The sequence below is a fragment of the Kitasatospora dryopteridis genome (assembly GCF_050749075.1).
Classification (GTDB): domain Bacteria; phylum Actinomycetota; class Actinomycetes; order Streptomycetales; family Streptomycetaceae; genus Kitasatospora.
Genome location: NZ_CP192749.1, coordinates 3,775,284 through 3,832,954, shown reverse-complemented (window position 1 = coordinate 3,832,954; position 57,671 = coordinate 3,775,284). Strand labels below are relative to the sequence as shown.

Here is a 57,671-nt window from a genome sequence, read left to right as displayed (position 1 = left end):
CGGAAAGCCTACCGTCATGCGCGCGGGGGGCGCAGCAAGCGCGGCGCTACCGGTCCGGGTCCGAGTGCGGCGGTTTGATGGGTCGTACCCCTTTTGTCAGCTCTGTCCGGGAGCCCGCCGAGATGACCGACCCCCACAACCCCGACGCCGCGGACCTGCCTGCCGCCGTCCGGGTGATCGCCGACGGGTACGCCTTCACCGGCCCCGTGCTCGAGCTCGGCGCCGCGACGGAGGGCGCCACCGCCTTTCCCGCGGCCCGGGTGCGCATCCCGCTGGGCGTGCTCAACCGGCACGGGCTGGTCGCCGGCGCGACCGGCACCGGCAAGACCAAGACCCTCCAGCTGATCGCCGAACAGCTCTCCGCCCAGGGCGTGCCGGTGTTCCTGGCCGACATCAAGGGCGACGTCTCCGGCATCGCCGCCCCGGGCACGCCCGACGACCGGGTCACCGCCCGCGCCGCCGAGGTCGGGCAGCAGTGGACGCCGCAGGGCTGCCCGACCGAGTTCTACGCACTGGGCGGGCAGGGCACCGGCATCCCGCTCCGGGCCACCGTCACCAGCTTCGGCCCGCTGCTGCTGGCCAAGGTGCTGGAGCTCAACGAGACCCAGGAGGCCTCGCTCGGCCTGATCTTCCACTACGCCGACAAGGCCGGCCTGGAGCTCTACGACCTCAAGGACCTCTCCGCCGTCATCGGCTTCCTCACCTCGCCCGAGGGCAAGGAGGAGCTCAAGGGCATCGGCGGGCTCTCGGCGGCCACCGCCGGCGTCATCCTGCGCTCGCTGACCGTGCTGGACAACGAGGGCGCCGGCACCTTCTTCGGCGAGCCGGAGTTCGACACCGCCGACCTGCTGCGCACCGCGGCGGACGGGCGCGGCACCGTGTCGGTGCTGGAACTCCCGGCCGTCCAGGACCGGCCGCGGCTCTTCTCGACCTTCCTGATGTGGCTGCTCGCCGACCTCTACCAGGAGCTGCCGGAGGTCGGCGACCTCGACCGGCCGAAACTGGTGTTCTTCTTCGACGAGGCGCACCTGCTGTTCAACGGCGCCTCCAAGGCCTTCCTGGAGGCGATCACCCGGACCGTCCGGCTGATCCGCTCGAAGGGCGTCGGGATCTTCTTCGTCACCCAGACGCCCGAGGACGTGCCCGGGAACGTGCTGGCGCAGCTCGGCAACCGGGTGCAGCACGCCCTGCGGGCCTTCACCCCGGACGACGCCAAGGCGCTCAGGGCCACCGTCTCCACCTTCCCGCGGTCCTCCTACGACCTGGCCGAGGTGCTGACCGGGCTGGGCACCGGCGAGGCCGTGGTGACGGTCCTCTCCGAGCGCGGGGCGCCCACGCCGGTGGCGGCCACCCGGCTGCGGGCGCCGCAGTCCCTGATGGGGCCGCTGGAGCCCACGGCGCTGCAGGCCGCGGTGGACGGCTCGCCGCTGGCACCGCGCTACCGGGACGCGATCGACCGGGAGTCGGCGTTCGAGAAGCTGGCCGCCAGGCCCCCGGCCCGGGAGGAGCCGGTGGCGGAGCCCCGCGAGGCGCCGCAGCGCCGATCGTCGGCCGGGCAGGACGAGGAGGGCGGGCTGCTGGGCTCGCTGCTGCGCAACCCGGCCCTGAAGTCCTTCGCACGGTCGGCGGGCACCCAGCTCGGTCGCGAGATCACCCGCAGCCTGTTCGGCACCTCCCGCCGCCGCAGGTAGGGACGGTCGTCGAAGGCGGGCAGCCGCTCAGGGCATCAGGGCGGCGCCGATGCGGTCCAGTGAGGAGAGCCGCATCAGGCCGTAGTGGTAGAACTCCACCTCCGGGACGCCCAGCTCGCGCAGGACGGCGATCTTGGCGGCCAGGTTCGCCGGGCCGTCGCAGTCCTCGGCCATGGGGCGGAGGATGACCGCCATGGCCTCCGGCCGCACGCCGTGCAGGGCGAAGGCGGCGACCTTCTCGCGGACGGCCTCCGGGGTGCGCGCGTAGCCGAGGGTCTCGATCTGGTGGGCGGCCCCGGCGAGCGAGGGGAGGTCGATGCCGGAGAGCCAGCCGCGGCCCGGCCCGGCGCCGTCCATGAAGGTCAGCCGCATGCCGCCGGCGGCGGCCGTCGCGGCGAGCTCGGCGGCGAGCGAGGTGACGGTGCGGGTGGCGGAGTCCAGGTAGGCGGCGAGTGCGCCGCCGGCGAACTCGTCCAGGGCGGCCGGTTCGGCGGCCCGCTTCTCGTCGGCGAGCCGGGCGCGCAGATCCTTCCGGACGGCCTGGCGGACCTCCTCGGCGGGGACGCCCGCGGCGTTGGCGGCGGCCGTGCAGTGCGGGCAGAAGCAGATGCCGAGCAGGGCCTCGGCGACGTGTCCGAGCTCCTCGAAGTAGCGCTCGTGGTGGTGGCCGTGCCGCAGGCCGTGGAAGTGCAGGGACTCGGCGCGGATCGCGTCGACGCCGTAGCGGCCGAGGTCCTCGACCAGGGTGCGGGCGTAGTGGCGGACCTCGGGGTTGGCGGGGCAGAGGTCGGTGAGGTGGCGGTCGCCGAAGGCGTTGGCGGGGGCGCAGTCCGGGTGGAGGAAGCCGAGCCGGTCGTTGTGGCAGAAGACCGTCCAGGCGTGCAGTTTGAGGCCGCGGCGCCCGGCCTCGGCGGCGGCCTCGGCGAAGGGGTCGCGGTCGCCGATCGCGGTGGACGGCGTCGGGACGAGCCGGTGGCCGGCCCAGCGGGCCGGGTCGGGGCGGAAGTAGGCCGCGCCGGGCTCCAGGTGGCGCACCACGCGGCGCGGGTTGTGCGGGAAGACGTCGCGGGCCTCGTGGTAGACCGAGGCGAGGGTCAGGCCGCCGACGCCGGCCCGGTCGGTAAGGTGGCCGAAAAAGCTGTCTGCGCCCTCGTCCAGCAGGTCGGTGGCGAAGGCGAGGACGGACGACTCCACGGGGCGGCTCCGGGGCAGGCGGTGCGGGTGCGGCGGCATGCGCTTCCCACGCTAGCCCGGCACCCGGCATTGGTCTATACCTGACGGATCGTAACGGGACCTGACGAGCGAGGCGGGCATGGCGCCGGTGTACCGGGACTTCGACCACGACGAGCTGGCGCGCGAGTACTCGCCGAGCAGCTGCGTCGAGGACATCGCGGTGGAGCTGGCCGCGTACACCGGGCGGAGCGCGGCCGCCTACCGGGCCCTGGAGGTCCGCCGCGACCTGCGCTACGGGCCGGCCGGGCCGGAGCTGATCGACTTCTTCCCCGCGCAGGGCCGGGCCCCGGAGGCCGGCGTGCCGCTGCACGTCTTCGTGCACGGCGGGTACTGGCAGGAGCTGGACAAGACCGACTCCGCCTTCGCCGCGCCCGACTTCACCGCCCGCGGCACCGCCTACGCCGCGGTCGGCTACGGGCTGGCCCCCGACTGGCCGCTGGACGTGATCGTCGACCAGGTCCGGCGGGCCGTGCACTGGCTGCTCGACCACGCCGAGGAGCTCGGCGTCGACCCGGGCCGCGTCCAGCTGAGCGGCAGCTCGGCCGGCGCCCACCTCGCCGCGATGGCCCTGCTCGGCCCGGCCGCGCCGAGCGGCCGCCGGGTCAACGATGCGGTGCTGCTCAGCGGCATCTACGACCTGGAGCCGATCTCCCTCACCTACGTCAACGACGCGCTCGGCCTGGACGCCGCGGCGGCCCGCCGCAACAGCCCGCTGCACCTGCTCGCGGACGGCCCGGCGCTGCCGCCGCTGCTGCTCGTCCGCGGCGAGCACGAGACGGGCGAGTTCGGCCGCCAGCAGGAGGAGTTCGCGGCCGCCGCCCGCCGGGCCGGGGCCCGGGTGGAGACGGCGGTCGCCGCCGGCCGCAACCACTTCGACCTGCCGCTCGACCTCGGCCGCACCGACACCCCGCTGGGAGGGGCCGCGGCGGCGCAGTCGGCTCCCTAGACTGCCGGTGTACCGACGCCCCTGCAGCGCGACGAAGGAGAAGGTGCCCGGCTCATGACGCTCCGTCCGCCCCTGCCGTACGACTTCCTGCCGAAGGTGCCCGCCTTCGAGCTGACCAGCCGTGACCTCGCCGAGGGCGCGGTGATGCCCGACGCCCACGTGTACGCCCACGGCAACGAGTCGCCGCACCTCGCCTGGTCCGGCTTCCCGCCCGAGACCCGCGGCTTCGCGGTGACCTGCTACGACCCGGACGCGCCGACCGGCTCCGGCTGGTGGCACTGGCTGGCCCTCGACCTGCCGGCCGGCACCACCGAGCTGCCCCGCGGCGCGGGCGCCTCCGACGCGGCCCTGCCCGGCGGGGCCTTCCACGCCCGCAACGACTTCCCGGGCCACAAGTACGACGGCGCGGCCCCGCCGCCCGGCCCGGCGCACCGCTACGTCTTCGCGGTGCACGCTCTGGACGTGCCCACGCTCGGGCTCACCTCCGACACCCCGGCCGCGGTGGTCGGCTTCAACATCACCTTCCACACCGTGGCGCGGGCGCTGCTGACCGTGGAGTACGCGAGCAGCTGACCCGCGGCAGCGGGGGCCGGGCGGGTCAGGCCGTGAGCACCTTCGCCAGGAAGTCGTCCAACCGGCCGACCGTCCGGGCGATCTGCTCCTCCAACGGCAGTGACTCGTCCGGCCGGCTCACCAGCGCGGACTTCTTGAGCCCGCGCACGTACAGCGAGCAGGCCAGGTCGGCGCAGACGTAGGTGCCGACCGTGTTGCCCTCCCGGCCGGCCGCGCCGGCCCTGCGGGCGGCCAGCAGCGCGACGCCCGAGCCCGCGTGCGTGGTGATGCACAGCGAGCAGGAGTTGGACCTGGTCAGGCTGCGGCGCGGGCCCTGCGGGACCCGCAGGGTGATGCCGACCGGGCCGCCGGGCCGGTCGGCGACCAGGTAGCAGCGGTCCGGTGCGCCGCCGTCCCGCCAGCCGAGGAAGTCCAGGTCCGACCAGGGCCGTTCGGCCAGGTCACGCGGGACGGGCAGTCGGCGGGACTCGCCCTTCGAACAGTTGACGAAGGACTCGCGGATCTCGGACTCGGTCAGCGCACGCATGGGCCGCACGCTAACAACCCGTTCGCCCCGTGTCGCCCGAATTCGCGGCCGGCGCCGGACGGGCGCACGGCCGGTCAGCCCTTCGCGGCCTTCGCGGCGGCCTTCGCCTCCTGCTTGAAGGCGCGGACCTGCGCCAGCGACTCCGGCCCGGTGATGTCGGCGACCGAGCGGAAGGACCCCTCCTCGCCGTACGGGCCGGCCGCCTCGCGCCAGCCCTCCGGGGCGACCCCGTACTGCTTGCCCAACAGGGCGAGGAAGATCTGCGCCTTCTGCTTGCCGAAACCGGGCAGCGCGTTCAGCCGCTTCAGCAGCTCCCGGCCGTCGGGGGCGTCCCGCCAGACGGCCGCGGCGTCGCCGTCGTAGTGCTCCACCAGGTACTGGCAGAGCTGCTGTACCCGGTTGGCCATCGAGCCCGGGTAGCGGTGCACGGCCGGCTTCTGCGACAGCAGCGCGGCGAACTCCTCCGGGTCGGCGGCGGCGATGCGGTGAGCGTCCAGGTCGTCGGCGCCGAGCCGGGTGGCGATGGTGTACGGGCCGGTGAACGCCCACTCCATCGGGACCTGCTGGTCCAGCAGCATGCCGGTGAGCGCGGCCAGCGGGCTGCGGCCGAGCAGCGCGTCGGCCTCCGGCTGCTGCGCGAGGTGGACGGTGACGCTCATCGGGGCGGCCCCAGGGTGCGGCGGTCGGTCAGGTCCCCTTCATCGTCGCAGCCCGCCGGCGGCACCGGTCCCCAACCCGCCCCCGGTGGTGCGCCGGCGACCCGCCGCGGAGCGGCAGGATACGCTGCGCCGACCCGGGTGCGGCAATTCCCGGTGACCTGCCGGTAGAGCTGTCAGCAGCTGCCGGAATTCATTCCCCGAAGCTCAAATAAAGCTCTGAGAATCGCGCAGAATCAGTTTCCGGGGTTACCAGAATCCGAAGTCCGGGCTACGTTCCTGCGGGTGTGCGGCCGACCCCCGCCGCACCGGAGAGGCAGTAGAACACCATGAGCCCGGACACCACGACGCGCTCGCGCACGCCTTCCCAGGCCGCCCCGCCCACCCCGCCGGGAGCGGCCGGGGACGGCCACCTGAAGGCCGGACTGAAGAACCGCCACCTGTCGATGATCGCCATCGGCGGCGTCATCGGCGCCGGCCTCTTCGTCGGCTCCGGCGCCGGCATCGCCGCCACCGGCCCGGGCATCCTGCTCTCGTACGCACTGGCCGGCGCGCTGGTCGTCATGGTGATGCGGATGCTCGGAGAGATGGCCGCCGCGGACCCGCAGAGCGGCTCCTTCTCGGCCTACGCGGACCGCGCGCTCGGCCGCTGGGCCGGCTTCACCATCGGCTGGCTGTACTGGTTCTTCTGGGTCGTCGTGCTCGCCGTGGAGGCCACCGCAGGCGCGAAGATCCTGCACGGCTGGGTGCCGGACGTGCCGCAGTGGGGCTTCGCCCTGCTGGTCATGGTCGTCCTGACCGCCACCAACCTGTTCTCGGTCGCCTCCTACGGCGAGTTCGAGTTCTGGTTCGCCGGCATCAAGGTGGTCGCGATCGCGGCCTTCCTGGTGGTCGGCGGCCTCGCGGTGTTCGGCGTGCTGCCGCACACCGAGGCGGTCGGCACCGCCAATCTGCTCGACCACGGCGGCTTCCTGCCGAACGGCGTCGGCGCCGTCTTCAGCGGCATGCTGACCGTCGTCTTCGCCTTCATGGGCAGCGAGATCGTCACCCTGGCCGCCGGCGAGTCGCCCGACCCGGCGCGGGCCGTCACCAAGGCCACCAACAGCGTGATCTGGCGCATCGGCGTCTTCTACCTGGGCTCGATCGCCATCGTCGTCACCCTGCTGCCCTGGGACTCCGCGGACGTCCTCGACAGCCCGTACGTCGCGGTGCTCAAGCACGTCGGCATCCCCGGTGCGGCCCCGCTGATGGACCTGATCGTGCTCACCGCGGTGCTCTCCTGCCTGAACTCCGGCATGTACACCGCCTCCCGGATGGCCTTCTCGCTCGGGCAGCGCGGCGACGCGCCGAAGGCCTTCGCCAAGGTGACCGGCCGCGGCGTCCCGCTCACCGCCATTCTCGCCTCGGTGGTCTTCGGATTCGTCGCGGTGTTCTTCAACTACGAGTTCCCGGACACCGTCTTCAAGTTCCTGCTGAATTCCTCCGGTGCCGTCGCGCTCTTCGTCTGGCTGGTCATCTGCATCTCGCAGCTGCGTATGCGGAAGATCATCGAGCGGGAATCCCCGGAGAAGCTCACCGTCCGGATGTGGCTGTACCCGTACCTCACCTGGGCCACCATCGGAATGATCGGCTTCGTGGTGGCGTACATGTTCACCACCCACGACGGCCGGATGCAGATGGTGCTCTCGCTGGTCGCCGCCGCGGTGGCACTCGTCGCCGCCCAGGTGGTGCACCGGCGGCGCAAGGCGGTCGCCGAGACGTCCTCCTGACGGTCCATCGGACGCCTCCGCGATTGCGCCGGGCGGGCGACAGGCGGCCTGTCGCCGCCGGAGCCGCCGCCGTGCGGACCGCACGATGAACCGACGAGCAGATGGTCGGCCCCGGCCGGTACTCCCCGTACCGGCCGGGGCCGACCTGCTCGTCCGTGCGGTCCCGCCGCGCCGCCGGCCGCGGTACCGGGCCGCGCTCACCGCGCATCCCAGGCTGACGGCGGGTCGCAGGAGGCTCCGTGCACCGATCCAGATTCACCACGTCCGCGCTCGCCCTCGGCACCGGTGCCGCGCTGCTGGCGGGCGCCGCGGCGGCACCGGCCGGCGCGGCGCCACCGGGCCGGGTGACCGTCGCCGACCCGGCCCAGTACGTCAACGCGTACGTCGGCACCAAGCAGGGCGCGCCGGACTTCGGCAACGGCGGAGGCGCCGGCAACACCTTCCCCGGCGCCTCGGCGCCGCTCGGCATGGTGCAGTGGAGCCCCGACACCGCCACCTACCAGCACGGCGGCTACTTCTACGACGACCACCGGATCGCCGGCTTCAGCCTCACCCACATCTCCGGCGCCGGCTGCGGCGACTACGGCACCACCCCCTTCATGCCGGTGCTCGACGGCCGCCCGGTCTCCCACTCCGACTTCTCGCACGCCGACGAGACCACCGCCCCCGGCTCCTACGCCGTCACCTTCAAGAACGGGCTGCGCACCGAGCTCGCCGCCACCCAGCGCTCCGGCATCGCGCGCTTCAGCTACCCCGCGGGCCACACCGCCTCGCTCACCGTCGACGCCGGCAAGGCCTTCAACGACGCCAACGGCTCGATCAGCATCGGCACCGACACGCTCTCCGGCTGGACGGAGAGCGGCGGCTTCTGCGGCACCGGCAACCGCTACCGGGTCTACTTCCACGCCCAGTTCGACCGGCCGTTCAGCAGCGCCGGGATCGTCCGCGCGGCGGCCGACGGCAGCGGTACCGTCGACACCGGCCGGCGCAGCGCCACCGGCACGAGCGAGGGCATCGCCCCGCAGCCCGCCCGCACCGCCGAGGCCCGGGAGCGCCGCACCGGCAGCGGCGGCGACCAGCACCCCGACCGGCAGCGCGCCGCCTCCGGCGCCCAGGCCATGGTCTCCTTCGACACCGGCGCGGACCGCACCGTCACCGCCCGGGTCGGCATCTCCTTCGTCAGCGCCGACGGCGCCCGCGCCAACATGCTCGCCGAACAGCGCGGCGCCGCCTTCGACGAACTCCGCACGGCGGCCCGCACCACCTGGAACGACCTGCTCGGCCGGATCGCCGTCGACGGCGGCACCACCGCCCAGCGGCGCATCTTCTACACCGCGCTCTACCACGCGCTGCTCCACCCCAGCGCGATCAGCGACACCGACGGCCGCTACCCCGGCTTCGACGGGAAGATCCGCACCGCCCGGCCCGGCCACACCCAGTACGCCGACTTCTCCGGCTGGGACGTCTACCGCTCCCAGGTGCAGCTGCTCGCCCTGCTCGACCCGGCCCGCGCCGCCGACATCGCCCAGTCGGTCGCCGACCAGGGCGCGAGCGCCGGCTACTTCGACCGCTGGACGCTGGCCAACGGCGGTACCGGCGTCATGGTCGGCGACCCGTTGCCGATCATCGCCGCGAGCATCCAGGCCTTCGGAGGCACCGACTTCGACGCGGCCGGCCTGTTGCGGACGGCCACGGCCGGCAGCCGCGACACCCGGCAGCGCCCCGGCCACGGCCCGTACGACACCATCGGCTTCATCCCGGCCGACGCCGGAGGGATCTGGGGCTCCGCGGCGACCACCCTGGAGTACACCAGCGCCGACTTCGCCCTCGCCCAGCTCGCCGACCGGATCGGCGACACCGCCGCCCGGGACACCCTGCTGCACCGCTCCGCGAACTGGCGCAACCTGATCAACAGCGGCAGCGGCTGGCTCCAGCCACGGGACACCGACCACTCCTGGCCGGACTTCCGGCCGGCCCAGCAGGACCACTTCGTGGAGGGCAGCGCCGCCCAGTACACCTGGATGGTGCCGTACAACCACCGCGGGCTGTTCGACGCGATGGGCGGCGACGCGGCCGTGGCCGGCCGGCTGGACGACTTCTTCGCCGAACTCAACGGCGGCCCCGACTCCGAGCACGCCTACCTCGGCAACGAGCCCTCGTCCAACGTCCCGTGGGCGTACGCCTACGCCGGCCGCCCGTACCGCACCCAGGACGTGGTGCGGCGGGCGCTGAACGGGCTGTTCGCCGACGCCCCGGACGGCGAGCCCGGCAACGACGACCTCGGGCAGATGTCCGCCTGGGTGGTGTGGGCCGCGCTCGGGATGTACCCGCAGGCTCCCGGCCGCGCCGAACTCGTGCTGGCCAGCCCGCTGTTCCCGTCCGTCACCGTCCGCCGCGGCAACGGTGCGGTGATCGACCTGGACGCGCCGGGCGCCTCCGGGTCCGCCCGCTACGTGCACGCCCTCACCGTGGACGGCACCGCCAGTACCCGGCCCTGGCTGAGCGAGGACTTCGTCCGCCGCGGAGGCACGCTCGCCTACACGCTCTCCGAGACCCCCGACCCGGCCTGGGGGAGCGCCCGCGAGGACGCCCCGCCGTCCTTCGACGTCGGCCCGGCCCGCCCGGCCACCGGCGCGATCGCCGGCCTCGGCGGCAAGTGTGCGGACGTGGAGGGGAGTTCGACGGCCAGCGGGACGGCCGTCCAGCTCTGGGAGTGCAACGGCAGCACCGCCCAGCAGTGGACCACCGCCTCCGACGGCACCGTGCGCGCCCTCGGCAAGTGCCTCGACGTCGACGGCAGTTCGGTCTTCAACGGCGCCGCCGTCCAGCTCTGGGACTGCAACGGCACCGGCGCGCAGCAGTGGTGGGCGCGCGCAGACGGCTCACTTCTCAACCCGCCCTCCGGCCGCTGCCTGGACGTTCCCGGAAGCAGCACCGCGAGCGGCACCCGACTGCAACTGTGGGACTGCAACGGCACCGGCGCCCAGCGCTGGACCGTGCCCGCCTGACACGGAGGACCGCATGACCGACCAGCCCGCAGCCGCCGCAGGCGGCGCCGACCACTCCCGGGAGCGCGCCGATCTGCTGGAGGTTCTCGGCACCCACCGCGGCTTCCTCCGGTACACCGTCCGCGACCTCGACGACGAGCAGGCCAAGCAGCGCACCACCGTCAGCGAGCTCTGCCTCGGCGGTCTGATCAAGCACGTCGCCGGGGTCGAGGAACGCTGGATGCGCTTCGCGGTCGGCGGCGCGGACGCCATGCGCAGCGAACCCGTCGACTGGGAGGGCCAGTTCAAGATGGCCGAGGGCGAGACCCTGGCCGGCCTGCTCGGCGCCTACGAACGGGTCGCCGCCCGCACCGACGAGCTGGTGGCCACCCTCGACCTGGACGCCGCCCACGCACTGCCCGAGGCGCCCTGGTTCAAGCCCGGCGCGACCTGGTCCGTCCGGCGGGTGCTGCTGCACGTCCTCGCCGAGACGTCCCAGCACGCGGGGCACGCCGACATCATCCGGGAGTCCCTGGACGGGGCCAGGACCATGGGCTGACCCGGCCCGGCACCCGTCACCCACCGACCGAGAGGAAGAACCATGGCCGTGCAACCCGAGGGCACCCCCTGTTGGGTGGATGCGATGTTCCACGACGTGGAGGGCGCAAAGGAGTTCTACAGCGCCGTCCTCGGCTGGACCTTCGGCGAGGCCTCCGCCGAGTTCGGCAACTACACGCAGGCCTACAAGGACGGCAAGGCGGTCGCCGCGGTCGTCCCGCCGATGCCCGGCGAGGAGATGCCCTCCGTGTGGTGCCTCTACTTCGCCTCGCCCGACGCCGCCGCCACCGCGGAGAAGGTCCGCGCCGCGGGCGGCGAGATCATGATGGAGCCCATGCAGGTCGGTGACTTCGGCACCATGGCGCTCGCCCGCGAACCCAGCGGAGCGGTCTTCGGCATCTGGCAGGCGGACAAGCACGAGGGCTTCGAGATGGTCGGCGAGCCCGGCTCGTACACCTGGGCCGAGCTGTGCACCCGCGACCCCGCCCGCGCGGACGCCTTCCTGTCGGCGGTGTTCCCGTACCGCGCCCAGCAGATGGAGGCCGGCGGCGAGATCGACTACCGGGTCTACAACGTGGGCGAGAACCCGGTGCTCGGGCGGATGGAGATGGGTTCGGACTTCCCGGCCGAGGTGCCGCCCTTCGTCAGCGTCTACTTCGGCGTCAGCGACTGCGACGCCGCCGTGACGAAGGCCACCGAGCTCGGGGCCCGCCTGGTGTTCGGCCCGATGGACAGCCCGTTCGGCCGCTTCGCCGCCTTCACCGACCCGCAGAACGCCCCCTTCGCGGTGATCGACATGGGCCGCACCGAGGGTGAGATGCCGAAGATGACCGACGCCTGATCCGGCTGCGAGCACCGGCCCCGCCCGGATTCCCGGGCGGGGCCGGTGCGCGTGCGCCCGCCGGTCGTGCCCGTCATACGGGTCACGCCGGGGAGGCGAAGACCTGCGTCCACCAAGGGCCGCCCGCACCGAAGTCCACGCCGAGGCCGATCACCTTGAAGTCGCAGTTCAGGATGTTCGCGCGGTGGCCTGAGCTGTGCATCCAGGCGTCCATCACCGCCGCCGGGTCGGGCTGGCCGTACGCGATGTTCTCGCCCCACGCCCCCGGCCGGTAGCCCGCCGCCTTCAGCCGGCTGTCCGCGTGCCGCCCCTCCGGGTCGGCGTGCTCGAAGTAGTGCCGCGCCACCATGTCCGCGGAGTGCGCCGTGGCGGCCGCCGTCACCTTGGCGTCGAGCACCACCGGCCCGCAGCCCGCCTTCGCCCGCTCCGCGTTGGTCAGGTCCGTGACCTCCCGGGCGAACTGCGCGGCCTTGCCGGTGGGCGCGGCCGCCCCGCCCCGCCCGGCCGCCGCCCCGCCCGGCTTGGCGGCCGGCGCCGAGGCCGCCGAGGACTTCGGCGCGGCACTGGCCGAGGCCGAGGGCGACGCGCTCGCCGACGGCGAGACCGACGGGGACGGCGAGGCCGAGGCGGTGCCCCCGGACGGCGCGGCAGCCGCAGCCGACAGCACGACCGGCCCCGGGACGTGCTCCGCCGCGACGGCCGACCCGCCCTCCGACCCGCCCGAGGCCGCCAGTCCGTACACCGCCGAGCAGCCGAGCACCAGCGCCGCGGCCCCCGCGACCACCAGGGTGCGCCGCCGCCCGCCCGCCGCAGCCCGTCGCCGGGAGCGCCGGCGGTGCGCCCCGCCGCCGTGACCTGCGCCGGGGGCGGCCGGGCCGCCGTACCGGCCGTCCTCCACAGGGAGGTGGGGGAGGGGGAACCGGGTCGTGGAGTCGTCGTTCATACTGGTCTGCTTCCTGAGCGGGTCTGCGCCGGCACTCTTCGCGCCGCTGCGGTCGGTGCCGGCGCTGTGCGCGCCGACGCTCTGGGAGATCGGCGCCCCCGGGTGCCATAACGGAAAAGGTCAGGCCGGGAACATCACTCGGAAATCCTGTTATCCGCCCCGGCCGTGCAGGTCTCCGTCCAGTGGGGGCCGTGGAAACAGGACGAGCGAGGACAGTGCATGGGCAGCGAAGGCGCAATGGACACCGCGGTGGTCGAAGCGGCCCGGGCCGGCGACGACACGGCCCGTGACCGGCTGGTCGCCGACTGCCTGCCGCTCGTCTACAACATCGTCGGCCGCGCCATGAACGGACACTCCGACACCGACGACGTCGTCCAGGAGACCATGATCCGCATGGTCGGCGGCCTCGGCGGTCTGCGCGACACCTCCTCCTTCCGCTCCTGGCTGGTGGCGGTCGCGATGAACGAGGTCCGCCGCTGCCGCACGGCCCGGCAGAGCGGCCCCGTCCCCGACCTCGACGGCATGGTGCACGTCGCCGACCCGGCCGGCGACTTCGTCGACCTCACCGTGCTGCGCCTCGGGCTGTCCGGCCAGCGCCGCGAGGTCACCGAGGCGACCCGCTGGCTGGACGACCGCGACCGCGACCTGCTCTCGCTCTGGTGGCAGGAGGCGGCAGGACGGATCACCCGCACCGAACTCGCGAACGCCCTGGAACTGTCGCCCCAGCACACGGCCGTCCGGGTGCAGCGGATGAAGGAGCAGCTGGAGGTCGGCCGGACGGTCGTCCGCGCGCTCGCCGCCGAACCCCGCTGTCCCGGCATCGAGGAGCTCACGGCAGCCTGGGACGGCCGTCCGAGCGCGCTGTGGCGCAAGCGAATAGCCCGCCACCTCCGTTCCTGCCGCGTCTGTGAGCGCGTCGGCCGCGACCTCGTCCCCGCCGAGGGGCTGCTCGCCGGCCTCGTCCTGGTGGTGCCGATGCACGGCTTCTCGCTCGGTCCGGAGCTGTTCGCCGGCCGGCTCGCCGCCCTCGCCGACCCGGGCACCGTCGGCTCCGCCGCCGTCCCGCCGACCCCGCCGTCCACCGGCCTGGGACAGCACGCACTCGACCTCGCCGGCTCGCACGGCGCCCGCGGCCTCGGCCGGGTCGCCCGGCACGCCGTCACGGCGGCCGGGGTGCTCGCCGCCACCGCAGCGGTGCTGGGCGTCGTCCGGGCGCTCCCCGACGACGCGCCGCCGCCGCCCGCGCCGCCGATCGCCGCGCCCACCCCCGACGCCGTCGTCCTCAGCGCGCCGGTGCCGAGCCCGTCCGCCTCCCCGGCCTCCCCCAGCCCCTCCGCCCCGCCGTCGCCGTCGGCGAGCCCCAGCCCGAGCCCGACGGCGCGCAGCCTCGAACGGCAGCTCGTCGACCTGATCAACGCCGAACGGGCCAAGGGCGGCTGCAAGCCGCTGCGCATCGACGCGAAGCTGCACACCGCGGCCCAGCGGCACTCCGAGGACATGGCCGCCCGCCGCTACTTCGACCACACCGACCGCTCGGGCAACGGCCCCGAGGAGCGGATCAATGCGACGGGCTACCGGTGGCGCGCCTGGGGCGAGAACATCGACCAGCGCCGCAAGTCCCCGGCCGACGTCTTCGAGGACTGGATGGACGACTCCTACCACCAGGACAACATGCTCGACTGCCGCTACCTCGACGCCGGCGTCGGCGCCGCCCCCGTCGCGGCGGGCGGCTTCCTCTGGACCCTCGACGTTGCCACCCCCGCCTGACGGGGATTCCGGAAGGTCCGCCGACCGCGCCAAGCGGCTGTCAGCGGTGCCCGGCGGAGGTCCAGCCCCGGTGGTGCAGCCGCTCGAATCCGTCCAGGAGCAGGTCGAGGGCGAACTCGAACTCGAACTGGTCGTCGCAGCCCCGGCCCACCACCGACCCGTCGTCATGGGCCCCCGCCGTGGCGATCTCGACGATGCGGGGGTACCGGTCGGCTGCCTCGCGGAGGGCGGCCGCCTGTGCCTGCGGGTCGCCGCCCCGGCCGTGGAACAGCTCCTGGGTGAAGCCCCACACCCGGCTGCCCAGGGCGTGCATCGCATGGTGGGTGAGGTCGGCGGAGAGGCCGCCGGCCCGGAACATGCCGATCACCGACTCCAGGTAGTCCAGCGTGCCCGGGGTGGGGGCGGTGCGTGACTCGACGACCTGCGAGGCCCAGGGGTGGCGCAGCAGCGCCCGCCGGGCGGACAGCACGCGCCCGCGGACCGCGCTCCGCCAGTCGGCGCCGTCCGCGGGCGGGTCGATCTCGCCGACGATGACGTCGACCATGCCGTCGAGCAGCTGCTCCTTGTTGGCGACGTGCTTGTAGAGCGCCATCGGCACGACGTCCAGCTCCTGGGCGAGGCCGCGCATGCTCAGTGCCCCGATGCCGGCGCGGTCGGCGAGGGCGACGGCGGTGTGCAGCACGCGGTCCCTGGTGAGCGGGGTCCGCCGTGTGCCGTCGGCTGCCTCGGCCTGCGCGTCCTGGAGGCCGCCGTCATCGCGGTCGGCGTCGTCGGCCTCCTCGCGGTGGTGACACTCCGTCGGGAAGCAGTGGGCGGACAGGACGCGGCCGCCCTCGCCACCACCGCCAGGGCGCTGGTCGCCGTCCACGGCTGGACCTTCCTGCTCGGCCCCAACTTCGTCTGCGGAGCCAACACGACGGTGATCGCGTACGTGATGTACCGCTCCGGCCTGGTGCCCCGGCCCATTGCCGTCATCGGGCTGATCGGCGGACCGCTGATCTTCGCCTCGGCGGTGGCCGTGCTCCTCGGCCGCTACGAGCAGCTGTCCGGCTGGGGCGCCCTCGCCGCCCTCCCGGTGTTCGCCTGGGAGCTGGCCCTGGCCGGCCGGCTGACTGCCCGGGGATTCGGGCGGGCCGGCGGGGCGCCGGCCGCGCCTCCGTCCGCGACGGCGGGGGCAACCGCCGGCTGACGGCACGACGGGCCGGTAATCCGCTGCCGCTGGGCGACCCCCTGCGGAGGCGGGCGCCGGACGTGACCGGGGGCGTAACACGCCGCCGTCGGGCGTAATGGAAGGACCGGCCCGGTGAACCGCAACGGAGTGTCGGGGTCGATCAAGTCCGTGCCGACGGCACACGACGGCGACGAAAGTACGGCGGTGAGCAGGGATGAGCGGTGAGCGACGGCGTGCCGCAGGAGGGCCGGACCGGTCGGAGGGCTTCGGCGAGCGCCTGCTGGGGTCCCTGCTGGACCAGGCCCATGAGCTGTCGCCCGAACTGATCGCCCCGCTGGTCGCCGGCGCCCTGGGTACGCTCGGGGGCCGTGACCCGGCGCTCCTGATGCAGGACTACGGCCAGCTGGTGCTGGTGCCGCTGCCGGGTCGGGGTCTGGCCCCCGGCGCGCCCGTGCCGATCGACGACTCCCCTGCGGGTGCGGCCTTCCTGCGCGGACGTCCCGTAGAGGTGCCGCAGGCCGACGGGGTGCGGATGTACCTGCCGCTGCTGGCCGGCGGCGACGAAATCGGAGTGCTCGCCCTCACCCTGGACGACGTCGACGACGATGACCGGCGGCTGCTGCGGCGCTTCGCGGCCCTGGTCGCGGATCTTCTGATCACCAGGAGCGGCTACACCGACCGGATCTTCCAGCCCAGGCGTCTCGAACCGATGAGCGTCGCTGCGGAGATCCAGTGGTCGCTGCTGCCGCCGTTGTCGATGACCGTCCCCGAGGCAGCCGTGGCGGGCATCCTCGAACCCGCCTACCAGGTGGCGGGCGACAGCTTCGACTACGCGCTCAACGGCGATCTCCTGCACGTGGCCACGATCGACGCCATGGGCCACGGGCTGGACGCCGCCACCATGGCGACCGTTGCCATCGGCGCGTACCGGCACGCCCGCCGTGCCGACATCGGACTGGCCGAGATCTACACGTTCATGGACCGGGCGATTGCCGAGCAGTTCGGGCCGGACCACTTCGTCACCGCGCAGATGATGCGCCTGAACACCGGAACCGGCCACCTCCAGTGGGTGAACGCAGGCCATCCTGCACCGCTGCTGATCCGCGACCACGTCGTCGTCGAGCGGCTGGAGAGCGCGACCACCCTCCCGGTGGGGTTCGGCGGCGAGGAACCGGTGATCAGCGAGCGGGCGCTGCGCCACGGCGACCGGGTCCTGTGCTTCACCGACGGCCTGGTCGAGGAGCGCGAGGCCGGCGGTCAGCAGTTCGGGGAGGAGCAGCTCATCGACTGGGTCAACCGCGTCGAGCGCCCGGAGGACGGGGTACGGGCCACGGTCCGCGCGATCTCGCACGTCCTGAAGGAGAAGCGGGGCGGGCGGACGAGCGACGACGCAACCCTGTTCCTGATCGAGTGGCGCTGAGGCAACCAGCGTCCGCCGGGCGCTCCACCACGTCTCCACGGCGGGGTACCGGGCCCTTGCGGGCGGAGTACCTTGGGGATACCGGGACGGGCCCGCGCCGCTGCAGCCGATGATCCGCCCCGCTGTCGGCAGGCCCGGTCCACGCCCGGAGATGGGTGGCGAGTCATGTCGGACGAAGCCCGCGCCTTCGACCCGGGGCGATTGCCGGACCGGTTCCGGCAGGCGGCGAAGCCGGGGACGGTCCTGTTGCGCCTGGAAACCACGCAGTCACGCGAGGGTGCGCTCGACGGCGCCTGGTGGCCGCGCTCACGGGACGTCGGCGCCGAGCTGCCCGGCCTGATCACCGCGCTGACCGAGCACCTCGGCCCCGTGGTGACCGTGGGGCTGGACGCGGACGCCTGGGACGACGTCCCGCCCCGGCTCGTCGTCGGCGGCCGGTCCGTGCACATCGACCGGTATCCGGTCGGCGACGACACGGTGATCATCACGCGGGGCGACCGCGATCACTTCAGCCTGCTGGTGGTTCCGCCGCAGGCGAGCCGGGAGGCCGCTCTGGCCGCGATGGAACGGGCGGTCCGGGCCGGCGGTACCGATTCGGCCCGGCAGATCCTCATCGCGACCGGAGCCGGATCCGGTCCCCCGGCCGAAGCGACCTGAGAGGGGCCGGGCTCCCGGCGGCGTCCGCCGGGGTGCTCAGCGGTTCGCGGACCGGCTCCCGCGCCGGAACGGGCGGCGGAGAGGAGCGCCGCGACGATCAGCACGGCGATACCGATGAACAGCAGATGGAGCGGGCCTTCGGCGACGGCGCCGATCGCCGGTGGACGGCCGGCGGCGTACAGGCGGGAGCGGGCCGGCCGCCCTCGGGCCGTCCGGCCACACGGCCGTTCACCCGGGCGGACACGGCCGCAGTGTCCGGGCCCTGTCAGACGCGCCCGTAGCGGACCGCCTGCTCGGCGAATTCCCGGGCCATCTCCGCGGTCACGGTCGGACGCGTGCGGTGGAGGGCGTCCAGGTAGTCGTCAGTGGTGGGCTGGGTCCGCTCCCCCGTATCGAGAGTGCGTTCGAATACGGTCTGGGCGACCGCCATGGCGACCTGCCTGATGTCGGCGGGGGTGAACCCGTCGCTGGCATCGGCCAGGACCGCCGTGTCGGCAGCGGTGCCAGTCTTGGCCGTGTAGCCGACCCACAGCGCGTTGCGGGCCTCGCGGTCCGGCGGCCCGACCGGCAGGACGTAGTCGAACCGGCCGTGGCGCAGGAAAGCCGGGTCCAGGGCTGACACCGAGTTGGTGGCGCAGACGAGCAACCGGCCGTCGCGGTCCCGGAATCGCACGATCGATTTGAGGAGTTCGTTGACCACGCCGACCGACGCGGGGTCGGCGAGGCTGCGCGTGCCGGCGACCTCCTCGACCTCGTCGATGAAGGCCAGCACGTGGTCGAGCTGCGCCATCTCCTCGAACCGGCGGCCGAGTCCCGTGGCGAGCCCGTCCTCCGATGCGAGCCGGGAAGGGAAGAGTTCGACGAAGGGCCAGCCCAGCCGACCGGCCACGGCCTTGGCGAACGTGCTCTTGCCCGTGCCCGGCGGACCGAACAGCACGACCGCGCGGGGCGGCTCCACTCCGTGGGCGTCCGCGAGTTCGGGGTTGGCCAGGGGCAGCACCAGGCGCCGTTCGATGAGCCGCTTCTCGTCGGCCATGCCCGTGAGCTGCCCCCAGAGCCGGGACTCGGGCACGACCGCGCCCAGCAGGGCCAGAACCGCCGAGCCCTGGGCGCTCACGGCCTCCGACTTCTCGAAGTACGTGAGCCCTCGGTGGGGACGGAACCCGGAGTTGAGCAGCGCTGTGGCGCCGGTCTCCGCATCGGGCAGCAGCGATGCGACGATTCTGGCGCCGGCGGCCCGCAGCCGGTGCTCCAGGGCGGACAGCAGCGCGGTGCCCAGACCGAGATTCCGCCAGGCGGGGTGCAGGGCGATGCGCAGTACCCAGGCCCGGTCCCCGTCCACCCGGCCCACCGCCGCGCCCACGAGATGCCCGTCGGCCACCGCGACGACGCTCGGATCCCGCGCCTGCAAAGCGGCGACGACATCGGAGAGGCGGAAGACGGCCGGGCGGTCCGTGGTGGCACTCTCACCGTCGAGCCGCACCAGAGCTTCCAGATCGTCCGGGGTGAAGTCCCGCACGTGCCACACAGCCATGCCAAGCCCTCGAAGCTCGCGAGTCCCTGGACTTCCATCATCGGTCGGCCCCTGCACGGCCGCCTGCCCGGAGGGGCGGCCACGGCAGCCTCGCGTCGGCGGCGTGCCGGGGCCGAAACGGGACGGGCCGCGGACGCGGTGCGGGCCGGCCCCCGCTCCGGAGGGGAGCGGAGGCCGGCCCGGGGGACGGCGGGTGGGTCAGACGGTCGGGAACTTGGCGGTGAAGGCGGTCGGGACGCTGACCACGTCGTCGAAGCTGAGCTTGCCGGGGCCGAAGGCGTCGGCGGTGAGGGCCTTCTTCTTGCCGGCGGTGATCTGCCAGACGGTGTTGCTGTCGGGGGAGAGCAGCATGGTGCCGTCGGCGGGGGCGGCCTTGGCGGCGGCGGACTTCAGCCACTCGCCGGGGGCGCCCTCCAGCGGGCGCTTGTCGTAGCCGAGGCCGGTGAAGTCGGCGTAGGTGAGCGGCACGGCCACGCCGCCGGCCATGGCGTACACGGTGGCGTCGGTGCCCGAGGCGTCCTTCACCACGGTGCCGTTGGTGACCTGCTTGGCCACGGTGGAGCCCAGCCACTCGCCGGGGACGCCCATCAGGGAACGGGTGTTGTAGCCGTTGGCGGTCCACTCGGAGGCCGAGATGTGCACGGCCGCGCCGTTCAGCATCACGTACCGCGCCGGGTCGTTGCCGGACTGGTCCATGATCACGGTGCCGGTCGGCACCGTCTTCGCGACGGCCCCCTTCAGCCACTGGCCCGGGACGCCCATCAGCATCTGGGTGTCGTACCCGTCGGCCGTCCACTCGGCCGCCGAGATGTGCAGCGCCGCGCCGTCGACCATCACGTAGCGCGCCGGGTCGTTGCCCGTCTGGTCCATCACGACGGTGCCGGTCGGCACGGTGCGCTGCGCGGCAGCCTTCAGCCAGGCGGTCGGAACGCCCATGTCGGCACGGGTGTTGTAGCCCGCCGGGACCCAGTCCTCGCCGCCGATCAGCAGAGCTGCGTTGTCGATGACCACGTAGCGGTTGGCGCCGCCCGCCTGGTCGTGGACCACGGTGCCGGCCGGGGGCGCACTCGGCAGGGCGCGGAAGGCGGAGTCGTCGATCAGCACGATCTTGCTCAGGTCGTAGTTGTCGGGGGTGACGTCGGAGCCTGCCACCGGCACGCCGGAGCCGGCGATCATCACCTTCACGTCCGGGCCGTTCGGCGACTTCACCAGCGTCCCGGCGGGCAGCGAGGCCGGGTTGGGGTACTGCGGGTTGGTGGTGCCGGCCGGCGAGATGTAGCCGCTGATCCGCTGGCCCCAGGGCGCCTGGCCGACCCGCCAGCTGGTGGTGGAGTTGGTGGAGACGTGGCCCGGGTATCCGCCCTGGTTGCCGCCGGTGATGGTGACCCGGTCGTCGCTCACGCCGGTGACGAGGGCCACGTGGTCCGCGTAGTCGCTCCCGTTGTAGTTGTAGACGACCGAGTCGCCGACGTGCGGAGTCTGGGACAGGGTGCCGTACTTCTTCCCGTAGTCCATGAAGCTGGCCGCCCGGTCGTCCAGCGTGCCGAGGCCGGTGACCCCGTTCCGGGCCCAGACCCAGCCGGCGAAGTCGGCGCACCAGGCGTGGGTGCGGGTCGTGCCGCCGGTGCAGCTGCTGCTCTGGTTCGGTCCGCCGACGTAACCGCCTTGGGCGCAGTAGGAGTTGCCGTCCTCTGCGCGGGCCGTGGCCGAGATGCCGTCGGTGAGCGGCGAGGCGGCGGCCGGGACGGCGACGACCGTGGCGAGCACGGACACGGCCAGGGCGGAGGCGGAAGTCAGGCGGACGGCGGCGGTCTTGAGGTTCTTGGACACGGCGGAGCTCCTGGAGGCAGGGAAGAAGGTCTGTGGGGTGCTGCAGGTGTCGCAGCAGGCATGGCGATGCCGAAGCGCGTGGGCGCCGCACCGTGGCGGGACGGCTGCCCTGCAGGAGCAGTCGGACCGGTGGACACGGGGCGCCCGAGGCGCTGTGGGGTGACGAGGGTGGGCGCTCGGGGGGTTCTGACCCCTGAAGGCGCCGGGAGTGCGGTGCGGGGCGCGACCCGGGGCCGCGGGCCCGGTTACTCCCAGACGGTGGTGGCCTTGCCGGCCGGGGCGATCTCCCACACGGTGGTGGCGGTGGTGCGGGTGTGCTGGGCGGCGGTGGCCTGGGCGACCAGGGCGGGAGTGACGGCGGCGGCGCCGAGGGCGAGGGTGGTGACCGCGGCGGTCCGGACGAGGCGGGTGCGAAGCATGGGAGTGGTCCTTTCGAGAGCCTGGGTGAAGCGGTGGTGGTCCGGTGTGCGCGTCCCGCGGTGACGCTTCCTCCGGTGCTGCCTGCCGGGTCCGTGTGCTGTTCCCTGCCGGCGATCACTAGCTTCGTCGCAGCTCAAGGCATGTGGAAGGGCTTTCAGGTGGACGGAAACGGTCCTGGACGATTCCGTCCAGCGAGGCCGGAAGCGGCCGTCAGGAGGCGCTCGTAGTACGGCGCCACCAGGGGGGCGCCGACCCTGGCGACCGTCCACCCGCGCAGCGCGGGAACCTCCTGGAGGGCGCGTCGGCAGAGCGACTCCGTACGGCGCTCCGCCTCGCCCAGGCTGGCGGCGAGCAGGTAGACGCCGAGAACCGGATCGGGCTGGGCCTGGGGATGCGCGCTGACGTGCTCCACCGGGCCCTCGGAGTCGGCCAGTCCGCGCACGAAATCTGCACATTCCGAGGGGAGTTGGGTCATCGGGGCGGGTGCGCGGAGGGCGGCGTGGATCAGGTACATGCGTGCACTCTGCCGAACACCGGCCCGAGGTGGGGCGGCACCGGACTGGACGTTCCGGTCCATGGCCGGAACCGTCCACGCATTGGTCACATCGTGCACGACGTGCAGCGATTCGAGGACCTTGATCGAAAAGGCTCACACGGGGGCAACCGCTGTGCTCGCCACTCTCGGCCTAGACGCCACGGCAGAGGCTGTCTACCGCGTCATGCTCGCGTACCCGCAGGACGGAGTACGGGCGCTCGTCGAGCGGCTCGGGCAGCCCGAGGACGCCGTCCGGCGCAGCCTGGACACCCTCAGCGAGCTCGCCCTGGTCCGGCCGTCCTACGAGCGGGAGGGGCAGCTGCGCGCGGTCTCCCCCGAGGTCGGCATGGAACTCCTGATGCCCGCCAACAGGCCGAGCTGGCGGCCCAGCAGCTGCGCATCGAGGCCTCCCGCGCGGCCGCGACCCAGCTCATCGCGGAGTTCGCGGACCTGACGCCCTCCGTGGCCAGCCCGGGGGTCGAGCAGCTACTGGGCCTCGACGCGATCCGCGACCGGATCTCCGGCCTCGCCCGCGAGGTCCGCAGCGAACTGATGACCTTCGCGCCCGGCGGCGGCCACCGCCCCGAGAGCCTGGAGGCGTCCAAGCCCAACGACCAGGCCCTGCTCGGCCGCGGCGTGCGGATGCGCTCGCTCTTCCTGGACAGCGTCCGCAACAGCCAGTGCACCGTGGCCTACGCGGCCTGGCTCGGCGACCTCGGCGGCGAGGTGCGCACCGCACCGGAACTGCCCACCCGGCTGATCATCTTCGACCGGTCCACCGCCGTCATCCCGGTCAGCAGCGACGACAGCGCCGCCGGCGCGGTGGTCCTCACCGGCCACGGGACCCTGACCGCGCTCTGCGCACTTTCCGACAACGTCTGGTCCGGCGCCCGTCCCCTGGGCACCGCCGAGATCCCCCGCGACGAGGGCGGCCTCAGCGCCCAGGAGACCACCGTCGTCCGCCTGCTCGCCCAGGGCCTGACCGACGAGGCCATCAGCAAGCGCCTTGCCGTCTCCCCGCGCACCGCCCGCCGCCTGGCCAACGACCTGATGGACCGCCTCAACGCCCGCAGCCGCTTCGAATTCGGCGTCCGCGCCGTCCAACGCGGCTGGCTCCCGCACAGGGAGTGACGCCCGCGGGCGCCGGTCACCCCAGGACCGGGACCGGACCACGGTCCGGTGATGCCGGTCGTCCGTGCGCCACGGCACTGCCGCCGGGCACGGCGACCCCGCCCGGGCGAGGCCGCCTCCGGTGGGCGTGGCCCAGAGCCCGGACCGTGCTACACCGCCCCCGCCCACCGGCGCAGCACGGCCGACGCCGCCGCGGCGTCAGCAGCCGGCAACTGCGCGATGCGCGCCGCGTGCGTACCTCCGGGCACCAGGAAGAGGTACGAGTCCCGGGAGCCCTGTCCCAGCCGGAAGGGCTCGGCCACCGCCGGGTCGGCGCCGCCGTTGACGAACATCAGCCGCTCGCCGTGTGTGCGCACCCAGCGGTCCACGTCGCGCATCGCCTGCGGCCGGTGGCGAAGCGGAACGTCGCGGGGGACAAAGGTGCGCGGCTCGGTCGCGCCGGGGTGGCGGAGCAGGTCGGCCAGGTGGGCGGTCTCGACCGGGAAGTACCCCAGCTGGGTGCCCAGCTGGTAGAAGTACGGGACGAACTGGTTCGCCACCGAGTCTGCGTAGACCGGGAGCTGCGCGACATCGGAGAGCCAGTCGTACAGCGCTTCGTCGGAGGTGTCCGGAGCGGGTACCGCTGCGCACCCGGCCTGGCCGCGGCCCTGCCAGAACATGAACGGTGCCCGCAGCACGGCGATCTCGAAGGCCTTGTCGGCGCTGCCGATCAACCGGAAGCTGTTGCTCCGGGAGTCCGCCCACGCCTGGTAGCGGGCGACCAGGGCGGCACGGCGCTCCAGCAGGGCCCGCTGGGCGGACCGGAGGGCGCCGCGGCATTCGGGGGTGCCGACGGTTCGCAGGAAATCGAGGTAGGCGGAGTCCTCGTGGTCGTCGACGTTGTTCGGCGCGGAGTAGGCGACCGAGCCAGCCACGTCCTGCGGGTAGAAACGGCGGTGGTAGACGGTGGCCATGCCGCCCTTGCTGCCACCGGTGGAGATCCATGCTGCCCGGTAGACCTGGCGCAGCGCCTCGACCACGTGGTGGTGGTCGGCTGCGGCCTGCCGGATGTCGAGGTCCGTCCAGTCGGCGGGCTCGGGGCGGGAGGAGCCGAAGAACCGCTGCTCGGTGTCCACCTGGTTGCCGTCGAGGAGCTCGGCCGGCTCCGAGCGGACCTGGGCGGTGGAGACGGTGTACCCGCTGGTGTACAGCACGGTCGGCCGGTCGGCGCCCCGGTGCAGGAGTGTGAGCCGCTGCTCGAAGCCGCCCCTCTCCGGGTGCCGGTGGTCGGCGGGCTGGTGCAGTGTCAGGACGAAGAAGCGGAAGCCCGGCGCAGCCGGCTTCTCCTCCACGACGCGCAGGCCGGGAACTGCCTCGATCGCCGCCCGGATGTCGGCCGGCCCCGTCCCCTGTGCCGCCGCGGCGGGTACCGCGGCCGCACCGGCCATCAGGACCGCCATTGCGGTCCGGGTCAGCAGGCGCCCGATTCGCTTGCGCATCATGATTTCCTCCCCGGTCGTCGATGGCTCTAGCCAACCGGCGCGGCGAGTGCCGCAGATCCCGCCGGGGTGGGGTTCCCATCCCTCCCGAGAGGGAGATCGGATTGCGGAGCTCGTCGCCTGCCGCTCGGGATCGGGGACGACGAAGGCCCCGACCGAAACCGGTCGGGGCCTTTCGTCCGCCCTGGCGGGCAGAGACGGAGGATGCGAGATTCGAACTCGCGAGGGGTTGCCCCCAACACGCCTCCCAATTGCCCCGCATGCTGCCCAATCGCGGTCGCACCTGTTCTGACCTGGTGCGGTGCGATCCCTTCCCACGGCACCGGACGTGGCTGGACCGCGCTGAACGAGACCGGAACCGAGACCACCGGTGCCGGCGGTCGGTTCCCGGTCGCCGCTTCGTCCGCCACCGCCGGAACCGGCAGGTCAAGGCCTTCGTCACCATTGCCCCGGGTCGTGGGCGGCGAGACGGTGGAGTGAGACGGGTAGGGCGTGCTCCTCACACCAGGCGAGCAGGACGCCGATCGGCACACCCCGCTCGCGGCGGGCACGCCAGATGAGTCGGGTCAGGTCTTCGGGGGTCGGCGTGCCGGTGGCCCTGCGGAGGAACCAACGCCGGCTGCCCGTCAGACCGGCCTTGAACGCCGCGATCTCGCGGCCGGCCGACTCGACCAGTGGGGCCGGGAGCGGCGCAAGACCCAGCGGCGTCCTGATCACGGCGTCCGCCAGCCGGAGCACGGGGACCAAGGCCTCGGGTCGGGCGCCGGCGAGGACCACCTCGGAGGCCGCGCGTCGCACCAGCTTGCGTACGACGTAGGAGCGGCCTCGGGGGCCGGGGGCGACGCCGACGCCGAGGAGGAGCGCGACGGTGCAGAGGTGGTCGGCGATGACCTCGACGGCCTGCGCGCCTCGGATTCGGGTGGACAGTTCGGGGAAGTCCGCGCGGATCCCGTCCGGCAGGGCACGCAGGGCCGGCAGGTCGAACGGGCTGCGGACTCCGGCCGACACGCAGCCGATCATGTACTCCAGCAGCACCGCCTCGAAGGTCGGGCGGCGCCCGCTCGGGTCAGGTCCCGGACGGAGGAACTGCCCGTAGCCGAGCCGGAGGTAGCGACCGCAGGGGCAACCGGGGCCGCAGTGTGCGGAGCACGCCGAGCCGACCGGGGACTCCAGGACGAAGGACGGGCCCAGCTCGGGCCGCATCCTTCGCGGTGTCCCCCTGGGCGTGGCGTCCGTGACGGCGCTCGCGCGGATGCCGACGGCGGCCAGAGCACCGTGGAGTGACTCGGCGTCGTCCACGGCGGGTGGGGAGGACGTTGTGCGGGCGGTGAGAGCGAGCCGGCTCACACCGCTGTCCTCCAGCGTGCCCAGGAGATCGTGGAGTGAGTCCGCGAGCGGCCGGTGCCCGACATGGACCGCGCCGACGACCCGTTGCGCGGTGGGCGGCTCGACGGCGGGCACGGCGTCCAGCCTGCTGGTGTCGAAGCGCCAGGACAGCGTGACGGCGCCTCCGCCACCTCGGGCCACGGCGGACAGCAGGTGCTTCTGCCAAGCGGGGGCGGACGGGGTGATGAACAGGGCGCCGTCACGGCGGGACGGGGTCAGGGCCGGTGGTGCGGCGCGGCGGTACCCGCGCCGTACCAGTCCGTCCACGAGGGCGTGGGCGACCCCCCCGGCCTTCCTCGTGCTCGGCAGCATCCGCCCCCCTGTTGATGACTCAATTATTGACAGCGTGACATGACATCTAAATTTCTGTCAATATCTGTCGCGTTTGGGGTGGTGTGTACGGTCTCACAAGGCTGGAAACCGCCGTAAATCCGGACATATCAACGCTGCGCGCAAGCCTTGACAGGAATCGCCGCGCGCAGTCAATATCGGCCCAAGAAATTTTGGTTCGCAGCAATATCGGTGCAAGTAAGGGAACTACCGTGCGCAAGGCTCTGTCGACCGTTCTTCTGATGATCGCCGCTCTCGTGGCGGTCCCCGCCGCCCCCGCACTGGCTTCCGCCGTCACCGGACCGGTGACCACCGCCCAGGTTGCCGTCGCCCCGGTTGCCGTCACCCGGGACATCCCGCTCTGCTGCTGAGTACGAGAACGCCGTAGGGGTGGACCGTCCGGGAACGGATGGTCCACCCCTACGGCGAAACGAGGTCAGCTCCGGCTCAGAAGCCCCCCGGTGGGGAGCATTCGGCCCTGCTGTCCCATGCACCGCATGCCCTGCCGGTATGCCCAGATCGCGCGCTCCGGCTGGCCGGTCGCCTCCAGGATCTCGGCGAGATCGGCCCAGGCCGCAGCCGCCTGCCGGCCGGCCTCCGAGGCCTCCAGCATCAGGGCACTCCGCTCGTACGCCTCCTTGGCGGCGGCCTGATCGCCCTGGGAGAGCCTGGCGGCGGCCAGCACCAGCAAGGTGCGCGCACTCTGCAGTCGGTGCAGCGGGCCGAGCAGGCCGAGGGCCCTCTCCGCGTGCCCGACCGAGGCCGCCAGGTCGCCGCTGCGCAGATTCACCCGGGCCAGCGCCGTTTCCGCGTACGCGATGTCGATGTCGCTGCCCACGTCCGACAGGTCTCCGACGCTCTGGGTCAGCAGCCGCTCGGCCAGCGCGGTGTCCGGCTCCTCGAACTCCAGCAGTACCGCCGCGTAGGCGTTGCGCAGCCGGGCCAGGGCGCGGAGGTCGTCGCCCTCCGAGTAGATCGCCAGGGCCTGCTCGATGAGCGCGATCGCGTCCGCCGTCCGCCCGTTCCGGTGCATCGCCACACTGGCGTTCCACAGCGCGGCGCCGAGGGCCTTCCGGTCGGACACCTGACCGGCCTTCTCGATCGCCCGCTCGGCGAGATAGCTCGCGCGGTAGAGATCGCCCCGCTCGCAGTGCAGGCCGACCAATGTGGACAGCAGTTCGATGCCGAGCGTGGTCGGCGCGAGGTCGAGGCGCTCCAGCTCCGCCGCCGTCTCCTCGGCGATCGTGATCGCGTGCGACAGGTCCCCCAGCTCCCGGTAGCAGCGGCAGAGCGCCACCACCACGGGAAGACCCGCGGTGAAGTCCTGCGTGCGGGTCGAGGCCGTCCGAAGCCCCTCGTAGCGGGCGACCGCCTCCTCCAGCCGACCCAGCCGCTCCAGCGTGTTGGCGATCCCCGCCTCGGCGGCGAGCCACAGGGCCCGCTGCTCCTTGCGGTCGATGGTGTCCTGGATGCGCTGGTAGGCGGCCAGCGCCGCCTCCGGGGAGCCGTTGAGCGCCGTCATCTCGGCGTACTTGAGCTCCAGCTCGATGTCCTTGACATCGACCTGCTGCTCCATGCCGGGCAGGTCGGTGACCTCGCAGTCCAGCCGTTCCGCCAGATACTGCAGGACATCCGCCGAGGGGGTCCGCTTGCCCGCCTCCAGCAGCGAGATGTAGCTCGGCGACAGCTTGGGGCCGGCGAGCTCGGCCTGGGACATGCCGGCGGCCCGCCGAAGCTGCGCCACGCGCACGCCGAGCGCCTTGTCTTTCACGCTTCGCTCCTCGGGTTCGAATGCGGTGGGGGAGGTGATGGAGGAATTGACGAGGTCACATGTGAAGCAAGCGGAAGCGAGGTGTCACTCGCATCGTCGATGCCCGGGTGCGGGCGGCTGAGTGGTCGATGTGCCTGGTGAGGGTCGCTCTCACTGCTATCGAAATCGTATTCAAAGGTGAAAAATACCACTCTGTAAAGAAAGTTGTCAAGCTTCCACTCAATTACCATCGATTCGCATGTGCGCTCGCAATTCGCGGACGACTGTGGCGGAATCCTCCAGATGGAAGAAGTGTCCGCCGTCGAACAGCCGGCAGGCGAAGGAGCGGCCCGCGTGCCGCTCCCAGGCGGCCAGCGACTCCATGTCCACCAGGCCGTCGGTCCGGCCGCCGAACGCGACGATCGGGACCGGCAGCGGCTCGTCGGTGGGGAGCAGCGGGGCCAGCTCGCCCAGCGCGAAGTCCGCGCGCACCGTCGGCAGCACCACGTCCAGCAGCGCGTCGTTGGCGAGCACCGTCTCCGGCGTCGCCCCCATCGCCCGGAGCTTCGCCACCAGTCCCTCCCGAGGCAGGTCGTGGACCAGCGGGAGGCTCGGCGGCAGGTGCGGCGCCCGGCGGGCCGCGACCACCAGCACCTCGGGGGCCGGTAGGCCTCGCCGAAGCAGGGCGCGGACCGTCCGGTGGGCCAGCAACGCGCCCATGCTGTGCCCGTACACCGCGTACGGTTCACGGCACCAGGGCGCCAGCGCGTCGGCCGTGAGTTCGGCGAGGGCGTCGGCGTCGGTGAACGCGGGCTCGTTGAGCCGGGCCTCCCGTCCGGGCAGCAGGACCGGGACCACCTGGGCCGCGTCCCCGAACATCGGGGCCCAGGACCGGTAGGCCGCGGCGCCCCCGCCGGCGAACGGGAGGCAGAACAGGCGGAGCCTGCCGTCGGACGGCCCGTCGGGCGCGCGCAACCACTGCCCACCGGCCGTCCGCCGGGCGGCCCGCGGTGTCACCGTGACCGTCATGCCGCCGGGGCTCCTTCCGCCGCGGCGACCAGCTCGGCCAGGGCCTCCACGTACGGGTCGGCGAAGACGTCGCGGAGGCTGACGCTCAGGCCGAACTCGACCTCCAGCCAGGCCATCAGGACGAGTGCGCTCTTCGACGTCAGCCCCAGGTCGAAGAGGTCCGCCCGGGCCAGCTCGGCGTCGGTCGTGGTGTCGGGCAGGGCCAGCGCGGTGCGGACGTGCCGGGCGATGCGCTGTTCTGCGGTGCTGCGGGTGTTGTCCATGCAGGACGCTCCTCTCGGTTGGTGGATGCGGGTCGGGTCAGGCCGTGGTGGCGAGCGCGCTGAGACCGGCGCGAGCGGCCCGCCGCAGTGAGCGGGCGTCGCCGGCGGCCACCGGGGCCGGGGCGGTCGGCGGCGCGTCGGCGGCACCCTGATCGAGCGCCTCGGCCAGCCGGCGGACCGTCGAGTGCTGGAACAGCGTCAGGGCCGAGACCTCGATGCCCAGTTCGGCGCGGATCAGGGCGTGTACCCGTACCACGGTGAGCGAGGTACCGCCGAGGTCGAAGAAGTTGTCGTCCGGGCCGACCGTCTCCACTCCGAGCACCTGCCGCCACAGCCGGAGCAGGTCCCGGTGCAGGCGGTTCCGGCCGAGCGACGGGCCCCGGACGGCCGACGGGGCCGGTGCGGGGTGCGGGACGGGAGCGGTGGCGGTCGCCCTGAGGTCGACCTTGCCGTTGGGCGTGAGACGCAGGGCCGACACGATCCTGATCTCCTCCGGCAGATGGCCGGCCGGGAGCCGCTGTGCCAGCTCGGCCGCGAGGCCGTCCTCGGTGAGGGCCGTCCCCGGTGCCGGGACGACGAAGGCGACCAGCCGGGAGCCCTCGCCGGCCTCCTCGACCGCGCCCGCGGCCGCCTGCTCGACACCGTCGAGCCGGCGCAGCTCGTGGACCACCTGGGCCGGCGAGACCCGGTTGCCCCGGACCTTCACCAGGGCCGCGCTGCGCGCGACGAAGGCCACCGTGCCGTCCCAGCGGAGCCGGCCCCGATCACCGGTACGGAACAGCGCGTACCCGGGCTCGCCCCACGGGTCGGGCAGGTACACGCGGGCGGTGGCCTCGGACTCGTCCAGGTAGCCCAGGGTGAGGAGCGGGCTCCGGACCGCGATCTCGCCGATTTGCCCGGGCTCCACCGGCACGTTGTCCTGGTCGAGCACGAGCAGCTGGGCCTCCACCGTGCCGGCCCCGAGCACGGGCTCCGGGCCGATCGGGCGACCGCGTGTCGGCTCGTGGTGGCTCGCCACCTGCGGTGTCTCGGTTGTGCCGTACACCGTCACCACCCGTGAGTGGGGGGCCGCTGCACGCCAGGCCTCGACCGTGGCGTCGGTCAGCACGTCGCCGCCGAAACAGGCCAGCCGTACGGCGGGCAGCAGGGTGCCCGAGGCGGCGGCCCCGCCGGCGATCGCCGCGCCGACCAGCGGGGTGGCGTGCACCACGCTGATCCGATGCTCGGCCAGCCAACGGGCCAGTCGATCGGTGTCGAGCCGGGTCCGGGCAGGCGGGACGACGGCGGTGCCGCCGTTCCACAACGGGAGCAGCAGATCGCGCAGCAGCGGGTCGTGGGACCGGCCCGACAGCACGCTGAACCGGTCCTCGGCGGTGATCCCGTGCAGCTCCGACCACCGGTCGAGGAAGGCGACCAGCGGGGCGTCGGCGCCCAGCACCAGCCGGGACCTGCCGGTGGAACCGGAGGTCGGCAGCAGGTAGCAGGGCTCGCCCCTGGTCCGCCCGGTGTCCGGCACCCGCTCGGCGGGCCTCGGCGCGGCGCGGTCCACGGGAAGGACCTGCGGCCCGGTCGGACCGCAGCGGACCGCCCAGTGCGGCCGGGCCAGCGCGGTGAGGTCCTCCCGCCACGACCGGGGATGCTCCGGATCGACCGGCAGCACCACGCCGTCGGCCTGCCAGATGCCCAGCAGGCCGACCGCGAGGTCACGGCCGTGGGCCTCCCGCAGCTCGACCAGCTCCCCGGACCGCAGCCCGGCCGACCGCAGCCGGCCCGCGAGCGCGCCCACCCGGGCGGCCAACTCGCCGTAGGTGCACTTGCCCTGTTCGTCCACCAGGGCCACCGCGTCCGAGGGATGGCCCAGCACCCGCTCCACCAAGGCGGCTTTCGTGTCGCCGGCAGGGCCGCGAAGTGGCGCCGGGGGTGTCCGGTGCGGCACAGCGGCGGCAGCCGGCCGGGCCGTCCACGCCGCGATCGTACGGACCACCTGGTCGAGCAGTTCGGTGGCCCACGGCCGCTCGAAGCGGGCCGCGTCGAAGGCGAGGTCGAGGGAGAGCCCACCGTCCCGCTGGTCCACGTAGAGCGACAGGTCGAACGGGATGCCGGGCACCGGTGCGGGCAGCCGTTCGGCGTCCACCCCGGCCAGGCGCAAGCCACGTACGGGGAAGCTCAGCGCGTTGAACCACACCGAGAAGAGCGGTGCCCCTCGATCCACCGCCAAGGCCGCCACGACCTCCTCGTACGGGAGGTCCTGGTGCAGCTGCGCTCCGGTCAGTGCCCGGTGGGCGTGCCGGACCAGCTCGGCCGGGGACCGGGTGGCGGACACGTCGAGCCGAAGTGCGACGGTCGCGTTGAAGAAGCCCACGGTGTCGGAGGTGTCCGCCGTGGTCCGGCCACTGAGCGGAGCGCCCAGCACCAGATCGGCGCAGTCGCCCCAGCGGCCGAGCACCGATCCGAAGCAGGCCAGCAGGACGGTGGCCGGGGTGGTGCGCAGGCTCCGGGCCAGCTCGGCGACCGCCTCGGCGAGCCCTCCGTCCAGCGAGACGGTGTGCCGGGCCGTCCGTCGCTCGCCGCCGGCAGGGGTGAGCGGGAGCCGCAGTGGCGCCGGAGCGTCGCCGAGCTCCTTGCGCCAGTACTCGGCGTGCTCCGGGGGCACCGGCCGGGCCGCCTCGCGGGCGCTGTGCGCGGCGTAGCCGAGGGCGACCGGGGGGAGCTCGGGGAGACGGCCGGCGGCGCGGGCGGCGTAGCAGTGCGAGAGCTCGTCCCAGAAGACCTCGACCGACCAGCCGTCCAGCACCAGGTGGTGCGCGACCAGGACCAGCTGGTGGCGGTCCGGGCCGGTGGGCAGCAGGACGCACTTGACCACCGGACCCGTGCTGATGTCGAACCGGGTCCGGGCCAGGCGCGCGACGCTCTCCTGCGCCGCGTCCTCGCCCAGCGGGCCCGGGGCGAACTCCAGGCCGCCGATCGGACGAGGGTGCACCACCTGGACCGGCCCGCGCTCGCCGGTCCGGAAGGTGGTGCGCAGCGCCTCGTGACGGCTCATCACATCGGTGACGGCCAGCGCGAGTGCGGTGCGGTCGAGCGAACCCGACAGCGTCCACACGTCCACGACGTTGTAGTCCACCTGGCCGGGTGCCAGCTGTTCCTGGAGCCACAGCCGGCGCTGTGCGGGTGCGAGTGGGACCTCACCGGCCGGGCCGGGAGTGGCCGGGGCGGGCGCGGGGGCGAGGCCCGCGATCCGGGTGGCCAGGCCACGGGCCGTCGGGGCGGACAGCAGGTCGGAGATCCGGATTTCCGTGCCCAGCCGCTCCCGCAGCCGGACCAGGATCCGGGCGGCGATGAGGGAGTGCCCTCCGCAGGCGAAGAAGTCGTCCTCGGGCCCGATGCCCGGGTCGCCCAGCAGCTCGCGCCAGATGTCGAGCACGGCGCGTTCGGTCGGGGTGCCGGCCTGCCCGGTGGTGCTCGGCCCGGTGCTCGGCCGGTGCTCCAGCAGGGCGAGCAGGGCGGTCCGGTCCAGCTTGCCGGACGGGGCGAGCGGCAGCCGTTCCACGGTCAGGATGCGCGCGGGCACCATGGCCGGCGGCATCCGGTCGGTCAGCGCGGACCGGATCACCTCGGGCGATGGCAGCAGGCCGCCCGGGTCGGTGAGGAAGGCGGCCAGCTGGGTCGCGCCGGTGGCGTCGCGGAACGGGAGGACCGCCGCAGGCCCGGCCTTGAGCGTGTCCACGAGTTGGCGGCGGACCTCCTCCGGTTCGATCCGCTGGCCACGGATCTTCACCTGGTCGTCGATCCGGCCGTGGTACTCGAGTTCGCCGTCCGGCCGCTGCCGCACCAAGTCACCGGTGCGGTAGCGCCGACCGCCGGGCCGGCCCGGATCGGGCAGGAACGCACGGGCCGTCAGGTCGGGTCGGCCCAGGTAGCCCCGGCCGACACCGGGGCCGCCGATCCACAGTTCGCCGACCGCGCCGGCCGCGACCGGTCGGCCCTCCTCGTCCATGATCGAGATTTCGGTGCCGGCCACGGCCGGCCCGATGCTGACCTCCCCGGTCGGGTCACCGGCCCGGGAGATCCAGCAGGTGGCGAAGACCGAACACTCCGCCGGGCCGTAGAGGTTGACGACCTCCGCCCTGGACCAGCCGCGCAGCTCCGCCAGCATCGCGGGCGGCAGGGCCTCACCCCCGACGACCAGGACGCGCAGCCGGTCCAGGGCCCGGAACTCCCGCTGCTCCGCCAGCACGGCGAGCATGGACGGCACGAACTGTGCCACCGTCACCTCGGCGGCGCGCATCTCGCGCACCAGGTGGACCGGGTCGGCGTGCAGCCCTGAGGGCACCACTCGGAGGCGGGCACCGCAGGCGAGCGGCCAGAACACCTCGCAGACGGAGTAGTCGAAGGCATAGGCGGTCTTGTGCAGGGCCACGTCCCGGCCGTCCAACGGCAGCCGGTCGGCCAGCCATTCGACCTTGTCCACGATCGCCCCGTGCTCGTTCGCCACACCCTTCGGGCGACCGGTCGAGCCGGAGGTGAAGACCACGTAGGCGGCGTCGCCGGCCGCCACCCGGGGAAGCTCCACCGCGTCCTTCGCACCGGCCAGCAGGTCGAAGGACAGGGCGGGAACACCTGCGGGAACGGCCTCGGCGGGCCCCGCCGGGTCGGCCACGACCAGGCGGACGCCGGCGTCCGCCACCATGCCCCGGAGCCGGGCGACCGGCTGGTCCGGGTCGAGCGCGAGGTAGGCGGCGCCCGCCCGCAGCACGGCGAGCAGGGCGACCACCACCTCTGCGCTACGGGGCATCAGTACGGCGACCACGTCACCGGGGAGCACCCCCTGCGCGATCAGCGAACTTGCCACCCGCTCGCTCCGAGACCAGAGTTGACTGTACGTCAGGCACGTGGCCTCGCTCTCCAGCGCGACGGCGTCCGGGGTGCGGGCGGCCTGTGCCCCGACCAGCCCGTGCAGGGTCCGGTCCCGGAGGTCCGGGACGGCTGACAGCGGCACGGCCGTCACCCCCTCTCCCGGACCGCGGCCACCAGCTCGCCCAGCGTGGGGTGGTCGAAGAGCGTGGAGATCGGCAGGGCGACCCCGAGCTCGCCGCGGATGCGGTCGATCAACTGGACGGCGGCCAGGCTGTCGCCACCGGACTCGAAGAAGTCGTCCTCCGAACCGGCCTCGGTGCCGAGGATCTCGGTCCACAGACCGGCGACTCGGGCGGCGAGCCCGTCCTCGGCCGTGGCCGGGGCGGCCGGCTCGGCGGGGCGCGGGGTGTCCTGCTGGTCGCCGGCCGGTCCGCCGGGCGACCGGACCGTCGCGGCCGTGAAGTTGTCGCTGCGCCGCAGCTTCTCGCGCAGGCCCTCGGGTGCGACGATCACCTGCGGGCCGAAGTCGTCCGTCAGGAACGTCTCCAGCAGGGCGGCACCCGTCTCGACGTCGAGGAAGGCGTTCGGGGCGATGCCCGAGGAGCGTAGCGGCGTCCCACCGTTCTGCCCGACGGACCGGGTGACGCTCGCCCGGTCCACGTGGACGAGGGTGAAGTTGCTGATGGTCACCACCTCGCACCCGTCCTCGTCGATCAGGGCGAGGTTGCGCACGACGGCGCCCTTGGGCTGCTCGGGCCACGGGTGGATGAGCGCGGTCACCCGAGTCGGGAGTGGGCCCCGGACCACCACCTCGCGGTAACTGAACGGCAGCGCGTTGGTGCCGGCCGGGAGCGGCAGCACGAAGGAGGTGGCGCAGTCGAGCAGCGCCGGGTGCAGCAGGTTGGTCTCGGCGTCGCCGTGGTGGGCCGAGGGCAGGGCCAGCTCGGCCAGCGCGCTTCCGTCACCGCCGCTCACCCGCTGGACGGTGTGCCAGCGGGCGCCGACGGTCATCAGCCCCGAACCGTCGTTGAGCCGGGGCCCGGGGAGCGGCACGGTGTGCGCGGCGCGCAGGGCCGCCAGGTCGTGCCGGGGGGCGGCGCCCTGGAAGGGCTCGACCGCGCCTCCGGCGTGCCGGACGGCGCGGGCGCCGTCGGCCTTCGACTCGACCCGGAAGCGCCAGCCCGAGTCCTCCCGCTCGAAGCGAATGGTCAGGTCGAGCGGTTGGGCGACGGTGAGCGGAGCGGTGAACGCCACGTCGGACAGGCGCACCGGGCCGGGGTGGAAGGTGCGGATCGCCCGGAGCACCAGCTCCAGGTAGCCGGTGCCGGGCAGGACCGGCGTGTTCCCCATCCGGTGCTCGTCCACCATCCAGACGTCCGGGGTGAGCCGGACGGTGAAGGTCGGCGCGGCCTCCGTGCCGGGGACCGCGCTGAGCTCGGGCTCGCGGTTCGGGCGGCCGGGGTGGAAGCGGGAGTGCTTGGCGGCGGCCTCCACGGCCATGCCGGCGCCGTCCCAGGACGGCCAGTTGATCGACAGGCTGCGGCCGGGGCGGCGACGCGAGCGCTCGTGGGCGAAGGCGTCCAGGAAGGCGTTGGCCGCGCCGTAGTCGGACAGGCCGAACTGGCCGGTGACGGCGGCGACGGAGGAGAACAGGACGAAGCTGCGGGGCTCGTCGCCGAGCAGTTCGTCCAGCAGCAGGGCGCCGTCGATCTTGGGCCGGAGGATCTGCTCGGCGGCGGCGGCGTCCTTGACCGCCAGCATCCCGCCGCCACTCAGCCCGGCCGCGTGGATCACCCCACGGACCGGCCCGAGGCTGGCGCGGACCTGCTCGACGGCCGAGGCCAGCGAGGCCCGATCGGCCACGTCCGCCGCCAGCGGCAGCACCTGGCAGCCGGCCGCCTCGATCCGCCGGATCGCCTCGATCGCGCTGCGCAGGCCATCCGTCAGACCGTCCTGTTCGGACCAGAGGTGACGCTCCGGCAGGCCGGAACGCCCGAGCAGCGCGATCCGGGTCGCGCCCCGGGCGGCCAGCCGCTCGGCGGCGACCAGCCCGAGGGCTCCCAGGCCCCCGGTGATCAGCCAGGCCCCGTCGCCGGCGTCCGCCAGCCGCGCACCCGGAAGGGGCACGCTGTGGAAGGTCGGGTGCCAGTGGCGCCGGCCGCGCAGCGCGACCCGGGTCATCCCGGCCTCGTCGTCACCGCTCAGCAGCGCCCACAGCGCCTCGGCCCCGAGGTCGGCGCCGGCCGACACGTCGACCACCCGGGCGCGGAGCCGATCGCTCTCCCGGACGGCGCTGTGCAGCAGCGCCACCACGGGCGCCTTGGCCGGCTCCAGCGGCTCGGAACCGGTGACGTCCCAGAGCCGGTCGGCGAGCACGGTCAACCGGACCGGACGGTCCGGGCAGTGCCGGGCCAGGTCCTGGACGATCCGCTGGACCGATCGGAACCCCCGGTCCAGCCAGTGGTCGGCGGTCCGCCGGGCGTCGCCGGCCGGTGCCGGGCCGGCCAGCCACAGGTGGACGATCTCCAGCGGCTCCCGGTGGTCGCGCAGCTCGGCCCGGATCGCGGCGCCCAGCCGCTCGGGCTCCGCGTCGTCGGCCTTGACCAGCTCGGCGGTGATGTCGGCCGCGGTCAGTCGGTCGAGCAGCGGCGCGGCCTGCCCGGCGTCCTCGGCCAGCAGCAGCCAACGGCGGCCGGCCAGGGCGCTCTTGGTCCGCTGTGGTTGGACCTCGGCCCAGCCGGGGACGGTGATGCGGTCGTCCTCGGCCGGGACGGACCGCTCGACGGGCGCGGACTCGGTGGGGGCGGAGTCGGAAGGGGCCTGGGGAGCCGGCGCCGGGTCGGGGGAGATCCAGTACTGCCCACGGTCGAAGACGTAGCCGGGCAGGGCGATCGGCACGATCCGCTCGTGCTCCAGCAGGGCCCGCCAGTCGATGTCCAGGCCGGCCTGCCAGAGCGCGGCGACCGCGCGGTACAGGACGGTGGTCGGTGAGGTGTCGTCGCCCGCCGCCGGGAGGGAGGCGATCGGGCGGTGTCCGGCGGCCGCCGGGAGGCGGCGGACCAGCTGGGTGAGTGCCTGGCCGGGACCGACCTCCAGCAGGACACCGCCCTCGACGGCGGCGGCGCGTTCGGCGCCCTCCCGGAAGCGGACCGGGCGGCGCAGGTGATCGGCCCAGTACTCCGGGTCCACCGCCTGGGCGTCGGTGATCCAGTCACCGGTCACGTTGGAGACCCAGGGGACGGTCGGCCGGCCGAGGGTCAGTCCTCCGACGAACTCCGCCAGCTCCTCGGCCGCCCGGCCGGTGGCCGGAGTGTGGAAGGCCCGCTCGACATCGAGGGCCACCCAGCGCCGGCCGGTGGCGGTGAGCTCGGCGGTCAGCTCGTCCACGGCGGTCACCGAGCCCCCGACCGTACAGCTGCGGGAGCCGTTGTCGGCGCTGATCCAGACCTCACGGCCCGCCACCAGACGCTCCGCCTCGGTCGCCGGCATCGCCAACGCGATCATCCGCCCGGCGGGTGCCGCGGCCAGCAGCTCACCGCGCCGGACCACCAGACGGGCGGCGTCGGCGAGCTCGAAGACACCGGAGAGGGTGGCTGCGGTGATCTCGCCGACGCTGTGGCCGATCATGGCGACCGGCCGGATCCCCAAGGAGGCCCACAACCGGGCAAGGGCCCACTCCACCGCGAAGAGCGCGGGCTGGGTCAGCGCGGTGTCGCGCAGGCGGTCCGTGGCGTCCGGGCCGTTCTCCAGCAGCGCGGAGCGCAGTGCGGTGGCGATCTCCGCGCCGAAGTGCTCCAGGCAGCGGTCGAACTCGGCGCGGAAGACCGGCTCGTGGGCGTACAGCTCGGCGGCCATGGCGGGGTGCTGGGTGCCCTGACCGGGGAACAGGAAGACCGCACCGGTGGCCGGCGCACCGGCGGCCCGGTCGCGGTCGGCGAGGTCGGTGAGGGCGTCGGCGAGGGTGATGCTGTCGTCACCGACCACGGCGAGCCGGTGGCGGTGGTGCAGCGGACGGCGGTGCAGCGTCCGGGCCACCTCGGTGAGGTCGGCGTCCTCGTCCACCAGGTGGGCGGACAGCTGCTCCGCCATGCCGCGCAGCGCGGGCAGGGAGGCGGCGGCCAGCGGCAGCACCGCCGTGCGGCGGCGGGCCGGGCGAGGTTCGGCCGGTGCGGCGGCCGGGGGCTGCTCGACCAGGACGTGGACGTTGGTGCCGCCGATGCCGAAGGAGCTGACACCCGCGATCCGAGGGCCGTCCACCAGCCACGGTCCGGCCTCGGACCGGACGGTGAAGGGGGTCCGCTCCAGCTCCATCAGCGGGTTGGCCGCGTCGAAGTTGGCGGTACCGGGGGCGATGCCCCGGTTGACGGCGAGCACCGCCTTGATGAAGCCCGCGATGCCCGAGGCGGGGCCCAGGTGGCCGATGTTCCCCTTGGCGGAGGAGAGCAGGCAGTAGTTGGTGCGGTCGGTCTGCGTGCGGTAGGCCCGGCTCAGCGCCTGGACCTCGATCGGGTCACCGAGAGCCGTTCCGGTGCCGTGCGCCTCCAGGTACCCCACCTCGGCGGCGTCCACGCCGGCCACGGCAAGGGCCTCGTACACCGCGGCGAACTGGCCGTCGGCACTGGGGGCGGCGAATCCGGCCTTGCGGTTCCCGTCGTTGTTGACGGCGGAACCACGGATCGTGGCGAGCACCCGGTCGCCGTCCCGCAGCGCGTCGGCGAGCGGTTTGAGGACGACCGCGCCCGCTCCGTCGCCGAAGATCGTGCCGTCGGCGGCCGCGTCGAAGGGGCGGCAGCGCCCGTCCCGGGAGAAGATGCCGCCCTCCACCCAGCGGTGGCCGGCGCCGTGCGGCAGCTCCAGCTGGACGCCGCCGGCGACCGCGATGTCGCACTCGCCGTTGCGCAGCGCCTGGCAGGCCAGGTGCAGCGCGACCAGCGAGGTGGAGCAGGCGGTGGCGACGGTCAGTGCGGGTCCGCGCAGGTCGAGCTTGTAGGAGACGATCGTGGCGATGTAGTCGTTGTGGTTGCCCGACTGGATGCCGACCTCGCCGTAGTTGCGGACGGCGGCGGCATTGCGCCGGACGTTCAGTTCGGCGTAGCGGTTGGTCGCGCCACCGGCGAAGACGCCCACCGAGGCCGGGCCGCCGGTGGCGACGCCGGCGTCCTCCAGCGCGCTGTAGGCGACCTCCAGGAAGATCCGCTGCTGCGGGTCGCGCAGCTCGGCCTCGCGCGGGGTGAAGCCGAAGAGACCGGCGTCGAAGCCCGCGACGTCGTCCAGCAGCGGGGCCCGCTTGACGTGGTTCGGGTCGGCGATGGCCGCCTCGGAGAGGCCGGCCTTCCGCAGGGTGTCGTCGGAGAGCTCGGTGAGGCTGACGGTGTTGTTGAGCAGGTTGGTCCAGTAGCTCTCGACGTCGGGGGCGCCGGGGAGCCGACAGGCCATTCCGATCACGGCTATGCGGTCGTCGTCCGCAGCGGGGTTCATCGGATTCCTCCAAGAAGACGTGCCGCGGCGGGCGGCCGGCAGTGTTGGTCGGTGTCGAGCTCGCGGGTGATCGCGGCGAGCAGGGCGTCGGTGGCGTGGCCGAGCAGGTGGTGCGGGCCGGGGACGGACTCCCGGCGGTGGCTGCCGGTGGTCCAGCCGGACCAGCCGGGGCCGTCCGGGTCGAGCACCCGGTCCTGGTCGCCCCGCAGTTCCAGGACGGGAGCGGCCAGCAGGCGGTCGGCGGGGGCCGGCACGGTCCAGGTCTCCAGGGCGCGGAAGTCCGCCCGGATCGCCGGCTCGGCGAGCGAGTAGAGGGCCCGGCCGGTCGGGGTGTCCTGGAGCGCCCCGTAGCGGGCCAGATCGGCGAACAGGTCTTCGCTGTCCAGCAGGTGGGTGGTGCCGCCGATCGTGCCGTCCGGTGCCGGGGCGGCGGCGGCGATCAGCCGCAGCAGCTCCGTCCGTCCTCCCTGCTCCAGCAGCCGGGCGGTCCGGTAGGCGGCCACCGCGCCGAAGCAGTGCCCGAAGAACACCACCGGGCCGGTCAGCTCGGCGATCTCCCGGGCGGCCGCCCCGGCGATCTCGTCGAGCGAGCCGAGCGGGGTCTCCCGCAGGCGGCTCTCCCGGCCGGGCAGCCGGACGGCGCTGACCGCCACCCACGGCGGCAGCAGCCCGGCCCAGCCGGCGAACGGGGCGGCCCCCGCGCCGGCGTGGGCGAAGCAGACCAGATGGACCCGGGCCTCGGGGGAGGCCGGGAACCGGACCAGGGCGGGCCGTGCGGTCACGGCGTTCATGCGGACAACTCGATCGTGCCGCGCCGCCGTTCTCCGGCAACCGCACGTTCCAGCAGGACCACGCCGAGCGCGGTCCAGGCCAGGGCGACCAGTGCCTCGCAGCCGAGGCCGGCGAGCACGGTGGAGGCCGGTGCGCCGGCGAGCAGGTCGCGCAGCGCCTGCAGGGCGTGGGTGAGCGGGAGCAGTTCGGCCAGGGCGGCGATCGGCGCGGGCCAGTGGTCCACCGGGACGTTGACCCCGCAGAAGGTCATCAGGGACATGTAGCCGGTGTTGAGCGCCAGCCACTGCAGCCCGGGGCGGCGCAGCACCAGGGCGCCGACGGCCGTACCCAGCCCGTAGGCCGAGCAACCCGCCAGAGCGAGGAAGAACGGGACGAGCAGCACCTGCGGGAAGGGCATGGACAGCCGGAAGATCATCGCTGCGGCGGCGAACACGCCGGTGCTGCTGACGATGCCGACCAGCAGGCAGTACGCGCCACGGGCCAGATAGGTCAGCGCGAAGTCGGCGGGGGCGGCGACCTGGAGCGCCAGGGTGCCCTGGCCGCGCTCGCGCACGGTGGTGGTGATGACCACCATGGCCTCGATGCAGACCACCACGGCCGCGTTGCCGACGGCCAGGTAGCGCACCCGCTCCTCCGAGCCGGAGAGCAGGCCGATGGTGCCGAAGAACACCACCTGCGCGATCAGCCGGAGGAACCAGCCGAACACCCAGGTGCGCCAGGTGTAGAAGGTGACCAGCTCGCGGAAGCCGATCCGGGAGGCGGTGGCGACGATGCCGTACCACCGGGAGAGTGCGTTCACGAGAGGCCCACCGTGCCCTCCGACTTCAGGCGAATGATCATCCGGTCCACCAGGACGGTGCCGGCCAGGTACGCGACGGCACCCAGGAGCAGCAGTGCCCCGAGCCGCCAACCGAAGTCCCCCACCGGCTCGGGGCGGGTGACCGCCCGGAGCAGGTCCGCCGCCCAGGACAGGTAGATGACCTTGCTGACCGGCTGCAGCCAACCGGGGAGCAGCGCGACCGGCACCAGCACGCCGCCAAGCACGTAGCACGGGTACCCGAGCGCGTTGGCCCAACGGCGGGCCGAGCCCGCGGTCACGAAGGCGGCGGCGAGCACGGTCGCGGTGCCGAGGGTGGCGAGCGCGGTCGCCGCCAGGGTGCAGACCAGCAGCCAGGGGTGGTGCACGGGGAGCCGGACATCGAAGAGGACGGCCGCCGTGAGCCAGGACTCGGCGAAGGTCGCCGCACCGAGCACCGCGATGACGGCGACCCGGCCGGTGACCAGCCGGGTGAGGCCGGCCGGTGAGCCCAGGAACAGCTCCAGCGTGCCGCCGCGCTTCTCGTCGTCCACGACCGACCCCGCCAGGTCGAGCGAGACCAGCCAAAGGCCCATCAGGGCGGGTGCGAGGACTGCGTAGGCCTCCAGGTCCGGCCGGTCCGCCTGGCGTACCGAGGACAGGAAGATGGCGGTGAAGAACGGGATGGTGGCGAAGACCAGCAGGTGGCCGGCGTTGCGACGGAACAGCCGCAGCTGCAGCAGGGCGCCGGTGAGGATCTCGGTCATACCGTCAGCCCTCGATCGCCGATGACCTCCAGGTAGACGTCCTCCAGGGTCGGCAGCGAGGTGCGGACCGTGGTGACCCCGGCGTCCACCAGTGCACGCAGCACCGGTCGGACCGCGCCCTCGGCGTTGGTGGCGATCCGGATCCAGCCGTCGGCCAGCTCCTCGATGCCGGCCACGCCCTCCAGCAGGGCGACGCTCTCCCGCAGCGGGGCCGGTACGTCCCGGGCGTCCACCCGCTCGTGGGCGGTGATCCAGCGTCCGACCTCTGCGGGCGCCTCGGTGCCGACCACCTGGCCACGGTCGATCAGGGTCACCCGGTCGCAGACCGCCTCGGCCTCGTGCATGTCGTGGGTGGTCAGCAGGATGGTGCGGCCCTCGGCCCGGAGTTCGGTCACCAGCGAGCGGAACTCGCGGGCGGCCACCGGGTCCATGCCGACCGTGGGCTCGTCCAGGAACAGCAGCTCCGGGTCGCCGACCAGACCGCGGGCGAGGTGCAGACGCTGCTTCATGCCACGGGACATCCGGTCCACCTGGGTGTCGGCGCGGTCGCCGAGCCCGACCCGGTCCAGCAGCGCGGCAACCGCGTCCTTGCGGCCGCGCGTCCCGTACAGGGCGGCCCAGTAGTCGAGGTTCTCCCGCGCGGTGAGCCGCCCGTAGAGGCCGCGCTCGCCACCGAACACGATGCCGATCCGCCGGCGGAGCGCCCTGGCGTCGGCTGCGACGTCCAGGCCGAGCACGGTGGCCCGGCCGTCGGTGGGCAGCAGCACGGTGGAGAGGATCTTGACGAGGGTGGTCTTGCCGGCGCCGTTGGGGCCGAGCAGACCTCGGATCTCACCGCTCGCCACGTCGAGGTCCAGGCCGTGCAGCGCGGTCACCACCTCACCGGCCCCCGCTCCACGGCGACGGCCCTTGGCATAGGTCCGGGTCAGCCCCCGGACTTCGATCGCCGTACTCACTGTTGGTCGTCTCCTCGTCGTGTCGCGGGTGTGGCCGCTCGGTCGAAGTTCAGGTCCCCGCTGGGTGTGGGGAGGGAGATGCCGCCGTCCACCGGGAGGTTCACCCCGGTGATGAACGAGGCGGCGTCGGAGCAGAGGAAGAGCGCGGCGGAGGCGGAGTCCTCGGGGGCGGCGAGTCGGCGGAGCGGTGTCCGGCGGCGCTGGAGCTCGAAGGACGGCGGGTGGTCGGTGCGCCCGACGGCCATGCCGCCGACCGCGCTCTCGGTGGGGGTGGGGCCGGGCCCGAGCGCGTTGACCCGGATCCCGTGCCGGCCCCACTCCGCCGCCCAGGTGGAGGTGAGCGCGAGGACCCCCGACTTGGCGGCGGCGGCGTGGGCGAAGTAGGGCAGACCGCGGTGCGGGTCGGTGATCGCCACGTTGAGGATCACGCCGCCACCCTGGGCGATCATGTGCGGGACGACAGCCCGTCCGCAGTGGAATGTGCCGTGGAGATCGATCTCCACGACCGTCCGGAACGAGCGCGCCGACATCGTCTCGGCCGGCGACCAGAAGTTGGCCGCCGCGTTGTTGACCAGGACGTCGATGGCCCCGTAGCGGGACATCGTGCGCTCCACCGCGGCCTTGACCGTGGCCTCGTCGCGGACGTCGCACACCACGGTGTCGTTCTCCACTCCGAGGGCGGTCAGCCGGCGGCCGGCCGCCGAGAGTCGTTCGGCGTTGCGGGAGGCGAGCACGACCTGTGCGCCGTGCAGCCCGAACGCCTGGGCCATAGCGAAGCCGATACCGGTGGCTCCTCCGGTGATGAGCACGGTACGCGAGTTGTAGAGGCCGTCAGCGAAGTGAGGCATGACCTGGACCCGCCCTCCGATCAGTTCATGACTCGATGACATTACAAATTGTCATATTACTTGGTCAATATCATTCTTAGAGTCCGTGGAGGCGGGTTCAGGCCCGGATCTCCTGGCAGAGCTCGCGCACGATCAGGTTCTCCAGCCGGCTGCCGCCGCTGCCGGGCGGCACCACGCCGCTGGAGAGGAAGGAGACCGCCAGTTCCCGGTCCAGGTCGGCGACGACCATTCCGCAGCCGTACGCGGTGTGCCCGGCGACCCGGGTGCCGCTCGGGGCGCTGAACCAGGCCCGGTCGGTGCACATGCCGAGGCCCCAGGCGAGGTCGAGGTCGCCGAAGTTGCGGTCGGGCAGTCCGCTGCGGTGGTCGGCGGTGAGGATGTCCACGACCGCGCGGTCCAGGCCCAGGTCGGGCAGGCGCTCGGGGGCGGCCAGGCAGTCCACCAGGCGGGACAGCTCGTTCGCCGGCCCCCAGGCCCCGGTGCCGGGGAGGTGGGGCGCGAGGACGTTCGCGGAAACCCGTCCGGTCGGCTCCTGGCGGCCGTCGATCTGCTCGTAGAGGCCCACCGGGCGGGGCGCCCCCTGCTCGCCGAAGGCCGTCCGGGTCATGCCCAGAGGGCGCATGATCCGTTCGGCCACGTACTGCGGGTAGCTCAGGCCGGACCGTCGCCGCACGATCTCGGCGACGACCACCCACGACTCCATGGCGCTGTACCAGCCCTCGCTGCCGGGTTCGCCGGTGAGCTCGATCGCGCAGGCGGCGGCGAACGCCTCCTCGTGACCCAGGGCCGAGAAGGGGTGGCGGACGCTCTCCTGCCGGAACGGCAGGGAGTGCGACATCAGCTGCGCGAGGTTCGCCCGTTCCTTCCCGCGCACCGCGTACTCGGGCACCAGCTCGGCCAGCGGAGTGTCGGCGGCGAGTGCCCCGTCCCGGATCAGTTGGCCGATCGCCAACGCGCCGAAGAGCTTGGTGCAGCAGATCCACGGTAGTTGGTCGTCGGTGGTGAGCCGGACCCCCGGTGCCGACTCGCCGAAGGCCTCGTCCAGCAGGACCTCACCGCGCAGCGTCACATGGAGCTGGATTCCCAGGTGGGTGCCCGACCGGACCGCCGCCGAGGCTCGCTCGCGAACGTTCTCCAGTGCCTTCAAGGCTCACCTTCCTCAATGGTGCTCGGATCTCCATCGGGGGTTCACCATGCCAGCCGGAGGGGTCTTCTTCAAGATGTTGACACATTTATTGACCAGGGAGTCATGTTCTGCGTAATGTTTGGGCCGTCCATCCGGAACGATTGCGAGGAGCGCCATGGCCGAGTCGCACACCGACCACACCGTCCCGCTCGGTGGTACGGGCTGGAGCCTCTGGCGTGATGCGGTCCTGCGCAGCGCGGGCTTCTCGGCGGATCGACTGGAGGCCCTGGTCGACCCCGAGCTGGCGGCGGCCGCCGACGCGGCCATAGCGGGCACGGCGTCGCCGGAGGCCTACCGGCAGGCGTTTCAGGAGGGGACGGTGCGGCTGAGCGGGGCCATCCGCAGCGCGGCCGCCGACCCGCTCTTCCGCGAGGCCGTCACCTGGCAGAACCGGCGACTGCTCGGCGACTGCCTGGACAAGGCCGCGGCGGGTGAGTCCCGCAACGTCCGTGGCCGGTCCCACGAGCTGGCCATCACCAGTTACCTCCAGCGGTACACGGTGAAGAACGACACGATCGGCTTCTTCGGACCGGTCGGCTGGGCGGACTGGGGCGACCACCCGGCGGCCCTCACCGTCGAGGCGGGGGAGCGGCTGGTCGGCCGACGCACCGTCTACTTCGAGTCCTGGGCGATCGACACCCTCGCCCGGGTGCTCGGCTCCGACCCGGAAATCGTCCCGTGGCTGACCCCCCGTCGTCCGGCCGCCGACCGTCTGGACGGTGATGTCCTGCACCGGGCGGGCAAGGGGGAGGAAAAGCTCGCTCCGTCGGAGGCCGCCGTCCTCGCCCGGTGCGACGGCTTCCGGACGGCCCGGGAGGTCTGCGCCGCCGGTGCCGGAGCCACCGACGCGGAGCTGCTGGCGGTGTTGACGGACCTGCGCGACCGGGGGTTGGTCTCCCTAGACCTGGAGGGGCCGGTGGAGGCCCACCCGGAGGCCACCCTCCGGGCGAAGCTCGTCCGGATCGGCGATCCGGACGCGCGGGAGCGCGCGCTGGCCGTCCTGGACGAACTCTGTCTGGCGCGGGACGCGGTCGCTGCCGCGGCCGGGGACGCCGCCGCGCTCTCCGCCGCGACGGACCGGCTCAACACCGCCTTCGTGGCGGCCACCGGAACGGCGGCCGAACGCCACCACGGCCGTAACTACGCCGGTCGGACGCTGGTCTACGAGGACTGCGTCCGGGACGTCGAGGTCCACCTGGGCGCCGCGCTCCGCGCGGAGCTGGCCGCCCCGCTCGGGCTGGTGCTGGACAGCGCGCGCTGGCTGGTCGGTCGGATCGCGGCCGAGTACCGCGCGCTGTTCCTCGGCATCTTCGACCGGTGGTCGACCCGGAGCGGTGCGACGGCGATGCCGCTCGCCCGCCTGCTGGCGTCGGCCACCCCGCACCTCTTCTACTCCGCGCGGGCGCTGCCGGCCCCGGTGCGGACGGCGATCGCCGACCTCCAGGAGCGCTGGCGACGCGCGCTCGGCGGGATCGAGGGCGCGGAGCCGGTGCTGCGTACCGGCGATGAGTTGGCGGAACGCTTCCGCCGGGAGTTCCCGACGGTCCGGCCGCCCTGGGCCGCCGCCGTGCACCACTCCCCCGACCTCATGATCGCCGCGCCGAGCGCGGCGGCCGTGAACGAGGGCCGCTACCTGGCCGTGCTCGGGGAGCTGCACACCGCGCTCAACACCATGGAGAGTCGGGTCTTCGTCGAGCAGCACCCGGAACCGGGGCGACTGCGCGCGGCGGACGCAGCCGACCACGGCCGACGTCGGATCTACCTGGTCCCCCCGAAGGACTGGCCCACCGTCACCTCCCGGCTGGCGCCGCCCTCGGCGCTGCTGTCGCCCGAGTACACGTACTGGACGCTCCGTGCGCCCAGCGTGGAGCCGGCCGGCCGGGTACTGGCCCTGGCGGACCTGACCGTGCACCGGGAGAACGGCGAGCTGGTGGTCCGGTCGGCGGTGGACGACTTCCGCTGCGACCTGCTGGAGATGCTGGGCGAGGTGCTGTCCGGTGTGACGGTCAACAGCTTCAAGCCCTTCGCCCCCGCCGCCCACCGGCCGAGGGTGACCATCGACCGGTTGGTGGTCGCCCGGGAGTCCTGGGCGATCGAGATCGAGGAGCTCGCCTGGGCGGCGCTGCGGGACGAGGCCGAGCGATTCCGTGCGGCCCGCGCGTTCCGGGCCGAGAGGAACCTGCCGGAACGGGTCTTCTATCGCTCTCCCACCGAGGACAAGCCCACTTTCCTCGATTTCGGGAGTATTCCGCTGGTCAACCTGTTCGCCCGGACGGTTCGGGGCGCCGCCGAGCTCCCGTCCGCCGTCTTCGGGCTGACCGAGATGCTGCCCGACCTGACGGACACCTGGCTGCACGACGGCCACGGGCAGGGGTACACCGCCGAGCTCCGGGTGGTGGCCCTGGACGACCTGCATATTGACAACAATATTGACCAATGAGTCGTAACATCTGTAATGTCCATCCTGTGAAAGGTTCATCAGAATGAAGCCGACCGCTGCGGTGACCGACCCGGACCGTTTCCTCAAGATCCTCGACGACCCGGCCATGAAGCTCCTGGTCCGCCTCCAGGACCAGCTCCTCCAGGTCACGGCGGACTTCTGGAAGCAGCGCCGCGCCCTCAACCTGCACCTGCCGATCACCACCGGCTCGGTCTCCAGCCCGATGGGGCTGGGCAGCGACAGCCTGCCGGTCCAGATCGACCTGTTCGGCGAGAAGGTCTACCTGGCCGACTCGATGCAGTTCCTGCTGGAGTACGGCTGTCGGATCGCCCCGGAGGGCGCCTGGTATCTCATGCCGAGTTTCCGCGGTGAGGAGGCCGACAAGACCCACCTGAACCAGTTCTTCCACAGCGAGGCCGAGATCCTCGGCGGCCTCACCGAGGTCCAGGACGTGGTCGGTCAGTACACCCGCACGCTCGCCCGGGCCGCCCTGCGGGACTTCGAGAGCGAGATCGCGGCCGTCGCCGGCTCTGTGGACCACATCGTCCGGATGGCGGAGATGGAGGTCATCCCGCAGCTGACGGTGGACGAGGCGGTCGAGCACCTGGGCAACGCGGCCGACTGCGTGCGCCATGACCCGGCCGGCTTCCGGACGATCACCCGGGCCGGCGAACGCCGGCTGATGGACGAGATCAGCCCGGTGCTGTGGCTGACCCACTTCGACCACCTGTCCGTCCCCTTCTACCAGGCCTACGAGCCCGGCACCGACAAGGCCCGCTGCGCCGACCTGCTGCTCGGTATCGGCGAGGTGGTCGGCGCCGGCGAGCGGCACGTGGACGGCGAGCAGACCCGCAAGGCCCTCGCCCACCACGAGGTCGCCGAGGAGGACTACGCCTGGTACGTCAAGATGAAGTCCGAGCGTCCGATGCTCACCTCGGGCTTCGGACTCGGTGTCGAGCGCTGGATGATGTGGCTGCTGCGCCACGACGACATCCGGGACCTCCAGCTCGTGCCCCGGCTCAACGGCCTCACCCTGGCCCCCTGAGCATGACGCTCCCGAGCACGACGCTGGAGAGCAGGCGGGCACTGCGCACGCGGGTGGCGGAGGACTTCGTCGAGTCCTTCCCGCAGGCCCGGCGGGTGCCGGAGTTGCCGGTCTCCTCCGGGGCCGACCGCTCCGTTCACCTGATCGGATCGTCGATCAGCGCGCTCAAGCCGTGGATCCCCGGTGGGGTCGCGGCGGGCGGGGTGGTGGCGGTCCAGCCGGCGGTGCGAACGCAGAACCTCCGGACGCTCGGTGACTGCGTCACCCCGTTCACCTGGGGCGGCCACTTCACCAACTTCTCGATCGTGCTCCCGGCCGGCTCCGCTGAGGGGCCGGCCGAGTGCACCGCCGCCTTCTTCCTCGACCGTTGCGGGTTCGCACCCGAGGACGTCCTGGTCCGGGCGAGCCGCGTTCACCGCACCCTGTTCCCGGCGCTGGAGGTGTTCGCCGAGAAGGTCCGGATCGAGTGGGACAGTCGGGAGCCGAGGTACTACACCCACTCGATCGGTGTCCCCGGTCTGTACGGCGTGAACTTCAACGTCGCCCTGCGCCACCCGGCGACCGGCGATTACGACGATGTGGGCAACTACATCGACTTCACGCCCGACGGGACGGGCCCGCTCGGTGAGCCCTTCACCGAGATCGGCTTCGGCGACACCACGATCCTGAGGGCCGGGCTCGGTCTCGACCACGTCCTGGACGCCTTCGCCTTCCCCGCCTTTCCCCCCTCGTCGGCCGTCGGACAGCAGGCCGCCCGCCATCTGCAGGACGCCTTCCTGGTCGCCGCGGTGCTCTGGAACGAAGGTCTGCGGCCCTCCAACCGGGACGGCCGCACCAAGCTCCTGCGGAAGTACCTGGAGGCGTGTCGGGCAGCCGTCGGCCGGACCGGTCTCGGCCCGGCGGAGCTGTACGGCTGGCTGCGGGACCTCTACGCGGCCGAGGGGTTCGCCCGCTCCGACCTCGACGCCCTCTGGTCAGAACATCTGGAGAACAACCTGTGGACCTGAAATACAAGAACGTCGCGTCCGTCTACGACCTCGTCTACGAGTCGCGCACCGACGACGTCCGGTTCTACTTGGACCAGGCGGTCGAGGCCGCACCCCGGCGACTGGCCGAATTCGGCTGCGGCACCGGGCGGGTGACCCTCGGGTTGGCCGAGCTCCTGCCGGAGACCCGGATCGTCGCGGTGGACATGGACGCCGACGAAGTCGAGGTCCTGAAGGACGCGGTGCGGGCTCGGGGCATCGACACCGTCGAGACCCGCTGCGAGCTCATCCAGTCCTTCGAGGGGGAGGGCATCGACCTGGCGATCGCCCCCTTCCGGGTGTTCCAGCACGTGGTGGAGCCGACGGAGTTCGAGGCCTGTCTGCGGCGGATCGCGCAGAGCCTCCGCCCGGGTGGCCGCTTCGTCTTCGACCTGTTCAACCCGTCGATCCCCATGCTCTCCACGACCGGTGTGATCGCCTCGCAGACCTTCGTGGACGGCGAGGGCCACCGCATCGAGCGCGTGGTGACCGTCAACGACCGGGATCACTTCCGGCAGACCCAGCTGATCGAGGAGGACTACACGGTCACCACGCCCGAGGGTGAGACCTACGACCTCCACTGGCACTACCGCACCCGCTACTACTTTCTCGGCGAGGTGGTGCCGCTCGTCGAGCGCGCCGGATTCGAGATCGTCCGGATCGACTCGGACTACCGGGGCACGCCGTTCGGCGAAGGGGAGTACCCGGGCGACCTCGTGTTCCACCTCGTTCGCAAGTAACCAGAAGTCAAGCCACCGCGACGGAGTCACAGAACAATGGCTGAAGCACCGGTCCTGGAGCAGGACCCGAACACCCCCCTCCCGACGGAAGCCCAGGCTTCCCCGTCCCCGAACGACCTGCGGGTGCTGCGGGCCACTGCGGCCCTGGTGCTCGCCATGGCGGTCCACGAGGAGTTCCCGGAGGCGCTGCCCGCCGGCAGCGGCCCGGCGGAGGACGGCTTCTACCACGACTTCGCCAACCTGGAGCCGGTCACCCCGGAGATCCTGAAGCGGCTCGACAAGCGGATGCGTCGGATCGTCAGGCGTCGGTCGGCGATCGCGGCCCGGCGGCTCGGCTCCGTCGCGGAGATCGGCGAGTACGCGGCGGGCAACGCCTTCGCGCGGGAGCTGGCGGAGGAGGCGCTGGCCGATGCGTCCGCCGAGGTCTTCGGTCTCGCGGTCGGCCCGGAGGGCGCCGAGCCGATCTGGACCGGTGTCGGCACCGAGGTGACCGCCTCCGACAGCGCTTGCCTGGTGGCGTTCGAGCTGACCGCCGCCTCCGCCGTGTACTGGCGGGGTGCGGAGGGGAACGAGAGCCTTCAGCGGATCAAGGGCACCGCGTGGCCGGACGAGGAGGCGCTGGCCCGCCACCGCGAGTTCCTGGCGGAGGCGGCGCGCCGGGACCACCGTCGTCTCGGCTCCGAGATGGAGCTGTTCACCTTCGCCGACGAGATCGGCCCCGGGCTGCCGATCCTGCTGCCGAACGGCGCGGCGATCCGGGACGAGATGCAGCGGTACTCGCTCGACAAGCACCGCCGGTCCGGCTACACCCTGATCAACACCCCCTTCATCGCGAAGGAGGACCTGTTCCTCCGTTCCGGACACCTCCCGTACTACGCCGACGGCATGTTCCCCGGCATGGCGGTGGACGGCAGCGAGTACTACCTCAAGGCCATGAACTGCCCGATGCACGCGGTCGTGTTCAAGAACCGCGGCCGCTCGTACAAGGAACTCCCGCTCCGGCTCTTCGAGTTCGGCTCGGTGCACCGGTACGAGCGCTCGGGCACCCTGCACGGTCTGACCCGGGTGCGGAACATGACCCAGGACGACGCCCACATCTTCTGCACCCAGGACCAGATCCAGGAGGAGCTGAAGACGGTCCTCGCCTTCGTGCTGGACCTGCTGCGGGACTTCGGTCTGCGCGACTTCTACCTGGAGCTGTCGACCCGGGACGACTCCGACAAGTTCATCGGCAGCGCGGAGGACTGGGAGAACGCGACCCAGGCGCTGGTCGCCGCCGCCGACTCCACCGGTCTCGAGCTGGTGCCCGACCCGGGGGGCGCGGCGTTCTACGGCCCCAAGATCAGCGTCCAGGTGCGGGACTCGCTCGGCCGGAACTGGCAGATGTCCACCATCCAGCTCGACTTCCAGACCCCGGCCCGGTTCGAGCTGTCGTACCAGGCGGCCGACGGCGCCCGGGTGCGTCCGGTGATGATCCACCGTGCGCTGTTCGGTTCGCTGGAGCGGTTCCTGGGTGTGCTGATCGAGCACTACGGCGGGCAGTTCCCCGCCTGGATGGCGCCGATCCACGCGGTGGGCGTCCCGGTGCGCAGCGACGCCGAGGCGGGCCACACCGAGTACCTGGCGAAGTTCTTCGACGAGCTGCGCGAAGAGGGCGTCCGTACACAGCTCGACTCCTCCAGCGACCGGCTGCCGAAGAAGATCCTGAACGCGCAGCGCCTGCGCGCCCCCTTCGTCGTGGTCGCCGGCGACCGGGACGTGGCGGCGGGCACGGCGGCCCTCCGGTTCCGGGACGGCTCGCAGGAGTCGGACGTCCCGCTGGCCGAGATCGCCGACCGGATCCGTCGCATCATCACCTCCCGCGCCACCGCGGGGCCCAGCGCGGTGCCGCCGTCCGACGGTGAGTGAGATGAGCGGAGGCGCCTTCCCGCCGCCCGTCTTCCCGCCGCCGCTGGAGCAGGGCGACGAGATCCTGGTGGTGTCGCTGTCCTCCAACACCGCGTCGAGGTTCGAGGACCGACTGCGGCGAGGCGTCCTGGAGCTGGAGCGGCGCGGGTTCCGGGTCCGGCTGGGCACCCACGTCGCGGACGGCCGGAACCCCGGTGCGGGGACGGTGGCGTCCCGGGTCGCGGACCTGCACCGGGGGTTCGCCGACCCGAACGTGGCCGCGATCGTGTCGGCGATCGGCGGTTGGGCCTCCCACCAGGTGCTGGACGCGCTGGACCTGGACCTGATCCGGGCCAATCCGAAGTGGTTCATCGGGTACAGCGACACCAGCTCGCTCCACCTGTACCTGAGTGAGCGGGCCCGGCTGGCGAGCATCTACGGACCGGCGGTGCTGCCCCAGTTCGGAGAGTTCGGGGGAGTGCACCCGTACTCCCTCGACTCTCTCCTCCGGGCCACCAGGGGGGAGGCCTACGAGGTGCCCTGGAGCGAGGTCCGGGTGGACGAGCGGCTGCCCTGGGGGAGCGGCGACCACGTGCGCAGGGCCGAAGTACCCGCCCCGGCCCCCGTCGTGATCAAGGAAGGGGCCGGACGCGGGGAGGTCCTGGCGGTCAACCTGGAGACCTTGCTGTCGCATGCCGGGACGGCCTACTGGCCCCGGCTCGCCGGCCGTCTCCTACTGATCGAGATCTCCGACAGCGCCCAGGAGTGGCAGGCCCTGCGCCTACTCCACCAGTTGAGCAGGCAGGAGGGGTTCGGGCGGATCGCCGGGCTCGCGCTCGGGCGGGTGCCCGCCGGCATCGGGATCGACGAGCAGGTGGTCCGCCAACGGCTCCGCGAGGTGACCGACGGGATCGAGGTACCGGTGGTGGCCGACCTCCCGTTCGGCCACGTCGATCCGATCATGTCGATCCCGCTCGGCCGGACCGCCGAGCTGACCGGGGCAGCGAGCGGGCAGGTCTCACTGCGCTTCGACGCGGTCCCGGGCGCCTGACCGACCTCGCCAGAAAGGTTCACCATCCCATGTCCGCAACACCACGACCGGAGCGCCCTGCCCCGGGGGACGTCGATCACCTGCTCACCGGCGATCCGTACCGGGCCTACTCCGCGCTCCGGGCCACCGGCCGGGCCGCCGCCCGGCACGAGCCGACCCGGTCCTGGTACGTCACCGATCCGGCGCACCTCCGGGAGATGCTGACTGACCATCGGTTCGTCGCACGCGGCGCCTCGCCCCTCGAGCCCGCCCTGGTCGGCGTGCCCGGGGCGGAGGCCGTCGAGCGGCTGGAGGCGTTCCTCGGACTCTGGCCGGTCTTCTCCGACGCGCCGGCACAACGCGCGGCCAGCCGGGCGCTGCGCCGGTACTTCTCCCGCACCCGGGCGGAGCAGTTGCGGCCGGCGTTCCGTGCGGCCTTCGAGGAGATCGCCCGGCGGGCGGACGGTCGCCGACCGGTCGCCGGCTTCGCCCGGCCGGTCAGTGAGGTGATGCTCGCCCTGCTGCTGCGGCTGCCGTCCGAGGAGATCGACCGGCTCAGGGCGATGACCGCCCCGACCATCGCGTACCTGTCCAACGACGGCCAGGACATCGGGATGGCCGATGCGGCGCTGGACCGGATCGGGGATCTGAAGGAGTGGCTGGCCGTACGCGCCCGAAGCGGGGAGGACTGGCTGCTCGCCGAACTGACCAAGGCCGGCGTGGAGTTGTCCCCGGACGAACTCGCCGCGCTCTACATGCAGCTCGTCACCGGGGCGCTCGACCCGACCTGCCACGCGCTCGTCGGCGCGCTGCGCTTCCTGCGCGGCTCGACGGAGGCACAACGCCTGGCCGAGCAGGGGAACTTCGCCGGACTGGTCGAGCTGTGCCTCGGGAATGACACGGGATTCCACTTCGCGCCGCGCCGGTCCCGCTGTCCGATCACCTTCCACGGGGAGGAGATCGGTGCGGGTGAGCGGGTCGTCGGCGTGTTGGCCTGGGCCGCCGCGGTGGAGGCCGCGACCGGGAGCGCGCACGAGGCCGGGACCTCGCCGGCCGGTACGTCCCTGGCCTTCGGCCACGGCCGGCACTTCTGCCTCGGCGCCGGGATCGCCCAGGTGACCTTGGAGGAGGCCCTGCGCAGCATTCACCTCCACCGCGACCTGGCCGACCTCGATCTCGACGCAGTCGAGAGGTTGCCGGCGCTCGGTGCCTCGATCTACCGGGACGGCCCCGGCCCGGTCGGGTGACCGGCGGAGGCCGGGCCGGGGCGCCGGCGATCGGTGCACCTGTGGGACCGTGGTCCGATGCGACACGAACCGATCGACCAAGCACGACGTCTCGTGCAGGACCGTTTCCCCGATGCCCTCGCCGTGGTCCTCGCGGGCTCCACCGTGCAGGGCCGGGCGACCGCAGGCAGTGACCTGGACATCGCGGTCCTGGTGGCCAGCGGTGGTGAGACCTACCGGGAGACGCTGCGCTTCGAGGGCCGGGTCGTGGAGCTCTTCGTCCACACCCGGGCCGGTCTCCGTGACCTGTTCGCCGTCGATGTCGCCACCCGCCGCGCGGTGCTGCAGAGCATGTACGCCACCGGCGTCGTCCTGGTGGACGTGGACGGGGAGGCCGGACGCGCCAGGGCCCTGGCGGACGCGGACCTCCGGCAGGGCCCGCCCGCACTGGAGCCCGGGACGGTTGAGACCAAGCGCTACGGGTTGACGGACGCCATCGACGACCTGCGGGACGCCACCGACCCGTTGGAGCGATTGGCCGTCGCGGGGTTCGTCGTCAACACCGCCGCCGACCTGCTCTGCGATCATCGCCGGACCTGGACCGGCACCGGCAAGTGGCTGGTCCGCCGCCTTGTCGAGGCGGACCCCGAGCGCGGCGGCGCCCTGCTGGAGGCCCACGCCCACCTGGGCCGGACGGAGGACCCGGAACCGCTGATCGACATCGCCTCGGCGATCCTCGACACCGTCGGCGGTCCACTCCGCGAGGGGTACCGCCGGGTCTGGCAGGGCGTCATCGACTCCGTCGCCCTCGGCGTCGGGCGCTGACCGGACCGACAGAGCCAGGTCGGGAGACCGAACCTGCAACGGGACGACGAAGGCCCCGACCGGAAACCGGTCGGGGCCTTTCGTTTGCCCTGGTGGGCGGAGGCGGAGGATACGAGATTCGAACTTGTGAGGGGTTGCCCCAAACACGCTTTCCAATTCTCCCGAACGTTGTCCGCCGGGGGTCACGCCTGTTCTGACCTGGGGTGAAGCGGGGCGCTGCCCAGGCTCTGAGCCTCGCTGGACGGCGGTGGATGAGACCAGAACCGAGCCCTTGGGTGGCAACTGCGCCCGCCGTGACGAGGTCGGCCCGGGCGCGAGAAGCGTCCGGACCGACGTCGCCTCACGTGTGGATTCACGCGTTTCGCAGCCGGAGGATCGCGCCGCCGAGGAGCAGCGCGCTCGCTGCCCAGAGGGCCAGAACGCCGAGGCCCGCCCAGGGGCCGATGGGAAGGTGGCGCAGGTTCGCCGTCGCCTGGATCGCGAGGCCCGCCGGCATCGGGCCGAGCTGCGCCAGCAGTCGCTGCAGGTGCGGCTCGGTGACGACATGACTGAGCAGCGGGAACAGGTAGAGCAGTGCCAGCACGACGCCGACCGCGACCGCCGCGTCGCGAACCGCTGCGGCGATGCCGAGTGCAAGCAGGGCCACCAGGACCAGGTAGAGCACCGAGCCCGCCGCCGCGCGCAGGGTCGGCCCGTCGGCGAGGGAGAGCTGGGTGTAGCCGTGGGCGGGGATGTATCCGGCGCCCGGCAGGAGCAGGTGGCCCGCGAGGACGGAGGCGAGCACGGCGACGCTTCCGACTGCGAGGACCGCTCCGCTGAGCACGGTGGCTTTCGCGGCCAGCACCGTGCCGCGCCTGGGTATCGCCACAAGCGTGGTGCGGATCAGGCCGGTGCCGTACTCGCCGCCTACGAGCAGGACGGCCGTGATCGCGGCGAGTACCTGACTCACCGACACCCCGGCCAGGCTGAGCCGCACCTGGTCCTGGCCGCAGCCTGCCGCCGGGCACGGGACGTTCGCGGACACAGCCGCGCCGACGCCGGCCGTGACGAGAACCAGGGCGACCATCAGCCAGCCGTGCCCGGCCTCGGTGTGCAGCTTCGTCCACTCGGCGCGGCAGGCACGGCGGAACCCGGCGGGGTAGAGGCCACTCATACGTCCCTCCGGCGCAGCAGCACGGTCGCCGCCGCGAGGGCGAGCGCGCTCCAGGCACCGAGCACGGCGAGGCCGCCCCAGGGGGAGAGCGGGAAGTATCCGGACGAGGGGGCGTAGACGGTGAGCACCTGGTCGTAGCGCGGCAGCGTCTGCTGGACGGCGAAGCCCGCCGCCGGGGTGAGCCGGAGCAACCACTCGGCCGGGCCGCTCGGCAGCATGCCACCGAAGGCGAGCAGATACGGGAGCACCGTCGCCGCCACCACCGCCGTGATCGCCGTGGCGCTGCGCCGCAGCACCACTCCGAGGGCCAGCGACAGGACTGCCGTCGCGGCCAGCAGCAGCCCCGTGCCGAGGACCGCGCGCGTCTGGACCGTCGTGGGTACGGTGAGTACGGCGAAGTGGGTGGCGCGCGCCCGTAGTTCACCGAGCGGGATGCTCACGGCGGCGGCCGCGGCGCCGACGGCGAAAGCTACCGTTGCCACGACGGCGGCCTTTGCGAGGAGCATCCGGCCGCGGTGGGGTGTCGATGCCAGGGTCTGACCGAGCAGCCCGCGACGGTACTCGGCGGTGACGAACTGCACGGCCACCACCGTCAGCATGATCAAGCCCACGAACGTGCCGACGAGGAAGGTCTCCACGGTGAACGCCGGTCCGAGCGCCGGTCCGCCGACCACGGGGGCGATGTCGCCCGCGCCGGTGACGGTGAAGCCCTCGCTGGTCGTCGTCCAGCCGCCACTGGTGCCGGGTGTGTAGCTGCCCGAGGTCCCGGCGTCGTCACCGACTTGCAGGCCCTGCCAGCCTCCGGCCGCCTGCCCCCAGGAGCCGCTGAGCGTTACGCGACCGAAGCTTCCCGTGGCCGTGGCCGGACTGCTGCTGCCGCCACCACTCGCCTGTACCGCCGCCGGGGCGGCGACGAACAGCCCCACCTGCACCGTTGTCGTTGACTCGGGCAGTCGTGCGGTGCCGACCTCGGTCCACCGCTCGCCGTCGGTCGAGTCGTAGCCGGTGACCGTCCCGCCCGTCCGGACGAGCCGCAGCCAGCGGGGCTCAGCGGTCGAGGGACTGCCGGTCAGGCCCGCGCGGTCGTGTGTGAAGTCGTCCTGCATCCGCACCCCGTGCGCGCCGGTGACCATCATCGCCGCGTAGGACGAGCCCTGGTCGAGACTCTGCTTGACCAGGATCCCGGCCTTGGACCA

44 protein-coding genes and 1 pseudogene (1 of these 45 only partly in view) are annotated in these 57,671 nt (G+C 73.1%); 21 read left to right on the top strand and 24 right to left on the bottom strand.

Going from position 1 to position 57,671, the window contains the following annotated elements:
* The first annotated feature begins 122 nt into the window (after positions 1 to 122).
* Entirely contained in the window at positions 123 to 1,691 is a 1,569-nt protein-coding gene (locus tag ACQ614_RS17405; protein WP_431679476.1) for a helicase HerA-like domain-containing protein, read from the top strand.
* Between the two features lie 27 nt (positions 1,692 to 1,718).
* Here ACQ614_RS17405 and ACQ614_RS17400 read toward each other — a convergent pair whose 3' ends face one another.
* Entirely contained in the window at positions 1,719 to 2,885 is a 1,167-nt protein-coding gene (locus ACQ614_RS17400) for a hypothetical protein (protein WP_431679475.1), read from the bottom strand.
* Between the two features lie 118 nt (positions 2,886 to 3,003).
* On the opposite strand from ACQ614_RS17400, the gene ACQ614_RS17395 reads away from it, so the two are divergent.
* Together ACQ614_RS17395 and ACQ614_RS17390 are read left to right on the top strand one after the other, a co-directional pair.
* Positions 3,004 to 3,870 (top strand): alpha/beta hydrolase, encoded by an 867-nt coding sequence (locus ACQ614_RS17395; RefSeq protein ID WP_431679474.1) that lies wholly within the window; start codon positions 3,004 to 3,006, stop codon positions 3,868 to 3,870.
* Positions 3,871 to 3,924: 54 nt separating this feature from the next.
* Positions 3,925 to 4,443 carry a YbhB/YbcL family Raf kinase inhibitor-like protein gene (locus ACQ614_RS17390; protein ID WP_431679473.1) on the top strand — a complete coding sequence of 173 codons (519 nt, stop codon included), beginning with the start codon at positions 3,925 to 3,927 and terminating at the stop codon, positions 4,441 to 4,443.
* A 25-nt stretch (positions 4,444 to 4,468) separates the two neighbouring features.
* Here ACQ614_RS17390 and ACQ614_RS17385 read toward each other — a convergent pair whose 3' ends face one another.
* A complete protein-coding gene (locus tag ACQ614_RS17385) occupies positions 4,469 to 4,969 on the bottom strand; it encodes an FBP domain-containing protein (RefSeq protein WP_431679472.1) in 501 nt (166 codons plus the stop codon).
* Positions 4,970 to 5,043: 74 nt separating this feature from the next.
* Positions 5,044 to 5,628, bottom strand: a complete 585-nt coding sequence (locus tag ACQ614_RS17380) for an HhH-GPD-type base excision DNA repair protein (RefSeq protein WP_431679471.1) — start codon at positions 5,626 to 5,628, stop codon at positions 5,044 to 5,046.
* Between the two features lie 326 nt (positions 5,629 to 5,954).
* Between ACQ614_RS17380 and ACQ614_RS17375 the strand changes: the two genes are divergently transcribed.
* The 4 genes from ACQ614_RS17375 (at position 5,955) to ACQ614_RS17360 (ending at position 11,780) form a co-directional block, all read left to right on the top strand.
* Positions 5,955 to 7,394, top strand: a complete 1,440-nt coding sequence (locus ACQ614_RS17375) for an amino acid permease (protein WP_431679470.1) — start codon at positions 5,955 to 5,957, stop codon at positions 7,392 to 7,394.
* Between the two features lie 239 nt (positions 7,395 to 7,633).
* A complete protein-coding gene (locus ACQ614_RS17370) occupies positions 7,634 to 10,402 on the top strand; it encodes a lectin (protein ID WP_431679469.1) in 2,769 nt (922 codons plus the stop codon).
* 13 nt (positions 10,403 to 10,415) lie between these two features.
* Positions 10,416 to 10,940 (top strand): DinB family protein, encoded by a 525-nt coding sequence (locus ACQ614_RS17365; protein WP_431679468.1) that lies wholly within the window; start codon positions 10,416 to 10,418, stop codon positions 10,938 to 10,940.
* A gap of 42 nt (positions 10,941 to 10,982) precedes the next feature.
* Positions 10,983 to 11,780, top strand: coding sequence for a VOC family protein (locus ACQ614_RS17360; protein ID WP_431679467.1), 798 nt, complete (start codon positions 10,983 to 10,985; stop codon positions 11,778 to 11,780).
* A gap of 82 nt (positions 11,781 to 11,862) precedes the next feature.
* On the opposite strand, the gene ACQ614_RS17355 is transcribed toward ACQ614_RS17360, so the two are convergent.
* Entirely contained in the window at positions 11,863 to 12,723 is an 861-nt protein-coding gene (locus tag ACQ614_RS17355; RefSeq protein WP_431679466.1) for a CAP domain-containing protein, read from the bottom strand.
* A gap of 219 nt (positions 12,724 to 12,942) precedes the next feature.
* Here ACQ614_RS17355 and ACQ614_RS17350 point away from each other — a divergent pair, with 219 nt between their 5' ends.
* Positions 12,943 to 14,490: a sigma-70 family RNA polymerase sigma factor gene (locus ACQ614_RS17350; protein ID WP_431679465.1), complete on the top strand. Its 1,548-nt coding sequence runs from the start codon at positions 12,943 to 12,945 to the stop codon at positions 14,488 to 14,490.
* A gap of 40 nt (positions 14,491 to 14,530) precedes the next feature.
* Here ACQ614_RS17350 and ACQ614_RS17345 read toward each other — a convergent pair whose 3' ends face one another.
* The gene (locus ACQ614_RS17345; protein ID WP_431679464.1) at positions 14,531 to 15,172 is read right to left on the bottom strand and encodes a TetR/AcrR family transcriptional regulator; all 642 of its coding nucleotides are present in this window, start codon (positions 15,170 to 15,172) and stop codon (positions 14,531 to 14,533) included.
* Here ACQ614_RS17345 and ACQ614_RS17340 point away from each other — a divergent pair.
* The 3 genes from ACQ614_RS17340 to ACQ614_RS17330 all read left to right on the top strand — a co-directional run bounded on the left by ACQ614_RS17340 (position 15,164) and on the right by ACQ614_RS17330 (position 17,738).
* Entirely contained in the window at positions 15,164 to 15,679 is a 516-nt protein-coding gene (locus ACQ614_RS17340) for a DUF4386 domain-containing protein (protein ID WP_431679463.1), read from the top strand. The genes ACQ614_RS17345 and ACQ614_RS17340 overlap by 9 nt on opposite strands.
* 196 nt (positions 15,680 to 15,875) lie before the next feature.
* Positions 15,876 to 17,081: a PP2C family protein-serine/threonine phosphatase gene (locus ACQ614_RS17335; protein ID WP_431679462.1), complete on the top strand. Its 1,206-nt coding sequence runs from the start codon at positions 15,876 to 15,878 to the stop codon at positions 17,079 to 17,081.
* A 165-nt stretch (positions 17,082 to 17,246) separates the two neighbouring features.
* Positions 17,247 to 17,738 carry a DUF5994 family protein gene (locus ACQ614_RS17330; RefSeq protein WP_431679461.1) on the top strand — a complete coding sequence of 164 codons (492 nt, stop codon included), beginning with the start codon at positions 17,247 to 17,249 and terminating at the stop codon, positions 17,736 to 17,738.
* A 265-nt stretch (positions 17,739 to 18,003) separates the two neighbouring features.
* Here the strand turns inward: ACQ614_RS17330 and ACQ614_RS17325 are convergent, their stop codons facing one another.
* From ACQ614_RS17325 to ACQ614_RS17310, 4 genes are all read right to left on the bottom strand, one after another.
* Complete coding sequence (locus tag ACQ614_RS17325; protein WP_431683949.1) at positions 18,004 to 19,272, bottom strand: ATP-binding protein; 1,269 nt, start codon at positions 19,270 to 19,272, stop codon at positions 18,004 to 18,006.
* Between the two features lie 198 nt (positions 19,273 to 19,470).
* Positions 19,471 to 21,102: a CHAP domain-containing protein gene (locus ACQ614_RS17320; RefSeq protein WP_431679460.1), complete on the bottom strand. Its 1,632-nt coding sequence runs from the start codon at positions 21,100 to 21,102 to the stop codon at positions 19,471 to 19,473.
* Positions 21,103 to 21,347: 245 nt separating this feature from the next.
* Positions 21,348 to 21,521, bottom strand: a complete 174-nt coding sequence (locus ACQ614_RS17315; protein WP_431679459.1) for a hypothetical protein — start codon at positions 21,519 to 21,521, stop codon at positions 21,348 to 21,350.
* A 155-nt stretch (positions 21,522 to 21,676) separates the two neighbouring features.
* Positions 21,677 to 22,036, bottom strand: coding sequence for a hypothetical protein (locus ACQ614_RS17310; RefSeq protein WP_431679458.1), 360 nt, complete (start codon positions 22,034 to 22,036; stop codon positions 21,677 to 21,679).
* 154 nt (positions 22,037 to 22,190) lie between these two features.
* On the opposite strand from ACQ614_RS17310, the pseudogene ACQ614_RS17305 reads away from it, so the two are divergent.
* Positions 22,191 to 23,188: pseudogene (locus ACQ614_RS17305) on the top strand (LuxR C-terminal-related transcriptional regulator).
* A gap of 149 nt (positions 23,189 to 23,337) precedes the next feature.
* Here ACQ614_RS17305 and ACQ614_RS17300 read toward each other — a convergent pair.
* Entirely contained in the window at positions 23,338 to 24,669 is a 1,332-nt protein-coding gene (locus ACQ614_RS17300; RefSeq protein WP_431679457.1) for a S28 family serine protease, read from the bottom strand.
* 435 nt (positions 24,670 to 25,104) lie between these two features.
* Positions 25,105 to 26,364, bottom strand: coding sequence for an alanine--tRNA ligase-related protein (locus ACQ614_RS17295; protein ID WP_431679456.1), 1,260 nt, complete (start codon positions 26,362 to 26,364; stop codon positions 25,105 to 25,107).
* A gap of 260 nt (positions 26,365 to 26,624) precedes the next feature.
* On the opposite strand from ACQ614_RS17295, the gene ACQ614_RS17290 reads away from it, so the two are divergent.
* Positions 26,625 to 26,753 carry a hypothetical protein gene (locus ACQ614_RS17290; RefSeq protein WP_431679455.1) on the top strand — a complete coding sequence of 43 codons (129 nt, stop codon included), beginning with the start codon at positions 26,625 to 26,627 and terminating at the stop codon, positions 26,751 to 26,753.
* Positions 26,754 to 26,818: 65 nt separating this feature from the next.
* On the opposite strand, the gene ACQ614_RS17285 is transcribed toward ACQ614_RS17290, so the two are convergent.
* The 11 genes from ACQ614_RS17285 to ACQ614_RS17235 all read right to left on the bottom strand — a co-directional run bounded on the left by ACQ614_RS17285 (position 26,819) and on the right by ACQ614_RS17235 (position 45,065).
* On the bottom strand, positions 26,819 to 28,153 hold the full coding sequence (locus ACQ614_RS17285; protein ID WP_431679454.1) for a helix-turn-helix domain-containing protein: 1,335 nt from the start codon (positions 28,151 to 28,153) through the stop codon (positions 26,819 to 26,821).
* A 219-nt stretch (positions 28,154 to 28,372) separates the two neighbouring features.
* The gene (locus ACQ614_RS17280) at positions 28,373 to 29,161 is read right to left on the bottom strand and encodes a thioesterase II family protein (protein ID WP_431679453.1); all 789 of its coding nucleotides are present in this window, start codon (positions 29,159 to 29,161) and stop codon (positions 28,373 to 28,375) included.
* Positions 29,158 to 29,424: an acyl carrier protein gene (locus ACQ614_RS17275; RefSeq protein WP_431679452.1), complete on the bottom strand. Its 267-nt coding sequence runs from the start codon at positions 29,422 to 29,424 to the stop codon at positions 29,158 to 29,160. Before ACQ614_RS17275 ends, ACQ614_RS17280 begins: the two co-directional genes overlap by 4 nt.
* 37 nt (positions 29,425 to 29,461) lie before the next feature.
* Positions 29,462 to 34,423, bottom strand: a complete 4,962-nt coding sequence (locus tag ACQ614_RS17270) for an amino acid adenylation domain-containing protein (RefSeq protein WP_431679451.1) — start codon at positions 34,421 to 34,423, stop codon at positions 29,462 to 29,464.
* A gap of 5 nt (positions 34,424 to 34,428) precedes the next feature.
* Positions 34,429 to 39,759, bottom strand: a complete 5,331-nt coding sequence (locus ACQ614_RS17265; protein WP_431679450.1) for an SDR family NAD(P)-dependent oxidoreductase — start codon at positions 39,757 to 39,759, stop codon at positions 34,429 to 34,431.
* On the bottom strand, positions 39,756 to 40,550 hold the full coding sequence (locus tag ACQ614_RS17260; protein ID WP_431679449.1) for a thioesterase II family protein: 795 nt from the start codon (positions 40,548 to 40,550) through the stop codon (positions 39,756 to 39,758). Before ACQ614_RS17260 ends, ACQ614_RS17265 begins: the two co-directional genes overlap by 4 nt.
* Positions 40,547 to 41,350 carry an ABC transporter permease gene (locus tag ACQ614_RS17255; protein ID WP_157818799.1) on the bottom strand — a complete coding sequence of 268 codons (804 nt, stop codon included), beginning with the start codon at positions 41,348 to 41,350 and terminating at the stop codon, positions 40,547 to 40,549. Before ACQ614_RS17255 ends, ACQ614_RS17260 begins: the two co-directional genes overlap by 4 nt.
* Positions 41,347 to 42,114 carry an ABC transporter permease gene (locus ACQ614_RS17250; RefSeq protein WP_431679448.1) on the bottom strand — a complete coding sequence of 256 codons (768 nt, stop codon included), beginning with the start codon at positions 42,112 to 42,114 and terminating at the stop codon, positions 41,347 to 41,349. Before ACQ614_RS17250 ends, ACQ614_RS17255 begins: the two co-directional genes overlap by 4 nt.
* Positions 42,111 to 43,070, bottom strand: a complete 960-nt coding sequence (locus ACQ614_RS17245) for an ABC transporter ATP-binding protein (RefSeq protein WP_431679447.1) — start codon at positions 43,068 to 43,070, stop codon at positions 42,111 to 42,113. The genes ACQ614_RS17250 and ACQ614_RS17245 overlap by 4 nt, the downstream gene beginning before the upstream one ends.
* Positions 43,067 to 43,918 carry an SDR family oxidoreductase gene (locus tag ACQ614_RS17240; RefSeq protein ID WP_431679446.1) on the bottom strand — a complete coding sequence of 284 codons (852 nt, stop codon included), beginning with the start codon at positions 43,916 to 43,918 and terminating at the stop codon, positions 43,067 to 43,069. Before ACQ614_RS17240 ends, ACQ614_RS17245 begins: the two co-directional genes overlap by 4 nt.
* A 97-nt stretch (positions 43,919 to 44,015) precedes the next feature.
* Positions 44,016 to 45,065: a serine hydrolase domain-containing protein gene (locus ACQ614_RS17235; protein ID WP_431679445.1), complete on the bottom strand. Its 1,050-nt coding sequence runs from the start codon at positions 45,063 to 45,065 to the stop codon at positions 44,016 to 44,018.
* 154 nt (positions 45,066 to 45,219) lie between these two features.
* Between ACQ614_RS17235 and ACQ614_RS17230 the strand changes: the two genes are divergently transcribed.
* Genes ACQ614_RS17230 through ACQ614_RS17195 form a run of 8 tightly spaced genes read left to right on the top strand, consistent with a single transcriptional unit; the run spans position 45,220 to position 55,322 of the window.
* The gene (locus ACQ614_RS17230) at positions 45,220 to 47,544 is read left to right on the top strand and encodes a lantibiotic dehydratase (protein WP_431679444.1); all 2,325 of its coding nucleotides are present in this window, start codon (positions 45,220 to 45,222) and stop codon (positions 47,542 to 47,544) included.
* Between the two features lie 43 nt (positions 47,545 to 47,587).
* Positions 47,588 to 48,589, top strand: a complete 1,002-nt coding sequence (locus ACQ614_RS17225; protein WP_431679443.1) for an amino acid--tRNA ligase-related protein — start codon at positions 47,588 to 47,590, stop codon at positions 48,587 to 48,589.
* A 2-nt stretch (positions 48,590 to 48,591) separates the two neighbouring features.
* Positions 48,592 to 49,596, top strand: coding sequence for a hypothetical protein (locus ACQ614_RS17220; RefSeq protein ID WP_431679442.1), 1,005 nt, complete (start codon positions 48,592 to 48,594; stop codon positions 49,594 to 49,596).
* Positions 49,587 to 50,354 (top strand): class I SAM-dependent methyltransferase, encoded by a 768-nt coding sequence (locus tag ACQ614_RS17215; RefSeq protein ID WP_431679441.1) that lies wholly within the window; start codon positions 49,587 to 49,589, stop codon positions 50,352 to 50,354. Before ACQ614_RS17220 ends, ACQ614_RS17215 begins: the two co-directional genes overlap by 10 nt.
* A gap of 36 nt (positions 50,355 to 50,390) precedes the next feature.
* The gene (thrS, locus tag ACQ614_RS17210) at positions 50,391 to 52,262 is read left to right on the top strand and encodes a threonine--tRNA ligase (RefSeq protein ID WP_431679440.1); all 1,872 of its coding nucleotides are present in this window, start codon (positions 50,391 to 50,393) and stop codon (positions 52,260 to 52,262) included.
* A 1-nt stretch (position 52,263) separates the two neighbouring features.
* Complete coding sequence (locus ACQ614_RS17205; RefSeq protein ID WP_431679439.1) at positions 52,264 to 53,292, top strand: S66 peptidase family protein; 1,029 nt, start codon at positions 52,264 to 52,266, stop codon at positions 53,290 to 53,292.
* 29 nt (positions 53,293 to 53,321) lie between these two features.
* Positions 53,322 to 54,518, top strand: coding sequence for a cytochrome P450 (locus ACQ614_RS17200; RefSeq protein ID WP_431679438.1), 1,197 nt, complete (start codon positions 53,322 to 53,324; stop codon positions 54,516 to 54,518).
* A 57-nt stretch (positions 54,519 to 54,575) separates the two neighbouring features.
* Positions 54,576 to 55,322: a nucleotidyltransferase domain-containing protein gene (locus tag ACQ614_RS17195; RefSeq protein ID WP_431679437.1), complete on the top strand. Its 747-nt coding sequence runs from the start codon at positions 54,576 to 54,578 to the stop codon at positions 55,320 to 55,322.
* Between the two features lie 352 nt (positions 55,323 to 55,674).
* Here the strand turns inward: ACQ614_RS17195 and ACQ614_RS17190 are convergent, their stop codons facing one another.
* Together ACQ614_RS17190 and ACQ614_RS17185 are read right to left on the bottom strand one after the other, a co-directional pair.
* Entirely contained in the window at positions 55,675 to 56,475 is an 801-nt protein-coding gene (locus ACQ614_RS17190; protein WP_431679436.1) for an ABC transporter permease, read from the bottom strand.
* Positions 56,472 to 57,671, bottom strand: the 3' portion of a protein-coding gene (locus ACQ614_RS17185; RefSeq protein ID WP_431679435.1) for an ABC transporter permease subunit. The gene runs 336 nt beyond the window's last position; 1,200 of the gene's 1,536 nt are visible here — the last part of the coding sequence; its start codon lies beyond the right edge, outside the window; the stop codon is at positions 56,472 to 56,474. The genes ACQ614_RS17190 and ACQ614_RS17185 overlap by 4 nt, the downstream gene beginning before the upstream one ends.

Excerpts from the sequence above, each read along its gene's own strand:
- ACQ614_RS17405 (WP_431679476.1), top strand. The coding sequence starts at position 123 with ATGACCGACCCCCACAACCCCGACGCCGCGGACCTGCCTGCCGCCGTC.
- ACQ614_RS17395 (WP_431679474.1), top strand. The coding sequence starts at position 3,004 with ATGGCGCCGGTGTACCGGGACTTCGACCACGACGAGCTGGCGCGCGAG.
- ACQ614_RS17390 (WP_431679473.1), top strand. The coding sequence starts at position 3,925 with ATGACGCTCCGTCCGCCCCTGCCGTACGACTTCCTGCCGAAGGTGCCC.
- ACQ614_RS17385 (WP_431679472.1), bottom strand. The coding sequence starts at position 4,969 with ATGCGTGCGCTGACCGAGTCCGAGATCCGCGAGTCCTTCGTCAACTGT.
- ACQ614_RS17380 (WP_431679471.1), bottom strand. The coding sequence starts at position 5,628 with ATGAGCGTCACCGTCCACCTCGCGCAGCAGCCGGAGGCCGACGCGCTG.
- ACQ614_RS17375 (WP_431679470.1), top strand. The coding sequence starts at position 5,955 with ATGAGCCCGGACACCACGACGCGCTCGCGCACGCCTTCCCAGGCCGCC.
- ACQ614_RS17365 (WP_431679468.1), top strand. The coding sequence starts at position 10,416 with ATGACCGACCAGCCCGCAGCCGCCGCAGGCGGCGCCGACCACTCCCGG.
- ACQ614_RS17360 (WP_431679467.1), top strand. The coding sequence starts at position 10,983 with ATGGCCGTGCAACCCGAGGGCACCCCCTGTTGGGTGGATGCGATGTTC.
- ACQ614_RS17355 (WP_431679466.1), bottom strand. The coding sequence starts at position 12,723 with ATGAACGACGACTCCACGACCCGGTTCCCCCTCCCCCACCTCCCTGTG.
- ACQ614_RS17350 (WP_431679465.1), top strand. The coding sequence starts at position 12,943 with ATGGGCAGCGAAGGCGCAATGGACACCGCGGTGGTCGAAGCGGCCCGG.
- ACQ614_RS17335 (WP_431679462.1), top strand. The coding sequence starts at position 15,876 with ATGAGCGGTGAGCGACGGCGTGCCGCAGGAGGGCCGGACCGGTCGGAG.
- ACQ614_RS17330 (WP_431679461.1), top strand. The coding sequence starts at position 17,247 with ATGTCGGACGAAGCCCGCGCCTTCGACCCGGGGCGATTGCCGGACCGG.
- ACQ614_RS17325 (WP_431683949.1), bottom strand. The coding sequence starts at position 19,272 with ATGGCTGTGTGGCACGTGCGGGACTTCACCCCGGACGATCTGGAAGCT.
- ACQ614_RS17315 (WP_431679459.1), bottom strand. The coding sequence starts at position 21,521 with ATGCTTCGCACCCGCCTCGTCCGGACCGCCGCGGTCACCACCCTCGCC.
- ACQ614_RS17310 (WP_431679458.1), bottom strand. The coding sequence starts at position 22,036 with ATGTACCTGATCCACGCCGCCCTCCGCGCACCCGCCCCGATGACCCAA.
- ACQ614_RS17300 (WP_431679457.1), bottom strand. The coding sequence starts at position 24,669 with ATGATGCGCAAGCGAATCGGGCGCCTGCTGACCCGGACCGCAATGGCG.
- ACQ614_RS17295 (WP_431679456.1), bottom strand. The coding sequence starts at position 26,364 with ATGCTGCCGAGCACGAGGAAGGCCGGGGGGGTCGCCCACGCCCTCGTG.
- ACQ614_RS17290 (WP_431679455.1), top strand. The coding sequence starts at position 26,625 with ATGATCGCCGCTCTCGTGGCGGTCCCCGCCGCCCCCGCACTGGCTTCC.
- ACQ614_RS17280 (WP_431679453.1), bottom strand. The coding sequence starts at position 29,161 with ATGACGGTCACGGTGACACCGCGGGCCGCCCGGCGGACGGCCGGTGGG.
- ACQ614_RS17275 (WP_431679452.1), bottom strand. The coding sequence starts at position 29,424 with ATGGACAACACCCGCAGCACCGCAGAACAGCGCATCGCCCGGCACGTC.
- ACQ614_RS17265 (WP_431679450.1), bottom strand. The coding sequence starts at position 39,759 with ATGAACCCCGCTGCGGACGACGACCGCATAGCCGTGATCGGAATGGCC.
- ACQ614_RS17260 (WP_431679449.1), bottom strand. The coding sequence starts at position 40,550 with ATGAACGCCGTGACCGCACGGCCCGCCCTGGTCCGGTTCCCGGCCTCC.
- ACQ614_RS17250 (WP_431679448.1), bottom strand. The coding sequence starts at position 42,114 with ATGACCGAGATCCTCACCGGCGCCCTGCTGCAGCTGCGGCTGTTCCGT.
- ACQ614_RS17240 (WP_431679446.1), bottom strand. The coding sequence starts at position 43,918 with ATGCCTCACTTCGCTGACGGCCTCTACAACTCGCGTACCGTGCTCATC.
- ACQ614_RS17230 (WP_431679444.1), top strand. The coding sequence starts at position 45,220 with ATGGCCGAGTCGCACACCGACCACACCGTCCCGCTCGGTGGTACGGGC.
- ACQ614_RS17225 (WP_431679443.1), top strand. The coding sequence starts at position 47,588 with ATGAAGCCGACCGCTGCGGTGACCGACCCGGACCGTTTCCTCAAGATC.
- ACQ614_RS17220 (WP_431679442.1), top strand. The coding sequence starts at position 48,592 with ATGACGCTCCCGAGCACGACGCTGGAGAGCAGGCGGGCACTGCGCACG.
- thrS (WP_431679440.1), top strand. The coding sequence starts at position 50,391 with ATGGCTGAAGCACCGGTCCTGGAGCAGGACCCGAACACCCCCCTCCCG.
- ACQ614_RS17205 (WP_431679439.1), top strand. The coding sequence starts at position 52,264 with ATGAGCGGAGGCGCCTTCCCGCCGCCCGTCTTCCCGCCGCCGCTGGAG.
- ACQ614_RS17200 (WP_431679438.1), top strand. The coding sequence starts at position 53,322 with ATGTCCGCAACACCACGACCGGAGCGCCCTGCCCCGGGGGACGTCGAT.
- ACQ614_RS17195 (WP_431679437.1), top strand. The coding sequence starts at position 54,576 with ATGCGACACGAACCGATCGACCAAGCACGACGTCTCGTGCAGGACCGT.
- ACQ614_RS17190 (WP_431679436.1), bottom strand. The coding sequence starts at position 56,475 with ATGAGTGGCCTCTACCCCGCCGGGTTCCGCCGTGCCTGCCGCGCCGAG.